The sequence below is a fragment of the Streptomyces populi genome (assembly GCF_002911015.1).
GTDB lineage: Bacteria > Actinomycetota > Actinomycetes > Streptomycetales > Streptomycetaceae > Streptomyces > Streptomyces populi.
Map to the genome: position 1 here is coordinate 1 of NZ_KZ626896.1, position 51465 is coordinate 51465.

The 51465-nt window shown below is 72.8% G+C and carries 45 protein-coding genes; 23 read left to right on the top strand and 22 right to left on the bottom strand.

The window, feature by feature from the left end:
• On the bottom strand, window positions 1-745 hold a 745-nt coding region (locus CW362_RS25865), incomplete at its 3' end, for an NAD(P)-binding domain-containing protein (protein ID WP_103551938.1).
• A 194-nt stretch (window positions 746-939) separates the two neighbouring features.
• Here CW362_RS25865 and CW362_RS25870 point away from each other — a divergent pair.
• Window positions 940-1362, top strand: coding sequence for a secondary thiamine-phosphate synthase enzyme YjbQ (locus CW362_RS25870; protein WP_103551939.1), 423 nt, complete (start codon window positions 940-942; stop codon window positions 1360-1362).
• A 71-nt stretch (window positions 1363-1433) separates the two neighbouring features.
• Here CW362_RS25870 and CW362_RS25875 read toward each other — a convergent pair whose 3' ends face one another.
• The 3 genes from CW362_RS25875 to CW362_RS25885 all read right to left on the bottom strand — a co-directional run bounded on the left by CW362_RS25875 (window position 1434) and on the right by CW362_RS25885 (window position 5916).
• Window positions 1434-3017: a multicopper oxidase family protein gene (locus CW362_RS25875; RefSeq protein WP_103551940.1), complete on the bottom strand. Its 1584-nt coding sequence runs from the start codon at window positions 3015-3017 to the stop codon at window positions 1434-1436.
• A 413-nt stretch (window positions 3018-3430) separates the two neighbouring features.
• Entirely contained in the window at window positions 3431-5101 is a 1671-nt protein-coding gene (locus CW362_RS25880) for a SpoIIE family protein phosphatase (RefSeq protein ID WP_376450011.1), read from the bottom strand.
• A 134-nt stretch (window positions 5102-5235) separates the two neighbouring features.
• Entirely contained in the window at window positions 5236-5916 is a 681-nt protein-coding gene (locus tag CW362_RS25885) for a class I SAM-dependent DNA methyltransferase (RefSeq protein WP_103551941.1), read from the bottom strand.
• A 676-nt stretch (window positions 5917-6592) separates the two neighbouring features.
• Here CW362_RS25885 and CW362_RS25890 point away from each other — a divergent pair.
• Genes CW362_RS25890 through CW362_RS25900 form a run of 3 tightly spaced genes read left to right on the top strand, consistent with a single transcriptional unit; the run spans window position 6593 to window position 13049 of the window.
• Window positions 6593-11809: a caspase family protein gene (locus CW362_RS25890; RefSeq protein ID WP_240658046.1), complete on the top strand. Its 5217-nt coding sequence runs from the start codon at window positions 6593-6595 to the stop codon at window positions 11807-11809.
• Window positions 11806-12777, top strand: coding sequence for a GPI inositol-deacylase (locus CW362_RS25895; protein WP_240658047.1), 972 nt, complete (start codon window positions 11806-11808; stop codon window positions 12775-12777). Before CW362_RS25890 ends, CW362_RS25895 begins: the two co-directional genes overlap by 4 nt.
• A gap of 20 nt (window positions 12778-12797) precedes the next feature.
• Complete coding sequence (locus CW362_RS25900) at window positions 12798-13049, top strand: dihydrofolate reductase family protein (protein WP_240658048.1); 252 nt, start codon at window positions 12798-12800, stop codon at window positions 13047-13049.
• Between the two features lie 174 nt (window positions 13050-13223).
• Here the strand turns inward: CW362_RS25900 and CW362_RS25905 are convergent, their stop codons facing one another.
• Complete coding sequence (locus CW362_RS25905) at window positions 13224-13700, bottom strand: Lrp/AsnC family transcriptional regulator (RefSeq protein ID WP_103551942.1); 477 nt, start codon at window positions 13698-13700, stop codon at window positions 13224-13226.
• 241 nt (window positions 13701-13941) lie between these two features.
• Between CW362_RS25905 and CW362_RS25910 the strand changes: the two genes are divergently transcribed.
• Complete coding sequence (locus CW362_RS25910) at window positions 13942-15441, top strand: FUSC family protein (protein ID WP_103551977.1); 1500 nt, start codon at window positions 13942-13944, stop codon at window positions 15439-15441.
• Window positions 15442-15899: 458 nt separating this feature from the next.
• On the top strand, window positions 15900-16946 hold the full coding sequence (locus CW362_RS25915) for a lactonase family protein (protein WP_103551943.1): 1047 nt from the start codon (window positions 15900-15902) through the stop codon (window positions 16944-16946).
• Between the two features lie 130 nt (window positions 16947-17076).
• On the opposite strand, the gene CW362_RS25920 is transcribed toward CW362_RS25915, so the two are convergent.
• The 3 genes from CW362_RS25920 to CW362_RS25930 form a co-directional block, all read right to left on the bottom strand.
• The gene (locus CW362_RS25920) at window positions 17077-17997 is read right to left on the bottom strand and encodes a sirohydrochlorin chelatase (RefSeq protein ID WP_103551944.1); all 921 of its coding nucleotides are present in this window, start codon (window positions 17995-17997) and stop codon (window positions 17077-17079) included.
• 129 nt (window positions 17998-18126) lie between these two features.
• Window positions 18127-19173 carry an N-acetylglucosamine kinase gene (locus tag CW362_RS25925; RefSeq protein ID WP_240658049.1) on the bottom strand — a complete coding sequence of 349 codons (1047 nt, stop codon included), beginning with the start codon at window positions 19171-19173 and terminating at the stop codon, window positions 18127-18129.
• Window positions 19174-19220: 47 nt separating this feature from the next.
• Window positions 19221-19898, bottom strand: coding sequence for a uracil-DNA glycosylase (locus CW362_RS25930; RefSeq protein WP_103551946.1), 678 nt, complete (start codon window positions 19896-19898; stop codon window positions 19221-19223).
• A gap of 503 nt (window positions 19899-20401) precedes the next feature.
• Here CW362_RS25930 and CW362_RS25935 point away from each other — a divergent pair.
• The 3 genes from CW362_RS25935 to CW362_RS25945 all read left to right on the top strand — a co-directional run bounded on the left by CW362_RS25935 (window position 20402) and on the right by CW362_RS25945 (window position 23051).
• A complete protein-coding gene (locus CW362_RS25935; RefSeq protein WP_103551947.1) occupies window positions 20402-21397 on the top strand; it encodes an ArsR/SmtB family transcription factor in 996 nt (331 codons plus the stop codon).
• A 131-nt stretch (window positions 21398-21528) separates the two neighbouring features.
• On the top strand, window positions 21529-21927 hold the full coding sequence (locus CW362_RS25940) for a peptidase inhibitor family I36 protein (RefSeq protein WP_162684232.1): 399 nt from the start codon (window positions 21529-21531) through the stop codon (window positions 21925-21927).
• Window positions 21928-22082: 155 nt separating this feature from the next.
• Complete coding sequence (locus CW362_RS25945) at window positions 22083-23051, top strand: hypothetical protein (protein ID WP_103551948.1); 969 nt, start codon at window positions 22083-22085, stop codon at window positions 23049-23051.
• 160 nt (window positions 23052-23211) lie between these two features.
• Here the strand turns inward: CW362_RS25945 and CW362_RS25950 are convergent, their stop codons facing one another.
• Window positions 23212-24297: a WD40/YVTN/BNR-like repeat-containing protein gene (locus CW362_RS25950; RefSeq protein WP_103551949.1), complete on the bottom strand. Its 1086-nt coding sequence runs from the start codon at window positions 24295-24297 to the stop codon at window positions 23212-23214.
• Between the two features lie 284 nt (window positions 24298-24581).
• Here CW362_RS25950 and CW362_RS25955 point away from each other — a divergent pair, with 284 nt between their 5' ends.
• Window positions 24582-25160, top strand: coding sequence for an Rv1733c family protein (locus tag CW362_RS25955; protein ID WP_103551950.1), 579 nt, complete (start codon window positions 24582-24584; stop codon window positions 25158-25160).
• 118 nt (window positions 25161-25278) lie between these two features.
• Here the strand turns inward: CW362_RS25955 and CW362_RS25960 are convergent, their stop codons facing one another.
• The 4 genes from CW362_RS25960 to CW362_RS25975 form a co-directional block, all read right to left on the bottom strand.
• Window positions 25279-27342: a HEAT repeat domain-containing protein gene (locus CW362_RS25960; RefSeq protein ID WP_103551951.1), complete on the bottom strand. Its 2064-nt coding sequence runs from the start codon at window positions 27340-27342 to the stop codon at window positions 25279-25281.
• 198 nt (window positions 27343-27540) lie between these two features.
• Window positions 27541-29394: a phosphatidylglycerol lysyltransferase domain-containing protein gene (locus CW362_RS25965; protein ID WP_240658050.1), complete on the bottom strand. Its 1854-nt coding sequence runs from the start codon at window positions 29392-29394 to the stop codon at window positions 27541-27543.
• A gap of 187 nt (window positions 29395-29581) precedes the next feature.
• Window positions 29582-29932, bottom strand: a complete 351-nt coding sequence (locus CW362_RS25970) for a hypothetical protein (protein ID WP_103551952.1) — start codon at window positions 29930-29932, stop codon at window positions 29582-29584.
• Between the two features lie 511 nt (window positions 29933-30443).
• Window positions 30444-31523 carry an NADH:flavin oxidoreductase/NADH oxidase gene (locus tag CW362_RS25975; protein ID WP_103551980.1) on the bottom strand — a complete coding sequence of 360 codons (1080 nt, stop codon included), beginning with the start codon at window positions 31521-31523 and terminating at the stop codon, window positions 30444-30446.
• A gap of 167 nt (window positions 31524-31690) precedes the next feature.
• Between CW362_RS25975 and CW362_RS25980 the strand changes: the two genes are divergently transcribed.
• Window positions 31691-32035: an ArsR/SmtB family transcription factor gene (locus CW362_RS25980; RefSeq protein WP_103551953.1), complete on the top strand. Its 345-nt coding sequence runs from the start codon at window positions 31691-31693 to the stop codon at window positions 32033-32035.
• 50 nt (window positions 32036-32085) lie between these two features.
• Here CW362_RS25980 and CW362_RS25985 read toward each other — a convergent pair whose 3' ends face one another.
• Window positions 32086-33435, bottom strand: a complete 1350-nt coding sequence (locus tag CW362_RS25985) for an FAD-dependent oxidoreductase (protein WP_103551954.1) — start codon at window positions 33433-33435, stop codon at window positions 32086-32088.
• 213 nt (window positions 33436-33648) lie between these two features.
• On the opposite strand from CW362_RS25985, the gene CW362_RS25990 reads away from it, so the two are divergent.
• Window positions 33649-34119 carry a DUF6214 family protein gene (locus tag CW362_RS25990; protein ID WP_103551955.1) on the top strand — a complete coding sequence of 157 codons (471 nt, stop codon included), beginning with the start codon at window positions 33649-33651 and terminating at the stop codon, window positions 34117-34119.
• 71 nt (window positions 34120-34190) lie between these two features.
• Here CW362_RS25990 and CW362_RS25995 read toward each other — a convergent pair whose 3' ends face one another.
• The 3 genes from CW362_RS25995 to CW362_RS26005 form a co-directional block, all read right to left on the bottom strand.
• Window positions 34191-34868 carry a TetR/AcrR family transcriptional regulator gene (locus tag CW362_RS25995; protein ID WP_103551956.1) on the bottom strand — a complete coding sequence of 226 codons (678 nt, stop codon included), beginning with the start codon at window positions 34866-34868 and terminating at the stop codon, window positions 34191-34193.
• A gap of 364 nt (window positions 34869-35232) precedes the next feature.
• Window positions 35233-36168, bottom strand: coding sequence for a M56 family metallopeptidase (locus tag CW362_RS26000; protein WP_103551957.1), 936 nt, complete (start codon window positions 36166-36168; stop codon window positions 35233-35235).
• Window positions 36169-36338: 170 nt separating this feature from the next.
• Window positions 36339-36887, bottom strand: coding sequence for a DUF5134 domain-containing protein (locus CW362_RS26005; RefSeq protein ID WP_103551958.1), 549 nt, complete (start codon window positions 36885-36887; stop codon window positions 36339-36341).
• A gap of 233 nt (window positions 36888-37120) precedes the next feature.
• Between CW362_RS26005 and CW362_RS26010 the strand changes: the two genes are divergently transcribed.
• On the top strand, window positions 37121-38764 hold the full coding sequence (locus CW362_RS26010; RefSeq protein ID WP_162684233.1) for an FUSC family protein: 1644 nt from the start codon (window positions 37121-37123) through the stop codon (window positions 38762-38764).
• A gap of 116 nt (window positions 38765-38880) precedes the next feature.
• Window positions 38881-39507, top strand: coding sequence for a MarR family winged helix-turn-helix transcriptional regulator (locus CW362_RS26015; RefSeq protein WP_103551960.1), 627 nt, complete (start codon window positions 38881-38883; stop codon window positions 39505-39507).
• Between the two features lie 12 nt (window positions 39508-39519).
• On the opposite strand, the gene CW362_RS26020 is transcribed toward CW362_RS26015, so the two are convergent.
• Complete coding sequence (locus tag CW362_RS26020; RefSeq protein WP_103551961.1) at window positions 39520-40284, bottom strand: VOC family protein; 765 nt, start codon at window positions 40282-40284, stop codon at window positions 39520-39522.
• Between the two features lie 182 nt (window positions 40285-40466).
• On the bottom strand, window positions 40467-40853 hold the full coding sequence (locus CW362_RS26025; protein ID WP_103551962.1) for a VOC family protein: 387 nt from the start codon (window positions 40851-40853) through the stop codon (window positions 40467-40469).
• Between the two features lie 179 nt (window positions 40854-41032).
• On the opposite strand from CW362_RS26025, the gene CW362_RS26030 reads away from it, so the two are divergent.
• Window positions 41033-41575, top strand: a complete 543-nt coding sequence (locus CW362_RS26030) for a GNAT family N-acetyltransferase (protein WP_103551963.1) — start codon at window positions 41033-41035, stop codon at window positions 41573-41575.
• A 94-nt stretch (window positions 41576-41669) separates the two neighbouring features.
• Here the strand turns inward: CW362_RS26030 and CW362_RS26035 are convergent, their stop codons facing one another.
• Window positions 41670-42353: a glycerophosphodiester phosphodiesterase gene (locus tag CW362_RS26035; RefSeq protein WP_103551964.1), complete on the bottom strand. Its 684-nt coding sequence runs from the start codon at window positions 42351-42353 to the stop codon at window positions 41670-41672.
• A gap of 380 nt (window positions 42354-42733) precedes the next feature.
• On the opposite strand from CW362_RS26035, the gene CW362_RS26040 reads away from it, so the two are divergent.
• The 4 genes from CW362_RS26040 (at window position 42734) to CW362_RS26055 (ending at window position 46659) form a co-directional block, all read left to right on the top strand.
• Window positions 42734-44131 (top strand): DUF6421 family protein, encoded by a 1398-nt coding sequence (locus CW362_RS26040; RefSeq protein WP_103551965.1) that lies wholly within the window; start codon window positions 42734-42736, stop codon window positions 44129-44131.
• A gap of 41 nt (window positions 44132-44172) precedes the next feature.
• Window positions 44173-44928, top strand: coding sequence for an SDR family NAD(P)-dependent oxidoreductase (locus CW362_RS26045; RefSeq protein WP_103551966.1), 756 nt, complete (start codon window positions 44173-44175; stop codon window positions 44926-44928).
• On the top strand, window positions 44925-45998 hold the full coding sequence (locus tag CW362_RS26050; RefSeq protein ID WP_103551967.1) for a threonine aldolase family protein: 1074 nt from the start codon (window positions 44925-44927) through the stop codon (window positions 45996-45998). Before CW362_RS26045 ends, CW362_RS26050 begins: the two co-directional genes overlap by 4 nt.
• Before the next feature lie 88 nt (window positions 45999-46086).
• Window positions 46087-46659 carry a transglutaminase domain-containing protein gene (locus CW362_RS26055; protein ID WP_162684234.1) on the top strand — a complete coding sequence of 191 codons (573 nt, stop codon included), beginning with the start codon at window positions 46087-46089 and terminating at the stop codon, window positions 46657-46659.
• A gap of 40 nt (window positions 46660-46699) precedes the next feature.
• Here CW362_RS26055 and CW362_RS26060 read toward each other — a convergent pair whose 3' ends face one another.
• Entirely contained in the window at window positions 46700-47428 is a 729-nt protein-coding gene (locus CW362_RS26060; protein ID WP_103551969.1) for a lysophospholipid acyltransferase family protein, read from the bottom strand.
• Between the two features lie 185 nt (window positions 47429-47613).
• Window positions 47614-48030 (bottom strand): DUF4395 domain-containing protein, encoded by a 417-nt coding sequence (locus CW362_RS26065; RefSeq protein WP_103551970.1) that lies wholly within the window; start codon window positions 48028-48030, stop codon window positions 47614-47616.
• A gap of 75 nt (window positions 48031-48105) precedes the next feature.
• On the opposite strand from CW362_RS26065, the gene CW362_RS26070 reads away from it, so the two are divergent.
• The 4 genes from CW362_RS26070 (at window position 48106) to CW362_RS26085 (ending at window position 51350) form a co-directional block, all read left to right on the top strand.
• Window positions 48106-48519 carry a TlpA family protein disulfide reductase gene (locus CW362_RS26070; RefSeq protein WP_103551971.1) on the top strand — a complete coding sequence of 138 codons (414 nt, stop codon included), beginning with the start codon at window positions 48106-48108 and terminating at the stop codon, window positions 48517-48519.
• Window positions 48520-48761: 242 nt separating this feature from the next.
• Window positions 48762-49271 (top strand): flavin reductase family protein, encoded by a 510-nt coding sequence (locus CW362_RS26075; RefSeq protein WP_103551972.1) that lies wholly within the window; start codon window positions 48762-48764, stop codon window positions 49269-49271.
• Between the two features lie 231 nt (window positions 49272-49502).
• Window positions 49503-50288 carry an electron transfer flavoprotein subunit beta/FixA family protein gene (locus tag CW362_RS26080; RefSeq protein WP_103551973.1) on the top strand — a complete coding sequence of 262 codons (786 nt, stop codon included), beginning with the start codon at window positions 49503-49505 and terminating at the stop codon, window positions 50286-50288.
• A 99-nt stretch (window positions 50289-50387) separates the two neighbouring features.
• Window positions 50388-51350, top strand: a complete 963-nt coding sequence (locus CW362_RS26085) for an electron transfer flavoprotein subunit alpha/FixB family protein (protein WP_103551974.1) — start codon at window positions 50388-50390, stop codon at window positions 51348-51350.
• Window positions 51351-51465 lie beyond the last annotated feature (115 nt).

A 51465-nucleotide genomic window follows, 5' to 3' on the forward strand; every position in this document is an offset into this window, starting at 1 on the left:
TCAGCGGCAGGCCGGTGACCGAGACCACGCTCCGCGGCACGAGCCCCTGCCGGACCCGCTCCTCGACGAGGGCGACGGCGGCCCGCCCGAACTCCTCGGTGAAGGGGCCCTCGCGGAAGACCGGAGGGCGCCGGGTGACCCAGGTGGTTTCGGCCGCACGGCCGGCGATCTCCATCAGGTGCTGGGTGCCGGAGGCGCCGCCGCCCACGACGACCACGCGCCGCCCGGCGAACCACTCGGGGCCCGGGTACTGCGCCGTGTGCAACTGCCGCCCGCGGAAGGTCTCCTGGCCCGGGTAGTGCGGCCAGAACGGACGGTCCCAGGTGCCCGTCGCGTTGATCAGCGCCCGCGTCGACCAGGTGCCGGCGCCGGTCTCCACGAGCAGCCGCCCCTCGGTCCCCTCCCGGACCGCCCTGACGTCGACCGGCCTGCGCACTCGCAGGTCGAAGGCGCGCTCGTACGCGGCGAAGTACTCCGGGACGACCTCGGAGGACGGGCGGTCCGGGTCGGCGTCCGTGAGGTCCATGCCGGGCAGGGAGTGCATGCCGTGCACCTTGCCGTACGTCAGCGACGGCCAGCGGAACTGCCAGGCTCCGCCCGGACGCGGCGCGTGGTCGAGCACGATGAAGTCCCGCTCGGGCTCGAAGCCCGTGCGCCGCAGGTGGTAGGCGGCGGACAGGCCTGCCTGACCGGCTCCGACGACGACCACATCGACCTCACGCGCGTTCACCCCGGTGTTGTTCACGCTTCTACGAACCGGACCGGGTCCCGGGATCTTCCCGTCGGACACCCCGCTGTGAGCCACCTGACGGACCCGTGCCGGAAACCGCCGGCGGCCGGTCGTCCGCGCCCGGTCGCCGGGTGCCGGGGTCGCGGACGACCGGCCACCGGATGCCGTGGTCACAGGCCGGTGTCCGGCGCATGGGAGAGGATTGAGGCATGTCCGATGCCTTCACCACGCAGGTCCTGCACATCTCCTCCGGTTCGTCGGAGGCGGTCGTCGACCTCACCCGCGACTGCGAGGCCTTCCTCCGCGAGGTCGCGGCGGGCCGCGACGGCCTCCTGAATGTCTTCGTCCCGCACGCCACCGCCGGGATCGCCATCATCGAGACCGGCGCCGGCAGCGACGACGACCTCCTGACCGCCCTGCACTCCCTGCTCCCCGCGGACGACCGCTGGCAGCACCGCCACGGCAGCCCCGGGCACGGCCGCGACCACGTCCTCCCCGCCATCGTCCCGCCGCACGCGACCCTGCCGGTGGTGGACGGGGCCCTGGAGCTGGGGACGTGGCAGTCGGTGTGCCTCGTGGACACGAACCGGGACAACCCGAACCGCGAGGTGCGGCTGAGTTTCCTCGGCTGAGCGGCCGGCCCCGGGGCTCCGCGGAGCCGGGCCCCGTGGAGTCAGGCCCCGTGGAGTCAGGCCCCGTGGAGTCAGGCCCCGTAGGCCACGAGCGCCATCATCCCAGCCTCGCTGTGGTAGGCGTTGTGGCAGTGCAGCATCCACTGTCCGGGGTTGTCGGCGTCGAAGGCGACGGACATCTTCGACCTGGGCAGCACGATGGTCGTGTCCTTGCGCGGGCCGGTGTCGCCGAGCTGGTAGGTGTGGCCGTGCAGGTGCATCGGGTGCCACATGTTCGTTGCGTTGACGAAGTCGAGCCGGACCCGCCGGCCCTCCTGGACGAGCAGCGGGTTCGCGGTCGGGTCGGCCATGTCGAACCGGTGGCCGTTGATCGCCCAGTCGTAGGCGCCCATGCTGCCGGTCAGTTTGACGCGGAGGACCTGGTCGGGTTCTTTGGCCTCCAGCCGCACGCCGTCGCTCGCGCGCAGCTGTCCGGCCGTCACCGTCCGCCCGTCCAGTTCGCCCGGCCGCACGGCCGGGTCGGGCAGGCCCCCCGATCCGGTCCGCACCATGGCCATGCCGCTGACGTCCTTGCCCTCGGCGAGCGCGACGAGCGGGAAGACGCCGTCGTCGAGGGTGACCAGTACGTCGTACCGCTCGCCCATGGCGATCAGCAGGGTGTCGACCTCCTCGTGCTCGACGGGGAAGCCGTCCGTGTGGGTGATGGTCAGTCTGTGGCCGCCGAGCGCCACCCGGTAGGCGGTGTCGGCGCCCGCGTTGATGATCCTGAGGCGGACACGGCTGCCGGGCCTGCCGCTGTAGACGGCCGGGTCGGTCGGCACGCGCCCGTTGATCAGGTGGTACGGGTAGTTCACGTCCCCGGCGTCGCGGCCGAGCAGAGGGCTGGCGGCACGGCCGAGCCGGAACCGCGTCGGCGCGCCTTCGCCGGAGGGGGCCGACGCGGACGGGGGCGCCGGCACGGACGGGTGCCGCGAGGACGCCGGCCGCCCCGGCTCGCCGCTCTTCATGTTCATGCCGGGCATGCCGTGACTGAGCTCGGCGAAGACGTCCTCGGGCGTACCGGTCACGCCGTCGAGCCAGTCGTCGAGGACGACGACCCACTCGTCGTCGTACGACAGCGGCTCCCTGGGATCCTCGATGATCAGCGGCGCGTACATGGCCCGGTCGACCTGGACGCCCACGTGCGGATGGAAGAAGTACGTGCCGGGTTTGTCGGCGACGAAGCGGTACGTGAAGCTGGATCCGGCCCGCACCGGGGCCTGCGTGATCGGCGGTACGCCGTCCATGTCGCCGCGCAGCGAGATGCCGTGCCAGTGGATGGACGTCGTGGTGGCGCCGGGCAGTTGGTTGGACAGTTCGGCGGCGATCGTGTCGCCGGCGGAGATGCGGATCTCCTTGCCGGGGACCTGGCCGCCGAAGGCCCAGGACTTGACCCGGACACCGCCGCCCAGGTCGAGCGTGGCGGGTGCGGCGGTCACGTTGAGACTGTGGACCCTGCCCGTACCGCTGCGCTTCTTCTCCACGCGGGCGACCTGGGAGCCGGAAGGGCTGAGGAGGGAGGGGGTGTTGGAGACGTCCTTGCCGCAGGCGGCGAGCAGGCCGGTGCCTGCCGCTCCCAGTCCGGCGAGGACGGTGCGACGGTTGATGCTGTTCACGAAGAGTCCTCTTCTCGATGCGCGACACGCGTTCCGGGGCGGTCCACACACGGCCGCACGGCGTCAGAGGACGCGGGAAGCCGTGGGGACGTGGCCTATGTGCGCGGTGGAGAGGGGAGCGGCGGGGCGGGCGTCCGATGCCGGCCCGGTGTGCGGCGGGGTCGTCGGCGTCGTTCCGGCGGTCGTGCCGGGGAACTCGCGCCGGAGTCGCGCCAGGGTCGCGGGGCGCGGTGCGGCGACCGGACCGCGAACCGGGCGGGCGGTGCCGCCGAACCGGGCCCGGAGCAACTCTCGTACCGTCATCAGGGGCGTCCGCACTTCCCGCGAGCTGGGACCGCCACCATACCCCGCGCGGGTATGCGCACCCCGGAACCGCCGATCAGGAATCAGCCGAATGCGGACCGGAGCGGCCGCTACTTCGCCGGGATCTTCTGTTCGAACCAGACGACCTTGCCGCTGCTCACCCGTGTCGCGCCCCAGCGCAGGGCGAGTTGATTGACCAGGAAGAGGCCGCGGCCGCTCTCGTCCCCGAGACCGGCCTGCCGCAGCCGGGGCACCTGGGGCGAGTCGTCGGTCACCTCGCAGCGGAGCACGTCGGTACGCAGCAGCCGCAGCGAGAGGGGCCGCGAGGCGAACCGCACGGCGTTCGTCACGATCTCGCTGACCATGAGTTCCGTCGGGTCGGCCAGGGACTCGAGACCCCAGCGGCGCAGGGCCCTGCGGGTCAGCCGACGGGCCTGCCCCGCGGTCATCGGGTGCGGGGCCAGGTACCAGTAACCGACGCTGTCGGGAGGGAAGCCCTCGAACCGGGCGGCCAGCAGGGCGATGTCGTCGTCCCGGGTCCCCGGGCCCAGGGTCCCCAGCACGTGATCGCAGAGCACCTCCAGGGAGGCGAGCGCCTGGGCGGTGCTCTGGAGACGGACCCGCAGCGCCTCGACGCCGCTTCCTATGTCCGTGTCCCGGGACTCGACGAGCCCGTCGGTGTACAGCACCAGGGTCGCCCCGGCGGGCGCGGCCATCTCCACCGACTCGAAGACGACACCGCCGACGCCGATCGGGGCGCCGGGCGGGACCCCCAGGACCTCGGCCCGGCCGTCCTCGTGGAGCAGTACCGCGGGCGGGTGACCGGCGTTCGCCATCAGCAGGCGGTGCGAGATCGGGTCGTAGATCGCGTAGAGGCAGGTCGCGATGTGGTCGCTGCCCAGCCGCTGGGCCTGTTCGTCGAGGTGGTGCAGGACCTCGTCGGGCGGCAGGTCGAGACCGGCGAGGGTCTGCACGATGGTGCGCAGCTGGCCCATGATCGCGGCGGAGGTCATGGAGTGGCCCATGACGTCGCCGACGATCAGCGCGACGCGGTTGCCGGGGAGCGGGATCGCGTCGTACCAGTCGCCGCCGACCTGAGCGGTCTTCGAGGCGGGCAGGTAACGGCTGGCCAGCCGGACGCCGGTGGGTTCGGGCAGCGACGACGGGAGCATGGTGTGCTGGAGCGTGTCCGCCACGGCGGCCTCGTGGCCGTACATCACCGCCTTCTGGACCCCGAGCGCGGTGTGCGTCGCGAGCTGCGAGGCGACGAGCAGGTCGTCGCCGGTGAAGACGGGGCGGTCCGCGCCCCGCAGCAGGACGACCGTGCCCATGACGTGATGGCTGCCGTGCAGGGGCGCGATGATCAGGCGGTGGCCCGGCGGGAGCGCTCCCGCGGGGCCGGTCCCCGCCGCGAGCAGTTCGGCGACGGCGGGCGCGTTGCCGGGCGCGTCACCGAACGCGGGGCGCCCGTCCCGCAGCAGCTCGGCGAGCCGGCCGCCGCCGGCCGGCTGTACGCGCTCGGCGACCTCGGGGAGCGGCGGCGGGGGCGTGTCGGCGTGCGTCGGCGACACGCGGTCGGCGCTGTGCAGTCGCAGCACGACGGGTGCCGTCGACCGTTCCGCGCCCACCGGCAGCGGATCGTCGAGATGGACGAAGACCGCGTCCGCGAACGCCGGTACGGCCGCCTGCCGCAGTTCCCGGAGCGTCTCGTCCAGATCCATCCCGCGGGCGATCCGCCGCGTCGCCACGTCGAGGTACCGGAGGCGGTCGGTCTGCGGCACGGGGCCGTCCGCCACAGTGGCAGGCGGGAGGAGGCCCTGCGGTGGGGCGGTGCCCTTGTGTGGGGTGTGGTGCTCGGTCACGCGTTCTGTCCCGTCCGGTGGGTGGCGCGGTCCGCGGCTCGGACTCCGCCTCCTCAGTCACACCGCCTGCAGCACAGGAACACCTGCTCCTCGGGCGGAACGTCGGTCACCGCGGGGGCGTACGTGTACGAGGTCTCCTCGACGATCTCGAAGCCCGCCTCCTCGACGACCCTGTGCAGGTCCTCCCGCAGGTAGCCCGAGACCCTGATCGTGTTCCCGAGGAACGGGATCGCGAAGTCGTCCACATCGGCCTCGACCATCGACAGGACGAACAGGCCGCCGGGTGACAGCAGATGACGGACGGTCAGCAGGGCGAGGGGGATCTCCGCGCGCGGGAGCATCAGCAGCGAGAAGAAGGCGGAGACGGCGTCGAAACGGCCGAGGTCGCGCGGCCCGCCCGGGCGCAGGTCGGCGAGGTCCAGCTGATGGAAGGTCGCGTCGGGCACGTAGGCGCTCGCGAGTCCCACCATGCCGCCGGAGAGGTCGACCCCCACCACCTCGAACCCCGCGTCCGTCATCTGGCGCGCGGTCGGCACCCCCGTGCCGCAGCCGAGATCCAGGACCCGCGCCCCCTCGCCCAGCGACCTGATCAGCCACTCGCCCGCGGCGACCTGGCCTTCCTTGTGCGGAAAGGCCTCGTCGTAGCGGTCGCCGATGGCGTCGAAGGCTTCGGCCTGGCCCTTGCGGTCGAGCGGAAGGCTCTCGTAATCAGTCCCGTGATTGCTGTTGATCACGAAAGGAACCTTTCATGGGGGATGGTGAAGTGGTCCGTGATGTGGATGAAAGCGGCCATGACGGGATCTCCGAGCTTTGCCGGTCGCTCAGGAGACGTCAATTCGAGACGATAGTCGTTCGGCGTCCGTCGGGATGCCCGAGTGACCGAAACTGTTCGGCCGGCGGAACGGCTCCCGTGACGACTGCCCGGCCGCTGACAGCACCCGAACTCGCCTTGAACGGAACCGCGTTGCCGGTCCGGCTGATGCCGACACGGCTGGAATCCGCCCGGCGGGAACGGACGGCCGCGGCGGCTCGCGGCGTCAACTCGCCCTCGGCGCACGCGACATGGCGAAGTCAGCTCCTCGTGCGCGGAGTCGAGGCCCGGTTCGGCCGTTCCCCCGGCCTTCCGGCACCGGACCGGGACGGGGCCGTTCGGCGGATCCCCCCGTGGCCGGTGCGACGCCCGGATCGCCGCCAGGAGCGGTGCGAACGTACCGGGCGTCGACCTCGGCGGGCCGGCTTCCTCGCCGAACCGCGTCCGCCGCCCCGGGCGTTTCGGATACGGACAGGGGCGTATCCGCTCCTCTTCACCCGTTGACCGGTACGGACGGCGATCACATCGTTACAGTTCGTCCGAAGGCCAGTCGGTGAGCGTTAGTGGGGCTGCGCGTGGGGCGGAGATTCTTCATAGCGTTGGGCACAGGTCGCTACCGCCATCTCCCGGCGGAGGAACAACTCCAGGAGGTGCCGGCGGACGTCCGGTCGCTGACCGAACTCTTCGAAGGCTTCGGATACCGGTCCGTGCTGCCGGGACTCGGTGATTACGACGGGGCCGAGCAGGTACGGCAGAAGCTCGGCCACTGGTCGGCGGACGCCCGTCTGACCCCCGACGACGTGGTGGTCCTGTACTTCGCGGGCCACGGACTCGTGGAGGGCAGGGACCGGCACTACCTGATGTGCTGGGATTCCCGTGAGGAGGACCCGGCGACGACCGCGCTGGCCACCGAGGACCTCGTGCGCATTCTCTGCCGGGGCGACCTGCGCAATCTCCTCGTGATCCTCGACACCTGCTCCGCCGGAGCCGGAGGCGCGGACGCCGCCGGAGTCGCGCTCCAGGCCCTCGCGTACCGGCACGGCGGCTCGGGGGCCTCGAGCGGGTTGTGGTTCCTGGCTTCGGCCCGCCGGAAGGACCTCGCCGAGGACGGCGCCTTCGCGGCCGCGCTGCGTCTCGCCGTACAGGTCACGACGGATCGCACCGGACAGCGCCAGCAGTACGTGGACCTGACCGAGCTCGTGAAAGCCGTCAACGAGCACTTCGACGCCGACGGGCACGGGCAGCGCGCCGAACTCGCCGGAGGGCTGGTGACCGGCCTGGCACCCTTCCTGCCGAACGCGGGCTTCCGCGAGGAACTGCCGCCGCTGGGTACCGACCTGGAGGTGCAGCGGCGCGTGGCCGCCCGCGATCTGACCGAACACTTCGGCCCGCGATCGCGAGGCGTGGAGTTCGAGTCCGAGCAGGGCCTCTACTTCAGCGGACGGATCCGCGTTCTGACCGAGCTCGTGGAGTGGCTCACCGCCGTCGACAGCGACGGCAGGGGCCGGGTCGTCACCGGAAGCCCCGGATGCGGGAAGTCGGCGGTGCTCGGCAGGATCGTGGCCCTGTCGGACGACGGGTACCGCGCGCGCTTCGACCTGGCGGGCGTCGATCCCGCCACCGTGGTCCACGAGGGGTGCGTGACGGCCGCCGTCCACGCGCGGCACAAGCGGCTCGAGGAGGTGGTCGAGCGGATCGCCACCGCGCTCGGCGCCGAGGTGGACGGCACGGCCGCCCTGCTCCAGGAACTCACGCGTCGAAGCCGCAAGGGACCACCGGTCGTCATCGTGGTGGACGCCGTGGACGAGGCGGGCTCGGACACCGCCGCCGATGCCGGAGGACACGGCGAGCCGCGCCGGATCACGCGTGAGCTGCTGCGGCCGATGGCGGACATCCCCGGGGTACGGCTGCTGGTCGGCACGCGGCATGAACTCGTGACGCCGCTGGGACCCACGTTCACCTGCCTGGACCTCGACCTCCCCGGCTACTGCGCCGACGAACAGGACGTCACCGGATATGTGACCAAGGTGCTGCTGGCCACGGAGGAACCCGAGGTCCGCACGCCTTACCGCGGCCTTCCCGAACTGGCCCGGACCGTCGCCGCAGGCGTTGCGGCACGGGCGGACGGCGTCTATCTCTACGCCCGGACGACCGCTCGTACGCTGAGGTCGGACCGGTGCGTCGTGGACGTGACGCGGCGCGGCTGGGAGGAGCAACTGCCCAGCGAGGTGGGCGAGGCGTTCGACGACTATCTGGCACGCTTCGGCCCGGACGAGCCACGCGTGCGCCGCATGCTGCTTCCGCTCGCCCTGTCCGAGGGCAAGGGCCTGCCCCGTGGACAGGTGTGGACGACGCTCAGCTCCGCGATCTCCGGGGTGCCGTGTACCGAGCAGGACACGTCGTGGCTCCTCGACGTCGCCGGTGCCTACGTCGCCGAGGTCATCGACGACGACGGCCGCTCGGTCTACCGGCTCTACCACAAGGCACTGGCCGAGCATCTCCGTACGACGACGGGCCTGCCGGCCGCGGAGATCCAAAGGACGGTGGTCGACGCTCTCACCGGCATCGTCCCGAGGGCCGCCGGTGACGGCCGCCGCGACTGGTTCGCGGCCCCTCCCTATCTGCAGCGGCACCTGGCCACCCACGCGGGCGCGGCGGGAGTGCTCGTCGATCTCGTGCAGGACCCGGGTTTCCTCCTGGCGAGCGAATCGCTCGGCCTGTTGCGCGCGTTCACCTCGATCGAAGGTGACGGGCCGAGGCGGGTACGCACCGCGTACGAGCAGGTGGCGCACCGCATGAGTCCCGACCGGCCGCTCGGCGGCAGGGCCTCCGACCTGCAGCTCTCGGCGAGGCGCTGCGAGGCGGACGAACTGGCCGATCGGATAGGCGGGCTGGGCGTCGCGCTCCCGTGGACCGCGTGCTGGGCGTGGTGGTCGGCGAGCGGCGCCCACCGGCTCCTCAGCGGGCACGGCAAGTCGGTCCTCTGCGTGGACATCGGCGATCTCGACGGACGGCCCATCGCCGTGACCGGCGGGCTGGACAAGACGGCGCGGGTCTGGGACCTCACGACCCAGCGGCAGATCGGCGAGCACCTGCCGGTCGGTGTCGCCGTGGGCGCGATCGCCATCGGCGACCTGGAGGACTACACCGTCGCGCTCACCGGAGGCGTGGACGGCACGGTGCGGGTCTGGGACCTCTCGGCCGGGCAGGAGTACGGCAGAGCGCTGACGGGTCACACCAACCGGATCGACGCCATGCGCATCGGCGCCATCGACGGGCGTCCTGTCGTGCTGACGGCCAGCCAGGACGGCACCGCGCGTCTGTGGGACCTGATCGCCAGACGACAGCTCGGATGCGAACTGGCCGTGCACAAGCGCACGGTCCGGGACGTGGCCCTCGGTGAACTCGACGGACGTCCGGTCGCGGTCACCGGAGGTGAGGACAAGGCCGTCTACATCTGGGATCTCAGTGACGTCCTGGCCGGCGGCGACGCCCGGATCGACGGCAGCCCGCTCATCGGCCCCGCGGAGGCGGTCACGGCCGTGTCCCTGGGCCGGCTGGACGGGCGCACGGTCGCGCTGGTCGGCGACCAGTCCGGCATGCTGAGCCTTTGGGACCTCGCCGAACGGCGACAGCTCGGCGAGCAGGTCGTCGCTCATCGCTACCTGGTACGCAGCGGGGTCGCCTCGGCCAGGATCGGGGAGTTCAACGGCCGTGCCGTGGCCCTCACGGCCGGGGCGCGCGAGGCGAAGCTGTGGGACCTGCGGACGCTGCGCCGGCTGGGTCATCCCCTTCGCGGTCACGTGAACGACATCCTGGCCGCCGCGCTCACGGACCGGGGCGACGCGTCGCTGGCGGTGACGGTGGGCGACGACCGCACGGCGCGCATCTGGGACCTGGCCGGCGACCGGCCGTCCGACGGCCACTCGGGGCAGGTGCGGTCCGTCTCCTTCCACGCGTTACGCGGCCAGCCGCTGGCTCTGACCGGGGGAGAGGACGGTTCGGCGCGGTTGTGGGACCTGCGCACACTCGACCAGGCCGGACGGCCCATGGAAGGGCACCACGGGCAGGTGCTCGCCGTCGCCCTGGGAGAGGCGGGCGGCCGGCCGATCGCCGTCACGGGCGGGTCCGACACCGATGTGCGCCTCTGGGACCCGTTGCGGGGTGAGGCCTGGGGCGCGCCGCTCCAAGGACACACCAACGTCGTGCGATGCGTGGCGATCGGCCGGCTCGCCGACGAGACGCTCGTGATCAGCGGAGGTGAGGACGGGACGGTCCGTGTCTGGTCCGCGCTGTCGGGGAAGGCCGTCCTGCCCCCGCTGTCCGGGCACATCGGCGCGGTCCGGCACCTCGCGGTCCGCTCGACCGCCCGGTACATGGAGATCGCGATCGCCACCTCTCTCGACCACGCGTACGTGTGGCGCCTGCGATGCGACGAGGAGGCCCGGCCGGACGCCCCCGTGGCGCACTTCGACATCGAGGACCTGACGTCCACCGCGCGGGCGGTGGGCGTGGCCTTCCACCAGGACCGTCCGGTCGTCCTGTCGAGTCGTGAGGGGAACGGCCTCCACGTGCACGACATCGAGCACCGGACACCCGTGGGCCGGCCCCTGCTCGGGCACACCGGACTCGTCACCGCCGCGAGCCTGGTCCGTGCCGGGGCGGCCACGCTCCTGACGTCCATCGCGTACGACGACACCGCGCGTGTCTGGGATCTGGAACGGGGCACTCCTCTCGGTGCGCCGATGGAGGGTCTCAACAGGCTCAGCGGCACCGAGGACCCGCCCGCTCCAACCGTCGGGCGGGTGGACGGAGCCCTGGTCGCCGTCACCGCCTACGCGCGCGAGGTGCGGGTGTGGGACCTGACCACCACGCAGCCGATCGCGGAACCGCTGTGCGGCGTCAACCACGCCCTCGTGTCCGTCGACGTGGTGCCGGGTCGGGACGGCCGGAGGACGGTCGTCACCGGAGGCGCCGACGGCACGGTGCGGATCCACGACCTGGGCGACGGCAGGCAGATCGCGGCCCATGTCGCGTCGGCCGCCCAGTCCGTGTTCGACGGATCGAGCATCGACTCGGACGGCGAGGTCGTCGTGGTCCGCGGGACGTGGACGGAGGTGGAGGCGTGGGCGCTGAAGCCCCGGCACCGTCTCGGCAGACATGCCGGATCGTCATGGCGGACATGTCTGCACGCCGTGGAGGACGGGCTCGTCGTGGTGTCGGCCTCGATCGAGCACACCCTGCACGCCTGGGACCTGCGGACCCAGTCGCCCGTATGCCCGCCCATGGCCGGTCACACGGCCGAGGTGATGGATCTGAGGGCACGCAGGATCGGCGCGTCGGACCTCGTGGCCAGCGCGTCGATCGACGGAACCGTCCGGTTGTGGGACCTGCGCACGGGCGACCAGCGCTGGGAGCCCGTCGGTGGCCACGGCCGGGGAGCGTTCAGCGTGGACTTCCTCCGACTCGAAGGACAGGTGGTCGTCACGGGCGCGGGCGACGGAAGAGTGCGCTTCTGGAATCTGGCCGACGGGTCCGACGCGGGTGTGGAGCTGGAACCGTTCCCGTCGGCGGTGCGGGCGCTGAGGGCCGGGGACATCGGTGGAACGCCCATGCTGATCGCGGCCGACGGCTACGGCATCACCCGGGCGTGGGACTTGCGGTCCGCGGACTGGTCGGCGGAACTCGACATCGGCAGTGGTGTCGCAGGTCTCGCGGTCGGTGGCGACCGGGTGTGCGTCGCGACGCAGATGGGTGTCGTCGTCCTCGGTGTCCACCGGGCAGGTCTCGCGAAGGAACGAAGGGGTGTCGCATGAGCCGGGTCGTCCTCGTCCATGGCATCGCGCAGCAGTTCAAGGGAGCCCAGACCCTTCTCGGGGACTGGTATCCCGCCCTGTGCGACGGGATCGGCCTGGCCGGTGGGCCCCCGGTGAGCCCGGCCCAGGTCGCCATGGCCTTCTACGGTGACATGTTCCGCCCGGCGGGGCACCGGGGGCTCGGCATCCCCGAACTCGACGCGGGTGACGTCGAGGAGGGATTCGAACGCGAACTGCTCCTGCTGTGGTCCGAGGCGGTGGCCGATGCCGAGGACGGGACCGGCCGCCCGCGGGCGACCGCCAGGATGCGCGCCTCCGACACGGTGCAGCGGGCACTGAACGTACTGAGCCGTTCGGCGTTCTTCGCCGGACTGAGCGAGCGGTTGATGATCTACAGCGTTCGGCAGGTCCGCCGGTACTTCACCGAGCCGGAACTGCGTGCCCGTATCCAGGACAGACTCGTGCGTGAGGTGACCGATCGCACGGAGGTGATCGTCGCGCACTCGCTCGGCAGCGTCGTGGCCTACGAGACCCTGTGCCGGCATCCGGAGTGGCCCGACCTGACGCTGGTCACCCTCGGCTCACCGCTCGGCATTCCACGCCTGGTGTTCGACCGGCTTCTTCCGCGGCCCGACGCGGGGTCCGCCAGATGGCCGGCTCCGGTCCGTCGCTGGACCAACATCGCCGACCGGGGCGATGCCGTGGCCCTGGTGAAGGAACTGAGCCCGCTGTTCGGCAGCCGCGTCCAGGACCTCGCCGTCCACAACGGCGCCAAGGCGCACGACGTCCGCCCCTACCTCACGGCGAGGGCGACCGGACAGGCGGTCACCGACGGGATGAAGCGGTCCTCCTCCGAGCGGGCGGAGGGGGCCCGGCGGGCGCCGGTCGCGCCGCCCGGGGTGCGGGGCGATGCGGGGGACGCGGGAGAAGCTGTCGATCCCGGCCCGGCCCGTTCGACGTACGGGTGAGAGCGGGACACCACGAACCCGTGGAGACGGTCCTCGCCCGTGCCTTCGAGGCGGCGGCGGGCAAGGACGTCCAGCTCGGGGGCGGGGCGGCCACCGTCCAGCAGTACCTGCGCGCGGGACTCGTCGACGAGATGCACTGCGCCGTCGTGTCGCGGCTCCTGTGCCGGGGAGAGCGCCTGTTCGACAACCTCGGGGACGGGATCGACGGTTACCGGGTGGCCGAGCTGGTCGGATCGCCGACCGCGGCGCACGTCCGGCTGGTCCGCCGCTGACCTGACCGCTCGCCCGGCAGCCCTTCGGGAGCGGGCGGCGGGTCCGTCCCTCCCGCGGGGCGTCCAGGGCGGGCGGCCCCGGACGCCTGCCGGATCGGAGCCCGCCGCGGTGTCCGGCCCGCCGGTGCCCCCGGTGGCCGAAAGGGCGCCCGGCGTGTTCCACCGGCTGCGCCCTCAGCCCCGTGCCGTCCGCCCGATCGACTCCACCAGCGGCAGCAGCCGGTGCGGGACACGTTCGCGCAGGGCCACCTCCGTCCGGGTGCGGACCACGCCGGGCAGACTGATCAGCGCCTGGATCACGTCCTCCAGGTGGGCGTTGTCCCGCGCCGCGACCCGGGTGATCAGGTCGCCGCCGCCGGTGATCGAGAACGCCTCGATGATCTCCGGTACGGCGGCGAGGGCGTCGCCCACGTCGTCCAGATGGCCCTGGGTGACCTCGATGTGCACGAACGCGAGCACGGGGTGGCCGAGGGCCGCGGGGGACAGCGACGGGCCCGTGCCGGTGATCACCCCGTCCCGTTCCAGCCGGTCGAGACGGGCCTGGAGCGTGCCGCGGGCGATGCCGAGGACGCGGGCGTATTCACGGACGCTGGTGCGCGGCTGTTCCAGGAGCAGCCGCAGGATGCGGGTGTCGAGCTCGTCCACGGGCATGGTCCGTTGGCCTCCTCGCGGCCGACAATGTTCACCTGTGACTGTACCAATGGCCCAGTCTAAATCGCGCCGGTTGAGCCACTTCTGGGCTGCCGCGTACCTTGTCCGTATCGATGGCGCTGCGCAGCGCCGGACGGCAAGGACGCCGTACCGGACCCGCGGCGCCTTTCGCATGTGCGCTGCGCATGCCGAATCTCTGTGTCGAACGCGAAGTGGGGGCGGGCCGCCTACGGTGAAGAAGATGTTCATGGCGCCGGATCCGGGACTGTTCCGGCTGCGGGTCTCGCTCCGGGCGGTCGTCGGGATCGGCCTCGCGGTCACCCTGTGCCAACTGACCGGACTCTCGCTTTCCGCCTCGATCGCCGGCGGGCTCGCGGCGCTCCTCGCGCTGTTCACGGTCGGCGACCCGACGGTGCGCGGCCAGGCCGGCACCACCGCGCTGCTTCCCGTGGCCGGTTTCCCGGTCCTCGCGGCGGCGACCGCGCTGCACGGGACGCCGCTGCTGCGGGACGTGACCTGGCTCGCCGTGGTCTTCGCCGGGGTGTGGGCCCGCCGCTTCGGTCCCCGTGGGCACGCGCTCGGCATCTTCGCGTTCATGATGTTCTTCACCACCCAGTTCCTGCACGCCGTGCCCGGCCAGCTCCCGCAGCTGTACGCCGCCGTCGTCCTGTCGCTCACGGCGTCCTCGGCCGTGCGGTTCGGCGCCTGGTGCATCGAGCGGCGCAGCCCGCTGCCCGCCGCGCCGTTGCCGCTGGAGGGGCGCGGGCTGGACCGCCCCGCCACCCGCCAGGCCTTCCAGGCGACCGCGGCCTGCGCCTTCGCGCTCGGCGCGGGCCAGTTGCTCTCGCACGACCGCTGGTACTGGGCCGTCGGCACCGCGTGGTGGATCTTCGTGAACACGGCCTCGCGCGGCGAGACGCTGGTCCGCGGCTTCCGGCGCGTCCTCGGCACGCTCACCGGCATCGTGGCCGGGCTCCTGATCGCCGTACCGCTGCACGGCGCGCCGGCGCCCACCGCCGTCCTCGTCGCGGTGAGCGTCTTCGGGATCTTCTACACGGCCGCGCCCTCGTACAGCTGGATGATGTTCTTCGTCACCGTCATGGCGGGCCTGCTCTACGGGCTGCTCGGCGTGCTGCACCCGGGACTGCTGGTCCTCCGGCTCGCCGAGACCGGCGTCGGCGCGCTCGGTGCCGCGCTCGCGGTCGCCCTCGTCCTGCCGATCACCACGCACACGGTCACCGACCGCTGGATCGAGCGCGCCCTGCACGCCGTGCACGGCTGCACCGCGGCGGCGGCCCGGCGGCTCGCGGGCGACGAGCGGGCCGACCCCGCACCGCTCGCGGGGGAGCTCGAAGCGCTTCTGGCGCGTGTGCGCATGGCTCTCGCACCCCTGGTGCACCCGCTCAACCCGATGCGGCAGCGCAAGGGGCGGGCCCGCGCGATCCTCGCCCTGCTGGACGACTGCGCCCGCGAGGTGCGGGGTCTCGCGGCCGTCGCCGCCGACCCGGACGCCTCGCACGACGCCCGCCTCACGGCGGCCTGCCGACGGGTGGAGACGGCCATGGAGGCCCTGGTCGGCGCCGTACCGGGAGGTGCCGCGGCGGTCCACCACGACGTCCCCGGTCATCACCCCGGTGCCGAGCAGGCGCTCGTGCACCTGCACGGCCTGGAGCGGGCGCTCGTCGACATGGCGACACCGCTGCGCGGACCGGTACGCGACTCGCGGCTCGTCGGCGTCTGAACGCCGACGGAACTTTCCCCGGCCCCGACCCCGGCCCTAACACCCGACCCCCGGCCCCCTGGAGCGCTGCCCGGCGCTCCAGGGGGCCGCTCCCGTTCCGGGGGAGGGGAGCCCCCGTCCGGAAGATCCACCGCGAGGGCGTGGACGCCCGCCGGGCGGCCCCGGGGCGGCCCCCGCCGCCCTTTCCCCGACGCGCGCCCAGGAAGCCCGTGGTGGCCGCCGTACGGACTCCACGCACCTTCGTGACCTGCGCGTACCCGGTACGCGCGCGGGTTCCCGGCGGGCCGCCCCGATTCCCGGGTGCCCGCCACCGCCCGGAAGCGGTGGAACGGGGGGCCGGGCCCGTCCCGGCCCCGTCACCGCCCCGGGCCGCGGCCGACCGCTCCCGCTTTGGTCTAGACCGCGGCGCCGTGACTGCTACCGTCGCCCCGACGGCGCGGGATCGAGAGGGGACAGAAGTGGCGGACGGCGGCAGGCGGCGACAGCGGGCGTTCATCGGCTCGTTCACGGCGGCGGGAGGGCCCGGCGTCCTCACGGCGGCCGTGGATCCGGACAGCGGCGCGCTGACCGTCCTCAGCACGGTCGACGACGTACCCGACCCCTCGTATCTCGCCCTCGCGCCCGCGGGCGACGTCCTGTACGCGGTCAGCGAGACCGCCGAGGGCGCGGTGGCCGCCTTCCGTGTGCACGGCGACAAGCCGGAACTGACCGGTCCGCCGACCCGGACCGGCGGCAGCGGCCCCACCCACCTCAGTGTCCTCGACGGGCACGTCCTGACCGCGGACTACGGCTCGGGCAGCGTCAGCGCGGTGCCCGTCCGCCCCGGCGGCGAACTGGCGCCCGCCGCCTCCGGCGTGCTCCGGCACACCGGTTCCGGTCCGCACGCGCAGCGGCAGCGGGGCCCGCACGCCCACCAGGTGCAGCCCGATCCCACCGGTCGCTGGGCCGTCAGTGTCGACCTCGGCACGGACTCGGTCCGGGTGTGCGCCCTCGACGGCGGAGCGCTCACCCTGCACCGCGAGATCGCCCTGCGTCCCGGCTCGGGCCCGCGCCATCTCGCCTTCCACCCGGCGGGCGGACACGCGTACGTCCTCAACGAACTCGCCCCGACCGTCACCGTCTGCCGCTGGGACGCCGCGGAGGGCTCGCTGCGGCCGGTCGGCGAGATCCTGGTGCTGTCCGCGGCCCCGGACGGCGACGCGTACCCCTCGGGCATCGTCGTCTCGCCCGACGGACGTTTCGTGTGGACCGCCACCCGTGGCCGGGACACCGTCTCCGTGCTCGGCGTCGACGCGGCGGGCGAGGGGCTCACGCTCGTCGCCGAGGTGCCCTGCGGCGGCGTCTGGCCCCGCGCGCTGGCCCTCGACCCCTCGGGGCGCTTCCTGTACGCGGCCAACGAGCGCTCCGGCGACGTGACCTGGTTCACCGTCGACCCGGACACCGGCGTTCCGCGCCGCGGCGGCTCGGTCGAGGTACCCGCCGCGTCCTGCGTGGTCCTCGGCTGAGGTCCGCCCGGCCGCCCCGGAAGGGGATGTGCCGGGTGCGCCCCACGCCCATGGGAAAGGGCCCCTCCTGGTTCAGGAGAGGGCCCTTTCGACGTTCGGGTGGTACGGGTGGTGCGGGTGTGGCGGCCGACTAGAAGGCCGGCGCTCCCTGGGTCTGCGGCGGCGCGATGCCCAGCGCCGTCGTGTACTGGGAGAGCGCGAGCTTGCCGATCGCCGGGTACGGGCCGAGCGCCTCGGCGGCGCTGCAACCGGCCTCCTTGGCCGCGGCCTCGAGGAGACCCGCGTCGAGCTCCGGACCGATCAGGTACGGGGCGAGCGCGAGCTGCTGCGAACCGGAGTCGCGCAGCTGCTCGGCGATGGCCGAGATGGAGCCCTCCTCGTCGAGGGCCGCCGCCATGACCGGCACGGCGAGCCGCGCGGCGAGCAGCATGCCGGTGATGCCGGCCGCCTGCACCGCGTCCTCGCCGCCGACGGTGGCGAGCACGATGCCGTCCGCGGCGGTCGCCACGGTGAACAGCCGGGCGCGGTCGGCGCGGGCCAGACCGGCCTCGGAGAGGCGCACGTGCAGAGCCTCGGCGAGCAGCGGGTGCGGACCGAGGACATCGGTCAGTTCGGCCGCGACACGGCTTTCCATCACCGCCTGGCGGATGCGGCGCAGCAGGGCGTTGTCCGGACCGGCGAGCAGCGGGACAACGATGCCGACGGGGCCGTCGGGCTCGGAGACGTCGGAACCGGCGGCGCGGGCCTGCTCGAAGCGCGCGGTGCGCTCCTCGGCGGCGTGGGCCAGCACGGACTGCAGCGTGGGGAACTCGTCGTCCCCGTCCAGGTAACCGATGCGGGCGTCGAGGCCGGGGAGCTCGGAGCGGGCGATGCTCACGACCTCCTCGGCGAGGCTGCGCGTGGCGGCGCTGGGGGTGCCCGGCACCGCGAGGACGAGCGCGGGCGCGCCCTCGGGAGCCGCCAGGGGTTCCGGACGGCGGTGCCGCCCGGCTTGGCGGGGTCGCGGCATTCGTACTGGCAGGCCGGACGCGGGCCCAGTGGGGGAGCTCATGGCGCCGCATGTTACTTGTTTCCTGGGTTCCCCTGTTCGGGGAGGGTGCAGGTGAGCGGTATCCGTCCGCTTTTGTCTGATGAGTTACGTGCGAGTCGGAAGTGATCGGTGATCACCGGCTTGTCGGCCTTATGCTGAATTCGGGCCATGTATTTCCCCGTACGGCTTTTCCGCGGCCACGTACAGCATTCGTTCGTCCGGGGGCAGCGCGAGCCGGCCGTCGGCCAGGTCGGCCGCGATCCGGAGCGCGCCGTCGAGGGGGCCGCCCAGGGCCGGTACGCACCGGGCGTGCGGCAGCCGCTCGGCCAACTCCTCGGTCAGGGGCCCGAGGACCGCGGCACCCATGTCGAACACGCCCCCGGTGAGGGCGAGACGGGACTCGCCGCCGTCCGGGCACACCGCGGCGGCGGACTCGGCCATGTGCCGCGCGGCGGTCCGCAGGATGCGCGAGGCCGCGGGGTCGTTCCCGGCCTGCCCGGCGACCTCCGGGGCGAAGGAGGCGAGCACGGCGGCCCGGTCGGTACGCGGGTACAGCAGGCCGGGCAGTCCCGGCACCGGCCCGAACATCTCCTCGGCCCGCGCCAGCAGCGCGGCCGAACCCCCCGGGCGGCCGTCGAACGCGCGCAGGGCGGCCTCCAGGCCCGCGCGGCCGATCCACGCCCCGCCGCCGCAGTCGCCGAGCAGATGACCCCATCCGTCGGCCCTGCGCCAGGACGTGAGGTCGGTGCCGATCGCGATCATGCCGGTGCCCGCCGCGATCACGGCACCCGTCCGGGTGCCCAGGGCGCCCGTGTACGCGGTCACGGCGTCGGCGGCCAGGGCGAGCCGCCGTACTCCCAGTTCACGTTCCAGGACGGGGGGCAGTTCGTCGCGCAGTTCGTCGCCGAGCGTGGCCAGGCCGGCCGCGCCGACGGCGACGGCACCGAGCCGTTCGGCGCCCGCCTCGGCCATCAACCGCCGCGCCATCGGCAGCAGCTGATCCAGCAGATGCTCGGCCGAGATTCCGCGCGGACCGGTTCGGACCGGCTCCTTGGAGGTCAGCGGCGCACCGAGCGGGGCCGGATGGGGACGTGCCGGGGTTCCACGGCGTACGGGAGGACCGTCGTCGCCCGGCACCGCGTGCGCGGCGAGAGCCACGCGCAGCCCCGAGCCCCCGGAGTCCACGGCCAGGACCACGGAAGGGCCCCGCCCGTCCCGTGTCCCGCCGCGTACGCCGTCGGCCGTCACGGCAGGCGCCAGTCCACAGGCTCCGCTCCCTGCCCGGCCAGCAGATCGTTGGCGCGGCTGAAGGGGCGCGAGCCGAAGAAGCCGCGGTCCGCCGACATGGGCGAGGGGTGCGCGGATTCCACCGAGGGGAGACTGCCGAGCAGGGGGCGCAGATTGCGCGCGTCCCGGCCCCACAGGATGGACACCAGCGGCCGGCCGCGTGCCGCCAGCGCCCGGATGGCCTGTTCCGTGACTTCCTCCCAGCCCTTGCCGCGGTGGGCCGCGGGACTGCGGGGCGCCGTGGTCAGCGCCCTGTTGAGCAGCAGCACGCCCTGATTCGTCCAGGGGGTGAGGTCACCGGTGGACGGCTGGGGCACTCCGAGGTCGGTGTTCAGCTCGCGGAAGATGTTGATCAGGCTGGGCGGCAGCGGACGTACCTCCGGGGCCACCGAGAACGACAGGCCCACGGCGTGTCCCGGGGTCGGGTAGGGGTCCTGGCCGACGATGAGGACGCGCACCTCGTCGAAGGGCTGCTGGAAGGCCCGCAGGACGTTCGCCCCGGACGGTAGGTAGGTGCGTCCCGCGGCGATCTCCGCGCGCAGGAAGTCGCCCATCTGGGCGATCCGTCCGGCCACGGGTTCGAGGGCTTTCGCCCAGCCCGGTTCGACGATCTCATGCAACGGTCGTGGTGCCACGGGCGTCACCCTACTGCCGTACACATGGCCGAGATCAAACCGGTGGCCGTTCCTCGACCGGGGATGACCGATTCGCTGCCGAATCGGACGTCTCCGGTCGCAAGGCGCCTGTCGCGGTGGGGCGTTGGGCTCGCTCCGGCCGACGGGTTCCGGGAACGGCGGCGTCGGCGGGGTCGCGGTCGCGCCGGGACCGACCGGGCGGGCCCGTGCTCGACGCCCGGACGGTGTCCCGGCGGCCTGGGCCGTTCGTACCTCCGGCGGATACGGCGTTCCGGGTAGGCGCGGATACGCCGGGAGAAGTGGTCCGCCCGGTCGCCCGAAACGTTGGCGGAAATTCAGCCGCCCGCCGGATGGCGATGATGATACGGGCCGATGAGAACCGGAATCGACGGCCGATCCGACGGGATTGGCGCATAAAGAATCGCGAGAAATTTTCTTGCGAGCCGGGCATTCCCTGGTATAGACAATGACCGGCGAGACATGGGGGCTCGTGGAGGTGGGGGATGCTGAGGATTCATTTCACGACCGAAGATCTCTTGAAAACCAGAGTGGCCACGTCGCCGGATCCCATGTGGGAACTGGTATTGAGCGTCTTCCGATTACGCAGACGGCTGGCCGTGGCTCGATATGAACCGTGGTATCGGCAGGTCAGGGCCGATGCGTCCCGCAGTGATCTGTTGCAGCGCATTCGGCTCATGCTGATGCCCATGATCCCGGCCTCGGGATATTTTCCGGACTTTCTGACTCCGGAAAACCGACGGCACGAAGGAATCGAATCGATCATCGAGTCGGTGGCCGGAAGTCCCAGGAGCGTCCTGCGCGGTCAACTCGACCTTCTCGACCGGGGCCGGGGATCCACGTGGCTCGAGCGGTTGCGCGAAGCGGATCCCGCGGCCCGGGAAGACTTGCGGCGACTTTTGAGGGACTACCACCGTATCGCCCTCGCCCCTCACTGGAATGCGATCCGCAGCACCGTCGAGGCGGATCGGGCCATTCGCGCCCGGGCCCTTCTCGACGGCGGGGTCCACGGACTGCTGAACAGCTATCGGCCGCTGATGCGATGGGCGCCTCCCGTCCTGCACGTCCGGTACTCCGTCGACCAGACGCTTCACCTGGACGGACGAGGGCTGCTTCTGACCCCGTCGCACTTCGGCCAGGGACCCGCGAACTCGCTCGCCGATCCCGCCCTGCCGCCCGTCCTCGTCTATCCCGCCGGGTACGACAAGGCGGTGGTGCCGGTGGCGCCGGTGGCGGTCCGGGCTCTGGGCCGGCTCATGGGCGGCACCCGTGCCTCCATCCTGATCGCCACCGGGACCGCGACCACGTCCGGGGAACTCGCGCGCCGGGTGGGCGTGTCCGCCGCGACGGTGAGTCACCATCTGTCCGCACTGCGCGCGGCGGGTCTTCTGAGCACCCTGCAACGGGGCGAGCTCATCCTGCACACCCGTACCTCCACCGGATCCGCCTTGGTCAACGCGGCTCACACCGCGGGCACTTGATACCGGAAACGTGGCCAGGGCCTCGGCCACCTGCGGGTTTCGACCGCGATGGAAAGGGGTGTCCCTCGACCGAACACGCTGGCGAGTATGGCTGGCAGCCCGCATCCGTACCGGAAGGGATACGACACACCGTGAAGAACATACGTCGCTCGGCAGCCGTCGCGGCCGTCCTGGCCGCCGGTGCCACCGCCCTCACCATCAGCCCCGCGTCAGCGGCCGACACGACCTGCTCCAGCGGCTACGCCTGCATCTACTACCACCCCAACTACCAGGGGGCCTTCTTCAAGCAGTTCCCCAGCATCCCCAACTACTCCGGCTACACCTTCACGGCCAGCGCCAACGGCAGTGACGGCGCGGGCCAGGGGGTCCGGAACAACGCGGCCTCGGTGGACAACTGGGACTTCAACAACGCCTTCACCGTGTACTACCACATCAACTACACCGGAGCGAGCCAGCGCTTCGCCGCGGGCGGCGGCGGGAACTTCAACAGCACGCTGCGCAACGAGAACGCTTCCGGAAAGTTCGGCTGACCCGGAGGGACGTCCCGACCGACCCAGGTCCGTCCACCGCAGCCTCACGCAGGGGGTGCCCCGCTCCGCACGCCGGGCGGGGCATCCCCGCGCGCCCCGGCCGCACGCTCGGCCGTCCTTGCGTACCCACCCACCGCAACGAGGACACCCGGCTCATGACTTCGTCTCCCGCCTCCGGCCGTCCGAAAGCCGCTGTCGTCCTGGCGACGGCCGCCGCGCTGCTGGCCGGGGGCTGCTCCTCGTCCTCGCCGTCGTCCTCCGGGCCTTCCCGGCCGAAGGGCGCGGCCGTCGCCATGCCGGAGGTCTCCGCCGTGCCGCGGCTGGTCACGGCGGCCGACCGGTCGCTGCCGATCGCCCCCTACCTCCTGAGCGACAAGCAGTCGGACGAGCTGACCGCGGCCCAGGCCAAGCTGACCGAACGGTGCATGACCCGGTTCGGGTTCCGCTACACGTCTCCCGTCCCGGTCCCGGTGTTCAGGCCGAGGACCCCCACCCAGTTCCGTTACGGCGTGACCGACCCCGAGGCGGCGGCGGTCGACGGATTCGCTCCGGCCGGCAGCAGGACCGCCCCGGCGGCCGCCGAGCCCGCGTCGCTGTCCGCGGAGACGACCCTCGTACTGACGGGGACGAACGACCCGCACGTCAAACCCGGCTCCACCGCGGCCGGCGGGCAGGTCTACAAGGGCCGGAAGGTCCCCGTCGGCGGATGCGTCGGTGAGGCGCGGGCACGGTTGCTCTCCGAAGGGCCGGAAGCCGGAGGCGACGCGGAGCTCTCCAACGACATCAACATCGACAGCTTCGAGTCCTCGCGGAAGCATCCCCTGGTCAGAGCCGTGTTCGCCAAGTGGTCGCGGTGCATGGAGGCCCGCGGCTTCTCCTACCCCGACCCGCTCGCGGCCACCGGTGACAGCGCCTGGCACACGAACACCGCGTCGGCGAAGGAGAAGGCGGCGGCCCGCGCCGACGCGGACTGCAAGAGGCGGAACAACGTCGTCGGGGTCTGGTACGCGGTCGACGCCGCCCTGCAACGGCAGGCGATCGAGAAGAACGGCGCGGCTCTGGACAAGATCAAGAAGGCGATCGCCGCCCGGGTGAAGATCGCGGCCGCCGTGCTCGCGGGATGACGGGCCGCACCGGATCAGGCGCCGGGTTCGCGCGCGTACGCGTCGTTGCGGGGAGCGGGTGAACGCCCGTGGCTCGAGTCACGCCGCTCGTACCGTTCACGCCGTTCACGCCGCGACCGTGGTCGAGCCGCTGTCCGGGCCACGCCGCTCCGGACGGGCCCTAGGCCAGGACCGCCGCGCGGACGCACAGGACGTCCGGCAGATGCGAGGCGAGCTGTCGCCAGCTGTCGCCGTCGTCCGCCGACGCGTACACCTCGCCGTTGCGATTGCCGAAGTACACGCCCGCCGGGTCCGCGTCGTCCGTGCACATCGCGTCGCGCAGCACCGTGCCGTAGTGGTCCTCGGAGGGCAGCCCGGCCGTCAGCGGTTCCCAGGTCGTGCCCGCGTCCTCCGTACGGAAGACACGGCAGCGCCGGTCGGCCGGGACCCGGTCCGCGTCGGCGTTGATCGGGAAGACGTAGGCCGTGTCGCCGCGGTGCGGATGCGCCGCCACCGTGAATCCGAAGGTGGACGGAAGGTCCGCGCCGATGTCGGTCCACCGTCCGGCCCCGTCGTCGCTGCGGTACACCCCCCAGTGGTTCTGGAGGTAGAGCCGGTCCGGGTTCGCCGCGTCGCGCGCGACCTTGTGCACGCACTGTCCGAACTCCGGGTTCGGATCCGGCAGGAACACCGCGGAGACACCGGAGTTGGCGGGCTCCCAGCTCGCTCCGCCGTCGGCGGTACGGAAGACCCCGGCCGTGGACACGGCGACCGTCACCGCCCGCGGGTCGCGCTCGTCGGTGAGGACGGTGTGCAGTCCCTCGCCGCCGCCTCCGGGGACCCACTTCGAGCGGGTGGGGTGTTCCCACAGGGGGCGGACGAGTTCGAAGGACTCGCCCCGGTCCTCCGAGCGGTACAGCGCGGCCGGTTCCGTCCCCGCGTACACCACGTCCGGTTCGGCGGCCGCCGGGTGCAACTGCCACACCCGCTCCAGTGAAGCGCCCGTGTCCTTGGGGAACTTGACCGCCGGCCGCGCGGGTTCGGTCCATGTGCGGCCCAGGTCGTCGGAGTGGAACACGGACGGGCCCCAGTGCGCGCTGTCCCCGCCGGCCAGCAGCCGCGGGCGGTCGCCCCGGGAGTCGATCGCGACCGAGTACACGGCTTGTGCGTTGAAGTACGGACTCTCGTCGAACTCCCAGGCGCCGTCGCGCCGTCGCCCGATGAAGAGACCCTTGCGAGTGCCTACCGTGAGCAGTACGTCGGCCATGGCCGGACACCTCCGCGACGTCGTTGTCTGCGCTACGGGCCAGTCTGCACCCCGGCACTGACAGTCACCTCCCGGCCCGGCGTTCCCGCAGCTCGGACGGGCCGTGCCGGCGGACGACGGGGGCCGGCGGCGCCGGTCGCCGGGCCGTGCGCGGGGCGAGCCACGCGGCCCCGCCTCCCCGTGACGGACGAGCCGGCGGGCACGGGATGTGAGCATCGCGCGGAGCGCGCGCGTAAGGGAGGGGGATGTGGTGTGTCCGTGCGGTCGTGAGGAGGGTGCCCTCGATGGCGGCGTTCCGTGGTCCGAAGGTCTGGCTGTGGCGCTGGCGGCGCAACCCGCTACGGCGGCGGAGCGATGTCCTGGAGGCCTGGATCATGCTCGCGGCCTGGGTGTTCACGGTGCTCGGCGGTGCGGTCACGGGCCTGGTGACCGTCCACGCCGTGGAGAACGGTCTCGCGCGGGAGCGCGCGGAGGGGCGCGCCGTCCCCGCCCAGCTGATCGAGGACGCGCCGGGCGTGGGCACGGCCGAGCCCGCCGGGCGCATCGTGTGGACGAGGGTCCGCTGGACGGCGCCGGACGGCACGCCTCGCTCCGGCCAGGTGCGGGTCTCCGCGGGCATCCCGGCGGACACCCCGGTCCTGGTGTGGACCGACCCCGGAGGGAACCTCGTCAACCGGCCCACCGGTGTCGCCGTGGGCCGGTTGCGGGCCTGTCTGACGGGCGTCTTCGTGGGCGCGGGGGCGGGTGTCGTCCCCTTCGGCGTCGGCCGTCTTCTCCGCGGCCGGCTGGAACGCCGGCGCATGGACCGGTGGGACGAGGAGTGGGAACGGATCGGACCGTTGTGGGGCCGGACGGCGAGCTGAGCGGGCGGCGGCCCGAGGAACCCGCCCGGCGCTCCTCTCCCGCCGCTCCGGCCTGATCGCCTCCGCTCCCGCGCCGTCTCGCCGACCCCACCGCTCCGGACCCCGGGCTCCGCCTCCGCTAAGCGGCCTCCAGCGCCGACCGGCAGTCCCGCAGGAGCAGTTCGTCGTCGAGCACGTCGTGGCTGCCGTGGCCTCCGGAACGGGCCCGGTGGCGCCGGGGCGAGGCCAGTTCCGCACGGACCAGGTCGTGGACGGGCGCGCCCGCTCCGCCCATCCGGACGAGGCACGCCGTGATGGTGCCCCGCGTGTACGGGTTCTGCCGCCAGGCGTCACGGAACACCGGCAGGACGGGGCTCGGATCTCCGCCGACGTCCCACAGGGCGCAGGCGGCGGCCGTCCGCTCCCATATCTCGGGGGAGTCCGCCAGGCGGCGCAGTCCCGGGAGCGCGGGTGCGGCCGCCGCCCCCGCGCGGCCGAGGGCCTCGGCCGCCGTCCGGCGACGGCCCGCGTCCCGCTCCGGGGCCAGCGCCCCGAGCAGCGCCGGAAGGACCGCCTCCACGTCCCCCTCCACGGACCGGAGCGCGTCGGCCGCCGCCACCGCGTCCTCGCCCGCCAGCAGCTCCCGCAGCGCCGGTACGGCCTCCTGGGCCCGCGCCCCGAACGCGCCCAGCGTCCTGGTCAGCGCCTTCACCAGGGCGTCCCGGAACCGCAGTTCGCGGGGCGTGCCCTGTAGCAGCCGCAGCACCTCCGGCACGGCCTCGGCGTACCGCAGTGCGCCGAGGCCGTGCAGCAGCGGCGCGGCGCGGTCGTAGGTGTCCGGGGAGCCGAGCGGGACCTCGGCCAGCCGGTCCCGCAGCAGCGGAGCCAGGGGGGCCGCGGCCGGGCCCAGATGCCCGATCACGTACCCGGTCTCGTTCGGTACGGCCGGGTGGCGCAGCACCTCGGCGAGGGCCGGGACCGCCCGCGCGTCCCCGCACCTGGCGAGCGCCTTCAGGGGGCGGTCCAGCGTCGCCCTGCCGTGTCCCCGGAAGTCCGTGCCCGACTCCACGAGGGCGGCGAGCCGGTCGGCCGCCGGAGCCGCCAGGGTGAACAGGAACTCCAGGACGGACACCGCGGCGCCGCGCAACCGCTCCTCGTCCGAGCCGAGTTGCTCGCCGATCAGCGCGACCGGCTCCTCGTACGCGGCCCGCCACTCACGGAACAGGCCCGCCGACATCCAGACCGCGTTGCACCGGTCGGCCGTGTTCCGGCTGCTCAGCTGGCCCTTGAGCAGAGCGATCCGGTCCGCGGTGCGGGCGCCCAGCGCCTGGTGGAGCGTCCGCAGCAGCTGAGCGCCCTCCTCGTCCGCGGGGCGCATGCGGCGCAGACTGCCGATGAGGGTGTCGGAGGACGTCCGGACGGGCTCACCGGTCGGCCGGGTCCCCTGCGACCTGGTGTGGAGCAGGGCGACGACCGTGGGCACGAGATCGGCGGGAAGCCGGTGGGGGGCACACGAGGCGAGCTGTCCGAGCGCCGCGAGCCGCAGTCCGGGGTCGTGCGGGGCGTCGCACAGCGACACCAGACAGTCCACCGCGGGAGCCGCGGAACCGGGGTGCAGCCGGGCGAGGAGCCCGAGGCCCTCGACCAGTGCCGGCCGGACGCCGTCCTCCGGCTCGTCCCGCAGCCGCTCCCTCAACAGAGCCAGGACGCGGGGCGGTTCGCCGTGGAAGCGGACGAGCGCCGACGGCGCGGCACGGCGCACCTCGGGGTCCCCGTCCGTGACGAGGTCCAGGAAGACCGCGGCACCCGCCCGGACCGCCGCGTGCGCCATCGCGTGGTTGTCGTCCTCGAAGTCCTCGTCCTGGCCGTCTCCGGACTCGTCCTCGCCGTCCTCGCCGTCCTCGTCGTCCCCGAGGGCGTCCCCGTCGTCCGATCCCCCGATGCTGGCGAGCAACTCCACGATTCCGCCCCGGTCGGGGAGCCCCGGATGTCCGGCGAGCGCGAAGAGGAAGGGGATGGACGCGAGCGTCGAGTCGTACACGTCGCCCTGGTGGTGCACGGCTCCGTACATCCCGTCGAGCGCGGTCTCCCGCTCCTGGGGGAGCGGCGAGGCGAGCCCCCGCAGCAGCTCCGGCACGTCCGCGGCGCTTCCGTAGGCATGTTCCATCGAGGCCCAGTCGACCTCGTCGATCCCCCTGAACACGGTGTCCTCCCCATGCGTACGGCCATTGATCGTGAGTGTGCACCACGGCACTGACAGTGACGCCCGGGAACCGTCCCGTCGACGGGGCCGGTCCGGCCAACCGCCGGGCGGACGGCCGCTTTCCGACGGTCGGCCGGAGCGAAGCCGTCGACGGCACGGCACGGCACGGCACGGCACGGGGGAGGAGGGCCGTGTGCCCTAGGGGGTGGGGCGGCCGGACCGGGCCGTGGGCGTCGCCCGGGGCGGTGCGGGAAGCGGCCGGTCCGGGCGCGACGGGCGCCGGGAGGCGAACCGGGGCAGGGCGGGCGGGGCGAGGAAGCCCTCCGCCCGGGCCGCGGCGATGCCGATGCGGGGGAGGTCGGCGCTCTTCTCGAAGAGGAGGTAGCGGGGTTCCCAGACCGGCCGGTACTTGGCGTTGGCCCGGTAGAGGGATTCGAGCTGCCACCAGCGCGAGAGGAACGTCAGCACCGAACACCACAGCCGCAGCACGGGTCCCGCGCCCAGCCGGGTGCCACGCTCGAAGACGGACCGGAACATCGCGAAGTTCAGGGAGATCCGCTCGACGCCGAACTCCTCGGCGCGCAGCAGCAGTTCGATCACCATGAACTCCATGAGCCCGTTGTCGGAGTTCCGGTCGCGGCGCATCAGGTCCAGCGAGAGCCCCCGCTCTCCCCACGGCACGAAACTCAGCACGGCCCGGGGCTGCCCGTCGCTGTCGTGGCACTCCAGCATCACGCACCGCCCGTCGGCCGGATCTCCCAGTCGGCCGAGCGCCATGGAGAAACCGCGTTCGGTCTCACCGTCGCGCCACTGGTCGGCCTTGTCGGTCAGGGCGCCCATCTCGGCCTCGGGGATGTCCTCGTGCCGCCGTACGCGGACCGTGTAACCGGCGCGCCGGACCCGCTTGTGCGCCTGCCGGACGCCCCGCATGGCGCGTCCCTCCAGGGTGAAGTCGGACCGGTCCACTATGGCTTCGTCACCGAGCTCCAGGGCGTCCAGGCCGTGCCGGGCGTAGACGGTGCCGGCCTCTTCGCCGGCGCCCATCACCGCGGGTGTCCACGCGTGCCGCCGTGCCTCCCGCAGCCACGCCTCGATCGCGCCGGGCCAGGCCTCCGGGTCGCCGATGGGGTCGCCGGACGCGAGGGTCACGCCGCCGCGGACGCCGTACGCGATCGCCGCCTTGCCGCTCGGGGACCAGATGACCGCCTTGTCGCGGCGCAGCGCGAAGTAGCCGAGGGAGTCGCGTTCCCCGTGCCGGGCGAGCAGGGCACGCAGCCGGGTCTCGTCCTCCTCGCCGAGGAGTTCGAGGCCGCGCGGTGAACGGAAGCACGCGTAGAGCACCAGCAGGAAGGTGGCGGCCACCATGATGTTGACCAGGACGTCGACCCAGCGGGGCGCGACGACGTCGTCGAACCGGTCGGCGAGCGGGCCGACGCTGATTCCGCGCAGCAGGGTGTACGCGATCCGGTCGCTCAGCGGTGTTCCCGCCACGCGGTTGGTGGCGCTGACGAGCAGGGTGCCGAGGGTGGCGCCGACGAGCAGGCCGCCCGCGCCGACGGCCAGCGCGAGACGGGGATTGGAGCGGTCGCCGACGGCGTGGAACTCCTTGCGTCCCAGCAGGAGGGCGACCACGAAGAGAGCGGTGAGCAGGGCCGAGATCCAGTTGAAGACGTGCCGTTGGTAGCGGTCCTGGGTCAACGCCACGGTGTAGAGCGCGAGGAGCGGCCCCGCGAGCAGCAGGTTGAAGATCCACGCGGCCCGTTTGCGGCGCCGCATCACGAGCGCGAGGAACAGCGCCAGCGCTGCCGAGACCAGCCCGGCGGTGGCCAGGTAGGGGGTGAAGAACTCGCCTCCGTTGTGCTCGTGCACCTCTTCGCGGAACGGCAGCGAGATGACGGCGACGATGTTGAGGACGGCGAGCAGCCGCAGGTACCAGACCGTGAACGCGGCGGCTCGTGGCCGGATCCCGTCGCCCGCTCGTCCGGACCGGGTCTCGCGGCGCGGGTTCGCGTTCCGCTGTTCCGGGATGAGCGCTGACTGTTGTGCGGACACCGTGGAGCATCACCTTGGGGGAGGCCGGGAGAACCGGTGGGGACAGAGGCCGGAACACTACATCCTGTAGGGAAGAGTGGGGTCATGGCCAGGCGGGAGCGGCGTGAGGAGGTAAGGAGCTGTTGAGAATACGGACCGCCGGTCCGGTCGTGCCTGTCCGGCGGGCGGGGCACCCGTCCCGGATTCCTCAGTGGCGGCGCGACGCCTCCCGGTCACGGCCCGGGTTCCCGGCGCGCCCGCCCGGGTGCGGCCCCCCGCCGCCGCGGAACGGGCGGTCGCGCGTGGTCGCCCACCACAGGAGGTCGCCGAGCGCCGCGCCCGCCGAGACCAGGGCCGCGATCACCCCGGCCATGGTCAGTCCGTCGCCGAGGTGCGGGCGTCCGTGCAGGGCGTGCAGGTCGAACCCGCACAGGTGGTACACGCCCAGCGCGGCGATCCCGAGACTCGGCACGAGCAGTGCCAGCACGGACGCCGGTCCGCGTGCCGAGCGCTCCGCGTCACGTTCCTTCACGGGTTCCCTCTGGTGTACGACGCTCACCGCCGGGACCCTACAGCACGTAGGGTCGCCGTGTCCTGGCCCTGTTTCCATCGCGCTCCGGCGGATACCCCGGGCGACGGCCGTCATGCGGGACCGGGACGTCCGGGCCGCGTGATCCGGATCACGGGCACGCCCCCCGTCCGGTGGCCGGCCGATCTCCTGCCCCCATGGCGTCCGGCCCCGGGTGCGAGGACGGGGCCGTCGCGACCGCCGGCCGGTGTACGCGCGTGCCGCGGGCCGTGATGTTCTCGACCGTCCGCGCGGTGTTTCCCGGGGCGTGCTCCGCAGCGCTTTCTCGGTCGCGCGGTCCCTCGCGCGCACCGGTACGGGCCGGGGAGCCGGGCAGGCCGACCGTGCCTCTGCGACTCCGCTGGCTCTGCCGGCGCCTCGTACCGGCCGGGCATCCGGGTGCGCCGGCGCTCCTCGGCGCGGACCGGCGGACCTGGCGGGTGGCGGACGGACGCGCCGTCCCGACGCCCGGCGCCGTCCCGGCGTCTTCGTGGTCCGGTGCCTACACGGACCGGTGGTACTGCTCGGGTACGCGGACCTCGGCCCCGAGTTCGCGGGCCGCGAGTCGGGCGAAGGACGGGTTGCGCAGCAACTCCCTTCCCAGCAGCACCGCGTCGGCCTCCCCGTTGGCGACGATCTTCTCGGCCTGCTCCGCCCCAGTGATGAGACCGACGGCGGCGACGGCCAGGGAGGTCTCCCGCTTCACCCGTGCGGCGAACGGGACTTGATAGCCGGGTCCGACGGGAATGCGTACGCCGGAGGCGTTTCCGCCCGTGGAGACGTCGAGCAGGTCCACGCCGTGCTCGTGCAGTTCGGCGGCGAAGCGGACGGTGTCGTCCACGCTCCAGCCCGCTTCCTCCAGCCAGTCGGTGGCGGAGATGCGGAAGAAGAGCGGCTTGCCCTCGGGCCAGACCTCCCGTACGGCGTCGACGACTTCGAGGGCGAACCGGGTGCGGTTCTCGTAGGAGCCGCCGTACGCGTCGGTGCGGTGGTTGGAGTGGGGGGAGAGGAACTCGTTGATGAGGTAGCCGTGGGCGCCGTGGATCTCGACGATCTCGAAGCCCGCGGCCAGGGCGCGGCGGGCCGCGTCCGCGAACTGGCCCACGATCTCGCGGATCCCGTCCACCGTCAGCTCGTCGGGGACCGGGTGGTTCTCGTCGAACGCGACCGCGCTCGGGGCGAGCGCCCGCCAGCCGTGCGCGTCCGGGCCGACGGGGGCGCCGCCCTTCCAGGGGCGGTCGGTCGAGGACTTGCGCCCGCCGTGGCCGAGCTGCACCGCCGGCACCGTGCCCTGCGCGGTCAGGAAGCCGGTGATGCGACGGAAGGCCTCGACCTGGGTGTCGTTCCAGATGCCCAGGTCGTACGGGGAGATCCGGCCCTCGGGGGAGACGGCGGTCGCCTCGACGATGACCAGCCCCGTCCCTCCGGTGGCACGGGCCGCGTAGTGCGCGAAGTGCCAGTCGTGCGGGGCGCCCGCCGAGGGGCCGTCGGGCGCGGCCGAGTACTGGCACATCGGGGGCATCCACACCCGGTTGGGGATGGTGACGTCGCGCAGGACGCAGGGCTCGAAGAGGGCGCTCACGGCCGACTCCATTCATGGCGGGACCGGTATGTGCCTCGTACGATAAACCTCGTAGTACGGCGAATGTCAAACTACGATGGGTCTCGTACAATGACGGTGTCGGGTGAAGCCGACGATGCCGAGGTGAGGGGGCGAAGGCCGAGGCCCCCGGACGAAGTGGAGCCGCCGTGACACCCCCCGCCGCCAGTGGCCGTGATCTGCCGCACCCCGTGCGGGAGGAGATCCGCCTGGAGTCGGTGCTGCACGCCCTGTCGGACCCGATGCGGCTCCGGATCGTCCGCGAACTCGCCGCCGAGGGCCGCGAACTCTCCTGCTCGGACTTCGCCCTGCCGGTCACCAAGTCCACGACGACGCACCACTTCCGGGTGCTCCGTGAGAGCGGGGTCGTCCGCCAGGTCTACCGCGGCACCGCGAAGCTGAACGGCCTGCGCGCGGACGACCTCGACGCGCTCTTCCCCGGACTCCTCGACCGCGTCCTGGAGGCCGCCGACCGGCAGGCCGGGCGCGTCTGACGCCGTGACGGACCGCGTCCGGCGCCACCGGAACCGCCGGACGTCCGTGGTCAGGACCTCGCCGTCCGCGCCGCCGTCCGCAGCGCGTCCCAGCCGGGCAGCTTGACCACGTCACGGCCCAGCCTGGCCCCCAGTTCCGCCTCGGCCCGCTCGATCGCCTGCCAACCGGCCCATTCCACCGGCCGTACCCCCTCGGCCCGCAGTGCCGCGAGCGGGTCGTCGGCGGCCTGTCGCCGCAGGAGTGCGGGGGCGTCCTCCAGCAGGGAGGCCACCGTCTCCTTCGCGCACGGACGATTGGTCCCGATGACCCCGGTGGGGCCCCGCTTGATCCAGCCCGCCACGTACTCGCCCGGCGCGACCACGCCGTCCCGCAGGACCCGACCCGCCCGCTGCGGCACCGTGCCGCGCTCGGCATCGAACGGCATTCCGCCCAGGGGCACCCCGCGATAGCCCACCGAGCGCAGCACCAGCTGGGCCTCTATCTCCTCGAACCGGCCGGTTCCCCTCACCCCGCCCGCTCCGTCCGGCGCCGTCCGCTCGAAGCGCACCGCGCCCACCCGGCCGCCGTCGGCGAGGAGTTCGACGGGCCGCAGGAAGAAGCGCGGGCGGATGAGGCGCGGGCGGCCCGGCGGCGCGGCTGACGCCCAGTCCCTGAGGACCTCCACGTTGCGGCGCCGCGCGGCGGGCAGTCCCGACGGATCGAGGTAGTCCGGATCGAGCGCCAGTTCCGTCTCGTCCACGCTGATGCCGGCCTGCGGCAGGCCGCCCAGCTCGCGCAGCTCCTTGGTGGTGAAGCGGGCCTGCGAGGGTCCGCGCCGCCCGACCATGCTGATCTCGGTGATCTCACTGGCCGCCAGCGCGCCGAGCGCCGCCTGGGGTATGTCGGTGGGGCTCAGCTCGGGCGCGGTGCGGGCCAGGATCCGGGTCACGTCGACGGCGACGTTCCCGACGCCGATGACGACGGCCGAGCGGGCGCCGGCCACGAATCCGTCGGCCACGGAGTCGGGGTGCGCGCTGTACCAGGACACGAACTCGGTCGCCGACCAGCTGCCGGGCAGGTCCTCGCCGGGCACGCCGAGGCGCCGGTCGGCGGCGGCGCCGACGCAGTACACGACCGCGTGGTACAGCTCCCGCAGTCGAGTCACGGGCACTCCGCCGGGTCCCACCTCGACGCCGCCGAGGAAGCGCACCCGCTCGTCCTCCAGTACGGTGCGCAGATTGTTCTGGAGCGACTTGATCTTCTCGTGGTCGGGCGCCACGCCGTAGCGCACCAGGCCGTACGGGCAGGGCAGCCGGTCCAGGACGTCGACGCGGACGTCGGGAGGCCCGCTCCGCTGGACAAGCCCCTGCGCGCTGTAGACCCCGCTGGGTCCCGAACCCACGACGGCGACACGCAGCACGGCGGAACTCCTCACCCGAGGGATCAGGAAGATCGCTGACAGGACATCGCTGGTGCTCCCAGGATCGCACCACCGGGTGCTCCGCTGACAGGGTGCGGTGCGTACCGGTCGCGCGCGTGTCCATTCTGTCGGTTGTGATCATGCGGTTACGTTCCGTGCGTGCTGGATGCATCGTTTCTCAATCTGTCCGACCGCTGCCGCGCGGACGGCGACGTGTCCGTGTGGCCCGCCTGGGAGGTGCGGGAGTCCGGGACGGGTGTCACGTCCTGGTACAACGTCCGGCTGGCCTTCACGGACGGTGCCCGGGTCGACCTGCTCGCCGTGCTGTCGGAGGCGGCCCTGTCGATCGAGGACGTGCGGGCCGATCCGCCCCTCTCGCTGGACGATCTCGCGGTGGTCGCCGAATGGATCGAGGAACCGCTGTCCGAGGTGTGCGGCAGCCGTCTCGGCCCCGGCCGCGACGGGGACCGGGAGGGTCGGGCGCGGCGCGCCCGCCCCGCCTGGCCGCGGGGTGCCGAGGGCCGCCGGCTGGTCGCGGAGGAGTACCGGGCCGCGCAGGGGGAGGGGCTGGACCCGGTGCTCGCCGTCATGGACGCCACCGGCCGCAGCCGCCGCGAGTCCCTGAGGCTGATCGCGGGGGCCCGTGACGCCGGATTCCTGACGCCTCGTCACGTCCGTCGCTGACCGCGGCCGGGCGCGTGCTCGTTCCCTTCGCGCGGGCCCGGCGTCCGGGCCCGCGTCCTCGCGCGGCGCGGCTACTCGGGCCGGCCGTCCTCCGGCGCCGGACCGGTCGCGAAGAAGCGGGACAGATCCGTCTCGCGGGGGCCGTTCCGGGTCCCGGTGTCCGGCGGCGCTCCCATTTCCCAGTCCAGCCGGTAGCGCTTGAACAGTTCGGCCCGCAGGACCGGGACCTTCATCGGCACGCCCGGCACCAGCGCCGAGTAGACCGCACCCATGAGCAGGGCGCGCAGCATCGGGTAATCGGCCGCCACCTGCTCCGATCCGTACCGCGCGACGGTGTCCCCGAGCAGCTCCGAGAGCCGTACCTGTTCGGGGCACTGGACGAACCCCTCGGCCTGGAGCAGTCCGGCCATGTGCTGCCGCATCAGCACCGGCTGGTCCTGGGTGAGGCCCAGGATCGCGTCGATGGCCCGCGCCATCCGCTCCCGGCCGTCCTCGCTGCGCGGCTCGCGTTCGAGGGCTTCCTCCAGCGTGCGGTGCATCAGCCGGTGCACCGCCGACTGCAGGAGCTGGCGTTTGCCGGGGAAGTAGTACGAGACGAGTCCGCGCGCCGATCCCGCGCGATCCGCGATGTCCCCGAGGGTCGTGGCGTCGTAACCGCGCTCGCTCACGAGCTCCACCGCGGCCTGCAGCAGCCGTTCCCGGGAACGCCGCCGCAACTCTTCATTGACCGAGGCGCTTCGCGGGGACATGCTGTAACTCCTGCGTTGACTGGCTGCCAGCCAACTATACTCAACGCGTCCGGATCCAGGCCCTCCACGGGGCGGTTCCGGGCTGCCGCCGACCTGGGGCGACGCGGGGGATCGCCTCAGGTCGGACGGGCGGCGGGCGTCGGGGCGGGCGCGCAGCCGGTCGGTGACCGCGCGTCAGCCGGTCGGCGGGTTCGGCGGCACATCACCGACGGGGGCTTTTCCGTCGTCGCCGCGAGGCGGGATTCCGGGCGACGGGCGACCCGGGAGAGACGAACAACCGCTTCCGCGTGGGCCCGTGAAGGTGCGTCAGGTCGAGCACCGGCCGTGCGGGAACGGGCCGAGGACCCGGCCCGGAGTCGTCGGGCTACCCCAGTGCCCGAAGCCCCGGCGCGAACGCCACGACGACCGGTACGACCGGCACCAGTGCGGCCGCCGCCGTCAGTTGCAGCCTGCGGGCCGCCGGGAGCCGGTCCCGGGGGGTGAGGAGACGGTCGACGCGCTGGGGGACGTACGCGTCCGGGGCCGACCCGGGGCCGAACACGCCCCGGTCCTCGTTGAGTTCGACCAGGGCGAGGGCGATCGCGAGCCGGCCGAAGCGACGTGACGCCATGTCGTCGGCGGCGAGTTCGACGAGTCGGTGCATCTCGTCGCGGAACGCGGCGAACACGGGCACCTGCGGAAACCCGTTGGCCAGCGCCGCCGAACAGTGCAGCAGCCAGTCGTGCCGGGCCCGCGCGTGCCCCTGCTCATGGGCGAGCACGGCATCCAGCTGACGCCCCTTGAGCCGGCGCAACGCGGCCGTGGTGATGACCAGTTGGGGAGCGGTGCCGGGCAGCCGCCAGGCGTCGGGGCGCTCCCCCTCCAGGACGACGAGACGGTCGTCCCCGGGCTCCTCGCCCGGCAACAGCGGCGCGCGCAGCAGCAGTTCGGACCGGCTCTGCCGACGGCGCAGCCGTGCCCGCACGACCTCGCGCGCCAGCATCGCCGCGGTCCAGGCGCCGCCGCACGCGAGCGCCACGGCCGTGGCGGCCGCCCAGGGAGCACCCGCCCCCGGCGCGTAGGCGTCGACGACCGAGGCCGGTGCGCCGTCGAAGACATGGCCGCGCACGGCCACCCAGGCGGCGGACGCGCTCAGCGTCATCGACAGGACGCAGCACAGCAGGACGGCCGCCACCACGCATTGCCACACCCACAGGGCGACCACGGGTTCCCGGTCCGGCCAGTCGGCCCGTGCGAGCAGTCGCGGAGCGACCACGGAGGCAAGGGCGCCGAGCAGCAACAGTGCCGCGGGAACCATCATGGCCGAAGCCTATGGAGCGGGGCCCGCCGCTGGATACGGCCGACGACTCCAAGTGACGTACGCCACGGCCTCGTGCCGCGCCCGGACTCCCGCCGGGCGCCCTCGACTTCGGAGCGCGACCGGGCGTTCGGGGCGCGGCCGCGCCTCCGGAGGCCGGAGGGCGAACGGCGTCAGAGCGTGACCAGCATCGCCAGCATCGCGATCCCCATCGACAGGCGGCAGGCCTGGGAGAGTTCGGGACGGTCGCCCCAGCCGACGGCGTGTACCGCCGGACCCGGTGCGACGGCCAGGGGCAGGAGACGGACGCCCGAGCGGAGCACGTAGCCGGTGAAGTACAGCAGGAGCGCTCCGGTGAGGACGGGGACGCCGGTACCGCCGTGGACGTGGTGGGCCGGTGCGCCGGTCATCACCGCCGCCATGTAGGCCATCGCGACGGTACCCATCAGATGGTGCAGGTGGTGCCGGCTGCCGCGGGCCGTCCACAGCGCGCGCAGCGCGGCGGCGCCGAAGACGGCCGTGCAGGCGAGCCAGGCCCAGCGCGGCGGAGTCACCACGGCCGCCGGTACGGCCATCGCGGCCATGCCGAACCCCATGAGTGCCTCGCCGCCCGCCGTACGGCGCTGTTCCTCGACCGGGCTGCGCATCCGCAGCAGGCAGTAGGCCCCGGTCGCCGCGCACAGCGCGACGAGCAGCCAGCCGGGTGAAGCCGGTCCGTGCACCGCGTACCTCCCCGCTCGACGATGCCGGACACGCGACGCGGGACACGCGATGCCGGGCAGTGGGTGCCGGGCGGCGGTGCCGGACATCGGACAGTCGGTCAGGGCATGCCCAGGGCGGCCGGTGCGCATACGAGCGCAGGGGTGTACACGGGGGAGCGTGCGGGGGTGCACCGCAGGTGGGAGCCGTCCGGGAAAACTAATTTACAGATAAAACACCTGCTAAGGTTATGGTCATGAGCAGTGCGACCCCTTCCGTCCCCCCGTGCGCACGGCGGCTTCCGCTGGCCGCCGCGCTGCGCCTCGGGGGGCCCTCCGACATCTGGTTCAAGCCCGCCCTGAGCGTCGTCGCCGCGGTCGCCCCGCCGAACCTGACGCTGCTGGCGCTCGGTCGGCTGGACCTGGCGATGTACACCATGGCCGGATCGCTCTGCGCGCTCTACGCCCACAACCGTCCGTACGTCGCACGGGCCCGGGCCCTCGCCTGGGTGGTGGCCGGGATGATCGGCGGACTCGGCGTCGCCCTCGTCACCGCCTCGCTCACCACGAACGCCGTCGCCCTGGTCACCGTCGGCGCGCTGCTGGCCGCCGCGCAGAAGATCCTGTGCGACGCCACGCGCATCGGCCCGCCGGGGCATGTCGTCCTCGCCTTCATCTCCTCGGCGTCCCTGTTCGTGCCGCAGGACCTGGGCCAGGTGCCGGGTCACCTCGCGCTGGGCGCGGCGGCGGGGGTCTGGGCCTGGATCGTCGGCATGGCTCCCGCGCTCGTGCGCCCGCACGGCCCGGAGCGGCGCGCCACCGCGCACGCGCTGAACGCCGCCGCGGTGTCCGCCGGCGCTCCGGACGACGCCCGGGCCCGCGCCGCCGCGACCGCCGCCGTGCACGGAGCCTGGCAGTCGCTGCTCTCCACGGGAAACTGTTCCGAGCCCCGGCGCGCTCTCGAACGGCTCGTCGTACGGGCCGAGGTCGCGCTCGCCGCACCCGTCGGCACCGACCCCGAACGGCTGCGCGGCTGGGCCCGGGAACTGTCCGGCACCGGACCCGTCCCGCGCCCCGACGGCCTCGGGGACGCCGCGGACGAACTCCTCGGTGTCGAGGCCGCCCTCGCCTTCGGGGAACCGCCCCTGCTCACCCGCCTCGGCCCGCTCGCCCCCGTCGCCCTGCGCACCGCGCTCGGCTGCGCCCTCGCCGGATACGTCTCGCTCGCGTTCGGCGTCGGCCGCCCCTACTGGGCCCTGGTCACCGCCGCCTCCCTCTACCAGGCCAACGTCACCCTGACCTGGAGCCGGGGCGTCCAGCGCGTGACCGGCAACCTCCTCGGCGTGGCGGCCTTCGCCGTCCTCGTACCGCTTGCCCACACCGGGCAGGCGGCCCTCGTCCTGTGCTGCCTCGCCCTGAACTTCGGCGCCGAGGCGCTGATCGGCCGCAACTACTGGCTCGGCAGCGTCTGCGTGACCCCCATGGCCCTGCTGATCACCGAGTTCGCGCACGCCCAGCGGCCCGGGGAGCTGATGACCGACCGGGTCCTGGACACCCTCGTGGGAGCGCTCGTCGGCTTCCTCGCGGCCGTCGTCGTGACCGACCGGTGGGCCGGCGACCGTGTCGAGGCGGCGCTCACCGCGGTGGGGCGGGCCCGGGAACACGCCGCCGGACTGCTCGCCGAGGAGCGGCCCGAGCCCGGCGCGCTGGAGTCGGCCCGCCGTGGTCTGTCGGCCGCCGTCGTGCACCTGCGCTCCGTCGCGGACGCCGCGGCGGGCGAATGGTGGCGGCGCGCCCTGCCGGAGGAGCGGGTGATGCGGGTCGAGCAGGCCGGACACCGTACGCTCGCGGCGACGGTACGACGCCAGGGACTGCACTGCCGGGAGGACGCACGGGCATGACGACAGCGGACGGGCGGAGAACGGCGGACGGCGGCCCGGCACGGGGTGGTGATCCGTCACCGGACCGGGCGGCACCCGCCGGGGAGACGCCCGCCGGTACGGAGCCTGCCGGGAGGGTGCCCTCCGGCACCGAGCCCTCCGGCGCCGGACCCGTCGGAAAGGCGCCTGCCGGTACGGGGCCCGCCGACACCGGGCCCGGCAGGAAGGCGCCCGCCGGTACGGGGCCCGCCGACTCGCCGGCGGCCGACACGGTGGCGGCCGTCGTGCGCCAGTGGGGGGTCGTGCGGCCCGACCTCGACACCGGGCCGATGGAGGTCATCGGGCGGGTCAACCGCTGTGCCGCGCTCCTCCAGCAGGCCGAGGACGCGCCGCTGCGCCGGGCCGGGCTCACCCGCCCGGAGTTCGACGTGCTCGGCACGCTCCGCCGCACCGGGCACGAGCTGACCCCGAGCGAGATCGCCCGCGAGACGTTCTCCTCGGGTGCCGCCGTCACCAAGCGGCTCAAGCAACTGACCGAACGCGGTCTGGTCGAGCGGCGCGGCGACACCCGGGACCGCCGCGTCGCCCACGTCCGGCTGACCGACGCCGGACGGGACCTGGTCGACGGTGTCCTGCCCGATCAACTGGCCTACGAGACCGGGGTCCTGTCGGGCATGGACCGGGACCGGCAGCGGGAACTGGCGGGACTCCTGGGGGAGTTGCTCGGGCAGCTGGAAGGCCGGCTGAGGCTGCCGCGCGCCTGAGGCCGGCCGGGATCAGTCCTTCCCGCCCTCCGCGTAGATGCCGAAGGCCGCGCCCTGCCGGTCCCGGGCGACGGCCAGGCGCCGGCCGCCCGGCTGCGAGACGGGCTCCATGAGCAGGTGGCCGTCCGCCATGAGGACCGCGTTCGCCGTGGCGTCCACGTCCTCGACGGCGAAGTAGGGCAGCCAGTGCGAGGGGACCTCGTGCGCGAAGTTCTCGTCCATCGTGACCATGCCGCCGAAGTCGGCCCCGTCGACGCCCCACTGCGGGTAATGCGGAGAGGGGTTCACGGTCCAGCCGAACACCGTCGTGTAGAACTCGGTCACCCGGTCCGGGGCCCGGGTCAGGAGTTCCGCCCAGCCGAGCGTCCCCGGCGCGTTGAACAGCCCCGCGCCGGTGAAGGAGCGCGCCTGCCACATCTGGAAGGCGGCGCCGCCCGGGTCGAAGGCGACCGCGAAACGGCCCATGTCGAGCACGTCCATCGGGTCGAGGGCGACGACGCCGCCCGCGGCCCGCACAGCCGCCGCGGTCGCGTCCACGTCGGCGACGGCGAACGACACGTTCCAGGCGACGGGCTGGGACTCCTGGTAGACCGGGGCGATACCCGCGACGGCCGCGTCCCCCAGGTGCTCGACGGTGTACCCGCCCGCCTCCGGACGCGGGTCCGTCTCCGGGCGCCAGCCGAACAGATCGGCGTAGAAGCCCTTGGCGCCCTCCAGGTCGTCGGTACCGAGCTCGGTCCAGCAGGGTCCGCCGGTCACCGGCCTGTCGAGCTTCATGACGCTCCTTCCGCAGCGAACCCCCTCAGCACGCTAAGCCCGCCGCGGAGCACCGGCCATCCGGCGCCGGCCCCGCGTCCGGCCGGCGGCCGTCCCCGCGTGCCGCCGGGCACCCGGGGCCCGTACCCCGGTGGAGCCGGACGGCCGGTGAGGCGCGCGGGCCCGTTCGACCGGCCGGGCCCTCAGGGCCGGTGGCGCAGTGGATGATCGGCCGGGACCTCGACGATCACGATCTCGGTCCCGTCCGGGTCCGCGATCCACATCTCGACCAGCCCCCACGGCTCCCGCACCGGCTCGCGCACCACCGCGACACCGGCGGCCGTCAGCTCCTCGCGGGTCACCGCCATGTCCGCGACCTGGAGCCACAGCTTCAGGGCCGGGGAGGGCGGGGTCTCGGACCGTCCGGCGACCTCCAGGAAACCGCCGCCGAGGAAGTACACGGTCCCGCGCTCGGGTCCCGTACCGAACTCGCGGTAGACGGCCAGGCCGAGCTGTTCACCGTAGAAGACGCGCGAGCGCTCGGGGTCGGCCGGACGCAGCAGGGTCCGGCTGCTCAGTACATGCACCATGCGTCCGGAGCCTAGGGCGTGTCCGGTCGGTCACGGCGGAGGCACGGGCACGGTGCGCACGTCGCCGCGTCGGGCCGGCCGGGTCCCGTCGGCGTCCCCGCCGCGGCCGACGGGCAGGTCCCGGGGGAGCGTTACGCTCGGGCGTGCCCAGCCGCGCCACTGATCGGAGAACCGCTCCCATGGAAACCGCCGCCGCCACCGGACTGACCTTCCGCGACGCCGCCGACAGTGATGTGGAGGCCCTGGTCGCGCTGATCGAGTCGGCGTACCGAGGGGACTCCAGCCGGGCCGGCTGGACCACGGAGGCGGACATCCTCGAAGGACAGCGGACCGACGCCGAGGGGGTCCGCGCGGTCGTCGAGGCGCCCGACAGCCGGCTCCTGACCGTGGAGCGCGACGGCGTGCTCGTCGCCTGCTGCCAGCTGGAGCACCGCGGTGCCCACGCCTACTTCGGCATGTTCGCGGTCAGCCCCGCGCTCCAGGGCGGCGGCCTCGGCAAGGCGATCATCGCCGAGGCGGAGCGGACCGTCCGCGAGACGTGGGGCGCCACGGAGATGCACATGACGGTGATCTCCGTGCGCGAGGACCTCATCGCCTGGTACGAGCGGCGCGGTTACCGCCGCACGGGACGGATGACCCCCTTCCCCTACGGCGACGAGCGCTTCGGCATCCCGCAGCGCGACGACCTGCGCTTCGAGCTGCTGGTGAAGCCGCTCGTCTAGACGGTCCCGCACGGGCCCGCGGCCGGGCCGCCCGGCGCGTCCTCGCCGGGCGGCCCGTGGGCGTCGCCCCGGGGGCGCGGTTCGCCCGGTCCGGCTACGCCGTGAAGCGGCCCGTGCGCTTGATCTCGGGGTAGTCGGTCGTGGCGCCGTCCAGTTCCAGAGCGCGCACCAGCCGGAGCTGGTCCTGGGTGTTCACCACCCAGCCGATGATCCGCAGGTCGGCCTTGCGGGCCTCCTCGACGACCTCCAGGCTCAGCCTGTGGATGTTGAGGCACAAGGTCGCGGCGCCGGCCTCGACGGCGCGCTCCACCACGTCGGTGCCGTAGCGGCTGGCGATCAGCGCGGTGCGGACCCCCGGCACCAGCCGGGCGGTCTCGGCGATCGCCTCGTCGTGGAACGACGACACCTCGACCCGCCCGACCAGGTCCTTGCGGTGCATCACCTCGGCCAGTGCCCTGGCCGCCGCGACGTCCTTGATCTCGGCCTGCAACGGTGTCCTGACCGCCTCCAGGACCTCCTCGAAGACGGGGACGCGTTCGCCGAGCCCCGCGTCCAGCGCGCGCAGCTCCGCGAGCGTCTTGTCGGCGATCGGCCCCGTGCCGTCGGTCGTACGGTCCACTTCGGCGTCGTGCATGACGACGAGGGCGCCGTCCTTGCTGAGGTGCAGATCGAGTTCGATGAGGTCGAGGCCCGCGTTCTGGGCGGCGACGAAGGAACGGAGGGTGTTCTCGGGCTCGACACCCATCACTCCGCGATGACCGATGGTGAGGAAGTTCAAGATTCGACTCGCTTCCGTCGACGGCGGCTCGGCTCGCGCGTGGTTCCGAGGGGCGGCCACGCGGCAGGCCGCAGCCTAATGGCCTCGCTGTTCTGTGTACCCGTTCCGACACCGTGCAATGGGAGTGTCGGGTTCACACGGCGTGGCGGGAGCACCGAGCCCCGGGTGCTTCCTCACGGCGGCCCGCCGGCCGCGGGCTCGCCGAGGCCCGTTCCGTTCGGAAGGCTGTGGCGTATGTCATCGCATGGACGGCGTCAGACAGGAAAAAGAGCGGTGAAGACGGGGGGTGAGCAGGACAATCTCCCGGGTTTGCTCTTGCGTAACGGAACCTCGCATACATACGGTGTCCATACGCGAGGTTTTCCTGTGGAGGATGGGACATGACGGAAGTTCTTGTGCAGGTGGGTTCGGAGGAGCGGGTTCCTCCCGTGGCCAGGGTGGTGGAACACCCGGCGTGGCCCGTCCTCAAGGCTGCCGTGGAGCAGATCCGCCCCTGGCAGTCGAAGGACGGCTCCATCGACTTCGAGGCCGAGGGCGCTCCCGCCGTCGCCGACGCCGAGGCCGTGGTGCGCCGGGTGGCCGAGGCGATAGACGAGCTCTCCCCGCTGCTGCCCCACGACGTCGCGTACCACGAGGCGCTCGTGAAGGACCTGCGCCGCTGGGCCGACGGCGGATTCGAGGTCCCTGACTTCCTCGACTCGCTGCTGGCCTTCCACCCCGCCGCGAAGCGCGAGGACGGCCTCCAGCACCTGGTCGTCTTCCCGATGTACACGCAGAACGGCAACCCGGACCGCAACCTCGAGGCGGTCGTGCTGCGCATGGTGTGGCCCGAGTGGCTGGCCGAGCTGGAGGCGACCCGCTACGACAACCCGCTGTTCTGCGGCATCACCTTCGAGGACTTCACCGCCGGGTACGACACGAACTCCGCCGTCCTCTTCCCCGAGACGATCGCGGTGCGCGAGGCCCCCGAGCGCTTCACCTGGGGCGGCATCTTCTGCGACCGCGAGGCCGCCCGCTTCCGTGCCGTCACCGACGCGGCCGTCGACATCCTGGGCCTCGAACTGCCCGAGGACATCGCCGCCATGGTCCACGACCAGGAGCGCTGCGAGAAGGCCTTCGTGCTCTGGGACATGGTCCACGACCGCACCCACAGCCACGGCGACCTGCCGTTCGACCCCTTCATGATCAAGCAGCGCCAGCCGTTCTGGATGTACGGCCTGGAGGAGCTGCGCTGCGACCTCACCGCCTTCAAGGAGGCCGTGAAGCTGGAGTCCGAGGGCAACGAGCACGGCCGTGACGTGCAGTACGCCGTCCTGTTCGACCGGATGTTCCGCTTCCCCGTCTCCGGCGACCGCAACCGCAACTACGACGGTCTCGGCGGCCAGCTGCTCTTCGCCTACCTGCACAAGCACGACGTCGTCCGCTGGACCGACAACAAGCTGCACATCGACTGGCAGCGCGCCCCGCAGGTCACCAACCAGCTGTGCTCCGAGATCGAGGAGCTCTACCGGGCCGGCATCGACCGCCCCAAGCTCGTCCACTGGTTCAAGGCCTACGAGCTGGTCTCCACCTACCTCGCCCCGCACCCGGGATCCCGCTGGGCCAAGGGCCCCGACGCGCTCGACCTGACGCAGCCGCCGCGCAAGCTCGTGGACGACGTGCTTCCGGACGAGTTTCCCCTGAGCATGTTCTATGAGGCGCTCTCCAAGAAGCTGAAGAACGTGATCGCCTCCACCAAGGGCATCACCGCGGCCGGCTCCGAGCGGGTCGCCGCGTGACCGACCGCGGTAGCGAGAACATTGCTCAGGAGGCGAAGACCATGGGGAACGGGGCTCTCAGCGGTGCGGTGATCGCGGTGGCGGGCGCGGGCGGACCCGCCGGCCGCGCGGCGCTGCTCCGGCTCGCCGAGGCGGGCGCGACCGTCATCGGCGCCGACAACGACGCGGAGCGGCTGGCGGAGGCCGTCGACGCGGCCCGCTACGCGCACGGCGGCTCCACCGTCGTCGGCGACACCGTCGACCTGCTGGACCTGCAGTCGACCCGCGACTGGGCCGCGCGCATCCAGAAGGACTTCGGCCGGGTGGACGGGCTCGTCCACCTCGTCGGCGGCTGGCGCGGCAGCGAGACGTTCACGAAGACGGTCCTGGACGACTGGGACCTGCTCGAACTCCTGCTGATCCGCACGGTGCAGCACACCACGCTCGCCTTCCACGAGGCGCTCCAGGCCAGCGACCGCGGCCGGTACGTCCTGATCAGCGCCGCGGGCGCGAGCAACCCCACCGCGGGCAACGCGGCCTACTCCGCGGCCAAGGCCGCCGCCGAGGCGTGGACCCTGGCCATGGGGGACTACTTCCGCAAGGCCGGGATCGCCGAGGGCGCCGACGGCGCGACCTCCGCCGCCGCCATCCTGGTGGTGAAGGCGTTGGTCCACGACGCGATGCGCGCCGAGCGGCCGAACGCGAAGTTCGCGGGCTTCACGGACGTCACGGAACTCGCCGAGTCCATCGTCGGCGTCTGGGACGAGCCCGCCGCCGAAGTGAACGGAAAGCGCCTGTGGCTGACCGAGAAGCCGTGAACCCTCAGAAGACCGACGCCCGGCGTCACCACGACCCGGCCGTCCGCGGCTTCGCCAGCGACAACTACGCGGGGGCCCACCCCGAGGTGCTCGCCGCCCTGGCCCTGGCCAACGGCGGGCACCAGGTCGCGTACGGCGAGGACGAGTACACCGAGAACCTCCAGACGATCGTCCGCAGTCACTTCGGTGGCGGCGCGGAGGCCTTCCCGGTCTTCAACGGCACCGGCGCGAACGTGGTCGCGCTCCAGGCGGTCACCGACCGCTGGGGCGCGGTCATCTGCGCGGAGAGCGCGCACATCAACGTCGACGAGGGCGGCGCCCCCGAGCGCATGGGCGGTCTCAAGCTGCTCACGGTGCCCACGCCCGACGGCAAGCTCACGCCCGAACTGATCGACCGGCAGGCGTACGGCTGGGACGACGAGCACCGCGCGATGCCCCAGGTCGTCTCGATCACCCAGAGCACCGAGCTGGGCACCCTCTACACGCCCGAGGAGATCCGCGCGATCTGCGACCACGCCCACGCGCACGGCATGAAGGTGCACCTGGACGGGTCCCGGATATCCAACGCGGCCGCCTCCCTGGACGTCCCGATGCGGACGTTCACCAACGCGGTCGGCGTCGACATCCTGTCGCTGGGCGGCACGAAGAACGGCGCGCTGTTCGGCGAGGCCGTCGTCGTCCTGAACCGGGACGCCGTCAGCCACATGAAGCACCTGCGCAAGCTGTCCATGCAGCTCGCCTCCAAGATGCGCTTCGTCTCGGTGCAACTGGAGGCGCTGCTCGCCAAGGACCTGTGGCTGCGCAACGCCCGGCACGCCAACGGGATGGCCCAGCGCCTCGCCGAGGGCGTCCGCGCCGTGCACGGAGTGGAGATCCTCCACCCGGTCCAGGCCAACGCGGTCTTCGCCCGGCTCCCGCACGACGTCAGCCTGCGGTTGCAGAAGCGCTACCGCTTCTATTTCTGGGACGAGGCCGCGGGTGACGTCCGCTGGATGTGCGCCTTCGACACGACCGAGGACGACGTCGACGGGTTCGTGGCCGCGGTCAAGGAGGAGATGGCCCAGCAGTAGGGCCGATGCAGGGAACGTGATGCATAAATATGCGACCACCCGAAAAGTTATTGACTCTCGGGTGGTCGCATTCCTATGCTCTACGGGCATGGAGCTGATCCAGAAGACAAGCGACCTGTCCGCCTATCTGGCCGCCGATGACGTGGTCGACCATCATCATCCGCTCGTCCGCGAGACGGCCGCGCGGCTCGCCAGGGAATCCGTCGACTCGTATGCCTATGCGCGATCGGCGTTCGAGTTCGTACGGGACACCATCCCGCACTCGGCCGATTCCGGCGATCCCCGGGTCACCTGGCGCGCCTCCGACGTCCTGGAGCAGCGCACGGGCATCTGCCACGCCAAGGCCCATGCGCTGGCCGCGCTCCTGCGGGCGGAGGACATCCCCACGGCGTTCTGCTACCAGAAGTTCGAGGTGCTCCACGGTCTCGTCGCCGTGCGCCTCGACGGCGCCTGGCACCGGCAGGACCCCAGCGGCAGCAAGCTCGGTGCGGACGCCCGCTTCTCCCTGGACGGCGAGCGGCTGGCCTTCACGCCCGACCCGGACCTCGGCGAGCTCGACCATCCGGGGCTGTACGCCGAGCCCCACCCGGCCGTCGTCGGCGTCATGAAGGCCGCCCCGGGCCTCGCGTCCCTGATGCGGACGCTTCCCCTCGTGCTGTGAGACGGGGGAAGCGTCCCTTCCCGGGGGCGGGGGGAAGGGGTCAGCGGGCCTCGGCTGCGCGCACCTCTTCGGGGGTCGGCGCGGTGCCGCCGAGGTGGGCGGGCATCCACCAGGTGTCGTCCGGTCCCTTGGGGCGTACGGGGTAGGCGCGCTGTGCCGATTCGAGCAGCTCCTGGACCCGCTCGCGCAGCCGCCGGGTGATGGCGCCCGCGTACTGGTCCTTCGGGGCCTCCACCGGCTCGCCGACGCGGATGGTGATCGGGGTGTGGCTGCGCTTGAAGTTGCGCGGGTGTCCCTTGGTCCACAGCCGCTGCGTGCCCCACAGGGCCATCGGGATCAGCGGCACGCCGGCCTCCTGGGCCATGCGCGCGGCGCCGGACTTGAAGCTCTTCAGCGTGAACGACTGCGAGATGGTCGCCTCCGGGAAGACGCCGACGATCTCGCCGGAACGCAGCGACTCCAGCGCGTGCTGGTACGCCGTCTCGCCCTGCGCCCGGTCCACCGGGATGTGCTTCATGCCCCGCATCAGCGGACCGGAGATCCTGTGCCGGAAGACCGACTCCTTCGCCATGAAGCGCACCAGGCGCTTCTGCGGCAGGGCGGCCAGGCCGTCGAAGATGAAGTCCAGGTAGCTGATGTGGTTGCTGACCAGCACGGCGCCGCCCGAGCGCGGAATGTTCTCCGATCCCTTGCAGTCGATCTTGAGGTCCCACGCCTTGAACAGCGTTTGGGCGAGGCCTACGACGGGACGGTAGACAAGCTCTGCCATGGACGGGGTGGACCCTTCTCTCTGCCTGGGAAGGGGGCTCCCGGCGGGAAAGTTACGCTGCCGTAGGTTTACGGCGATGCGCAGATCGTGCCCGAAGAACGGACGGGTGGCCAGTCCTGGTGCCGCGGAACGGCGAGATCCTCGTCACGTCGCCCCCTTGATCCACCTGGAGCTTTAACACGCCTTTACTTTGCGCGTACCGTCACACGCCGTACGACCAGGTACATCTCGCATCCGAGGCAGTACCCGAACGCGGCATTGAGAAACGCCGCCGCGAGCGCGCACGCGGTCGCCGCCGAGCCCAGCCAGGCCGGTCCCGCGGTCCAGCCGATCAGGCCCACCACCGCGAAGCCGAGCCCGACCGTCTGCGCGAACCGCGGGGGCTCCGGCGACTCGAACTCCGTCGGCGGTCCGAGCCGCGGCCGTACGACCTTCCCGAAGGCCAGGCCGTACGGCGAACGCGCCACGCCGCCCGCCGCGCCCAGGGCGAAAGCCAGTGTCTGCCACGCCAGCAGCCAGACGCTCCCGGTGATCAGCGCGACCGCCAGGACGACGGCCGTCACCGCCGCGCCGAACCGTGGCCCTCTCGCATCGATGTCCATGAATCAAGCATTCCGCACGAAGGGCGCCGCCCGGCCCCGGGAATCTTTGCGGTCTCGTGAATGCTTGTGCATGTGATGAGCGGACTCGTGGTGTGCGTGGCGGTGCTCGCGGCGGCGAGCGTCTACGGAGTGCTGCACCGGCGGCGGAGCGGGAGGGTGCGGGTGAGCGGGCGCGACGGCGGCAGGCGGCTCGGGACGGCGGAGCTGGGGCAGGCCCTCGGGGAACGGGCCACGCTCGTGCAGTTCTCCAGCGCCTTCTGCGCCCCCTGCCGGGCCACCCGGCGGGTGCTGGGCGAGGTGGCCGGCATGGTTCCCGGCGTCTCGCACGTGGAGATCGACGCCGAGGACCGCCTCGGTCTCGTACGCGATCTCGGCATCCTCAAGACGCCCACCGTGCTCGTGCTCGACGCCGACGGGAGGATCGTGCGGCGGGCGGCGGGGCAGCCGCGCAAGGCGGACGTCATCGCGGCGCTCGGGGAGGCCCTCTGACCGGCGGCGATCATGGTGAGGCATCTCCCACATGCCGGTACGCCCTTGACTGCGCCCGTCACCTCTCGTCAGCCTGACCGTATGTCACCGCACAGCCTTCTTCCCGAGCTCGCCGACACGGACCCGGCCCGCACCGCGGGCGCGCACGGTCCGGGCTGTTGACCGGCCAAGGACCGTCTCCCGCTCCCGGTTCCGTCCGCGCGGCCGGAACCCCACGTCGGATCTCGCAGAAGGACAGCTCCATGACGGTCACGCCCGGCCTCGGCACCCCACTGCCCGCCTCGCCGGAGCTGCTGCGCTCCGTGTTCCGGCGGCACGCGGCCGGTGTGGCCGTGATCACCGCCACGGGGGCCCGCGGTCCCGTCGGTTTCACCGCCACCTCGCTCACCTCGGTCTCGGCCGAGCCCCCGGTCGTCTCGTTCGGCATCGGCACCGGGGGCTCCAGCTGGCCCGCGATATCCGAGGCCGGCCATGTCGGCGTCCACGTGCTCGGCGAACACCAGCGGGAGCTGGCCGCCACCTTCGCCCGCAGCGGCGCCGACCGGTTCGGCGCGCCCACCCGATGGCGTAAGGGGCCCGAGGGAGTTCCCGTGCTCGACGACGTCCTCGCCTGGCTGGTCTGCCGTGTCGTGGCGCGCGTGCCCGCGGGCGACCACCGCATCGTCCTGGCCGAGGTCGTGCTCGGCGACCACTCGGGCGCGGGCAGCCCCCTGCTGTACCACCAGGGCCGCTTCAACGGCCTGCGTGACTGAATCCGCAGGCCGGGGGAAGCGGCTTTGCTACTCGCCGGTTCTACTCGCCGGTTACACAGCGTTGCGAAGGTCACAGTCCAAAGCGCTTGCTTAGTGTGCGCCCACTGGGTGTACTGGTGAGTAATATTTCGTTCGGAGCGCGGGCCGCCCCGACCGGGATCGGCCGCTTCAGGCGCCTATGCTGCCTGAAAGAAGGCAGCCCAGAAATGACGATGCAGTAGGAGAGCCGGCGTGAGCTTGAGGATCGTTGTCACTGTGAAGTACGTGCCCGACGCCACTGGCGACCGGCACTTCGCCGATGACCTGACCGTCGACCGTGACGACGTGGACGGCCTGCTGTCCGAGCTCGACGAGTACGCCGTCGAGCAGGCGCTGCAGATCGCCGAGGACGCGGACGACGCCGAGATCACCGTGCTGACCGTCGGCCCCGAGGACGCCAAGGACGCGCTGCGCAAGGCGCTGTCCATGGGCGCCGACAAGGCCATCCACGTCGAGGACGACGACCTGCACGGCACCGACGCCGTCGGCACCTCGCTGGTGCTGGCCAAGGCGATCGAGAAGGCCGGCTTCGACCTGGTGATCTCCGGCATGGCCTCCACCGACGGCACCGCGGGCATCGTCCCGGCGCTGCTGGCCGAGCGCCTGGGTGTCCCGCAGGTCACCCTGCTGTCCGAGGTCTCGGTCGAGGACGGCGTGGTCAAGGGCCGCCGCGACGGCGACACCGCCTCCGAGCAGCTCGAGGCCTCCCTCCCCGCGGTCGTGTCGGTGACCGACCAGTCGGGCGAGGCGCGTTACCCCTCCTTCAAGGGCATCATGGCCGCGAAGAAGAAGCCGGTGCAGTCCTGGGACCTGTCCGACCTCGACATCGAGGCGGAGGAGGTCGGTCTCGAGGGTGCCTGGACCGCGGTCGACTCCGCCGCCGAGCGTCCGGCGCGCACCGCCGGAACGATCGTCAAGGACGAGGGCGAGGGCGGCAAGCAGCTCGCCGAGTTCCTCGCGGGCCAGAAGTTCATCTAGTCGCCGAGGGTCCGGGGGAAAGCCCCGGACCGTCGCAGCGGCCAAGGTCCACCCCGCTCACCGCCCCTCAGACTTCGCAATCCGCAGGAGATCGCTCTCATGGCTGAAGTTCTCGTCTACGTCGACCACGTGGACGGTGCCGTCCGCAAGCCCACCCTCGAACTGCTGACGCTGGCCCGCCGCATCGGCGAGCCCGTCGCCGTCGCCCTCGGCTCCGGTGCCGAGAACACCGCCGCCGCGCTCGCCGAGCACGGCGCGGTGAAGGTCCTCACGCACGACGCCGCCGAGTACGCCGACTACCTCGTCGTGCCGAAGGTGGACGCGCTCCAGGCCGCGTACGAGGCCGTCTCCCCGGCCGCCGTGCTCGTCCCGTCCTCCGCCGAGGGCAAGGAGATCGCGGCCCGTCTCGCGGTCCGCATCGGCTCGGGCATCATCACCGACGCCGTCGACCTGGAGGCCGGCGACGAGGGTCCGGTGGCCACGCAGTCCGCGTTCGCCGCCTCCTTCACCACCAAGTCCCGTGTCTCCAAGGGCACCCCGGTCATCACGGTCAAGCCGAACTCGGCCGCCGTGGAGGCCGCCCCGGCCGCCGGCGCCGTCGAGGCCCTGGCCGTCTCCTTCTCCGAGAAGGCCACCGGCACCAAGGTCACCGCCCGCACCCCGCGCGCCTCGACCGGCCGTCCCGAGCTGACCGAGGCCGCGATCGTGGTCTCCGGCGGCCGTGGCGTCAACGGTGCCGAGAACTTCTCGATCATCGAGAACCTCGCCGACTCGCTCGGTGCCGCCGTGGGCGCCTCGCGTGCCGCGGTCGACGCCGGCTGGTACCCGCACACCAACCAGGTCGGCCAGACCGGCAAGTCCGTCTCGCCGCAGCTCTACATCGCCTCCGGCATCTCCGGCGCCATCCAGCACCGCGCCGGCATGCAGACCTCGAAGACGATCGTGGCGATCAACAAGGACGCCGAGGCGCCGATCTTCGACCTGGTCGACTACGGAGTGGTCGGCGACCTCTTCGACGTCGTCCCGCAGCTCACCGAGGAGATCAAGACCCGCAAGGGCTGATCCCGCGGCACCGACGAAGGCCCCCGCGACCGCACCGGTCGCGGGGGCCTTCGTCCGTCCCGGAGCGGCGGCGCACGCACGGGCGGGCCGCCCGGGAACCGGCTGTGCGGCGGGA

Coding starts and splice junctions, on each gene's coding strand:
- CW362_RS26025 (WP_103551962.1), bottom strand. CDS start 40,853: ATGGTGCATGTACTGAGCAGCCGGACCCTGCTGCGTCCGGCCGACCCC.
- CW362_RS25945 (WP_103551948.1), top strand. CDS start 22,083: ATGACTTCGTCTCCCGCCTCCGGCCGTCCGAAAGCCGCTGTCGTCCTG.
- CW362_RS25920 (WP_103551944.1), bottom strand. CDS start 17,997: ATGAGCTCCCCCACTGGGCCCGCGTCCGGCCTGCCAGTACGAATGCCG.
- CW362_RS25950 (WP_103551949.1), bottom strand. CDS start 24,297: ATGGCCGACGTACTGCTCACGGTAGGCACTCGCAAGGGTCTCTTCATC.
- CW362_RS26040 (WP_103551965.1), top strand. CDS start 42,734: ATGACGGAAGTTCTTGTGCAGGTGGGTTCGGAGGAGCGGGTTCCTCCC.
- CW362_RS26065 (WP_103551970.1), bottom strand. CDS start 48,030: ATGGACATCGATGCGAGAGGGCCACGGTTCGGCGCGGCGGTGACGGCC.
- CW362_RS26055 (WP_162684234.1), top strand. CDS start 46,087: ATGGAGCTGATCCAGAAGACAAGCGACCTGTCCGCCTATCTGGCCGCC.
- CW362_RS26070 (WP_103551971.1), top strand. CDS start 48,106: ATGAGCGGACTCGTGGTGTGCGTGGCGGTGCTCGCGGCGGCGAGCGTC.
- CW362_RS25935 (WP_103551947.1), top strand. CDS start 20,402: ATGCTGAGGATTCATTTCACGACCGAAGATCTCTTGAAAACCAGAGTG.
- CW362_RS26085 (WP_103551974.1), top strand. CDS start 50,388: ATGGCTGAAGTTCTCGTCTACGTCGACCACGTGGACGGTGCCGTCCGC.
- CW362_RS26030 (WP_103551963.1), top strand. CDS start 41,033: ATGGAAACCGCCGCCGCCACCGGACTGACCTTCCGCGACGCCGCCGAC.
- CW362_RS25910 (WP_103551977.1), top strand. CDS start 13,942: ATGTTCATGGCGCCGGATCCGGGACTGTTCCGGCTGCGGGTCTCGCTC.
- CW362_RS25955 (WP_103551950.1), top strand. CDS start 24,582: ATGGCGGCGTTCCGTGGTCCGAAGGTCTGGCTGTGGCGCTGGCGGCGC.
- CW362_RS26020 (WP_103551961.1), bottom strand. CDS start 40,284: ATGAAGCTCGACAGGCCGGTGACCGGCGGACCCTGCTGGACCGAGCTC.
- CW362_RS26060 (WP_103551969.1), bottom strand. CDS start 47,428: ATGGCAGAGCTTGTCTACCGTCCCGTCGTAGGCCTCGCCCAAACGCTG.
- CW362_RS25870 (WP_103551939.1), top strand. CDS start 940: ATGTCCGATGCCTTCACCACGCAGGTCCTGCACATCTCCTCCGGTTCG.
- CW362_RS26075 (WP_103551972.1), top strand. CDS start 48,762: ATGACGGTCACGCCCGGCCTCGGCACCCCACTGCCCGCCTCGCCGGAG.
- CW362_RS25895 (WP_240658047.1), top strand. CDS start 11,806: ATGAGCCGGGTCGTCCTCGTCCATGGCATCGCGCAGCAGTTCAAGGGA.
- CW362_RS26010 (WP_162684233.1), top strand. CDS start 37,121: ATGAGCAGTGCGACCCCTTCCGTCCCCCCGTGCGCACGGCGGCTTCCG.
- CW362_RS25995 (WP_103551956.1), bottom strand. CDS start 34,868: ATGTCCCCGCGAAGCGCCTCGGTCAATGAAGAGTTGCGGCGGCGTTCC.
- CW362_RS25905 (WP_103551942.1), bottom strand. CDS start 13,700: ATGCCCGTGGACGAGCTCGACACCCGCATCCTGCGGCTGCTCCTGGAA.
- CW362_RS26000 (WP_103551957.1), bottom strand. CDS start 36,168: ATGATGGTTCCCGCGGCACTGTTGCTGCTCGGCGCCCTTGCCTCCGTG.
- CW362_RS26045 (WP_103551966.1), top strand. CDS start 44,173: ATGGGGAACGGGGCTCTCAGCGGTGCGGTGATCGCGGTGGCGGGCGCG.